At 63.8% G+C, this 42855-nt stretch carries 31 protein-coding genes (1 of these 31 cut by a window edge); 7 read left to right on the top strand and 24 right to left on the bottom strand.

Going from position 1 to position 42855, the window contains the following annotated elements:
• The 3 genes in view from EKO19_RS35930 to EKO19_RS35940 are tightly spaced (at most 59 nt apart) and all read right to left on the bottom strand, a layout consistent with a single transcriptional unit that may run on beyond the window.
• Positions 1 to 1065, bottom strand: the 5' portion of a protein-coding gene (locus EKO19_RS35930; RefSeq protein ID WP_407676681.1) for an amidase. The gene continues 405 nt to the left of window position 1, outside the view; 1065 of the gene's 1470 nt are visible here — the first part of the coding sequence; it begins with the start codon at positions 1063 to 1065; its stop codon lies beyond the left edge, outside the window.
• A 59-nt stretch (positions 1066 to 1124) separates the two neighbouring features.
• Positions 1125 to 4316, bottom strand: coding sequence for an amidohydrolase family protein (locus EKO19_RS35935; protein WP_217705812.1), 3192 nt, complete (start codon positions 4314 to 4316; stop codon positions 1125 to 1127).
• On the bottom strand, positions 4298 to 6826 hold the full coding sequence (locus EKO19_RS35940) for a TonB-dependent receptor (RefSeq protein WP_129782249.1): 2529 nt from the start codon (positions 6824 to 6826) through the stop codon (positions 4298 to 4300). Before EKO19_RS35940 ends, EKO19_RS35935 begins: the two co-directional genes overlap by 19 nt.
• A gap of 170 nt (positions 6827 to 6996) precedes the next feature.
• Between EKO19_RS35940 and EKO19_RS35945 the strand changes: the two genes are divergently transcribed.
• Together EKO19_RS35945 and EKO19_RS35950 are read left to right on the top strand one after the other, a co-directional pair.
• Positions 6997 to 7572, top strand: a complete 576-nt coding sequence (locus tag EKO19_RS35945; protein ID WP_157995600.1) for an RNA polymerase sigma factor — start codon at positions 6997 to 6999, stop codon at positions 7570 to 7572.
• The gene (locus tag EKO19_RS35950; RefSeq protein ID WP_175597321.1) at positions 7553 to 8617 is read left to right on the top strand and encodes a FecR family protein; all 1065 of its coding nucleotides are present in this window, start codon (positions 7553 to 7555) and stop codon (positions 8615 to 8617) included. Before EKO19_RS35945 ends, EKO19_RS35950 begins: the two co-directional genes overlap by 20 nt.
• 147 nt (positions 8618 to 8764) lie before the next feature.
• Here the strand turns inward: EKO19_RS35950 and EKO19_RS35955 are convergent, their stop codons facing one another.
• From EKO19_RS35955 to EKO19_RS40100, 3 genes are all read right to left on the bottom strand, one after another.
• The gene (locus EKO19_RS35955; RefSeq protein ID WP_129782252.1) at positions 8765 to 9436 is read right to left on the bottom strand and encodes a hypothetical protein; all 672 of its coding nucleotides are present in this window, start codon (positions 9434 to 9436) and stop codon (positions 8765 to 8767) included.
• A 58-nt stretch (positions 9437 to 9494) separates the two neighbouring features.
• Positions 9495 to 10148: a hypothetical protein gene (locus EKO19_RS35960; RefSeq protein WP_129782253.1), complete on the bottom strand. Its 654-nt coding sequence runs from the start codon at positions 10146 to 10148 to the stop codon at positions 9495 to 9497.
• Positions 10149 to 10264: 116 nt separating this feature from the next.
• Positions 10265 to 10480: a PEP-CTERM sorting domain-containing protein gene (locus EKO19_RS40100; protein ID WP_129782294.1), complete on the bottom strand. Its 216-nt coding sequence runs from the start codon at positions 10478 to 10480 to the stop codon at positions 10265 to 10267.
• Positions 10481 to 10657: 177 nt separating this feature from the next.
• Here EKO19_RS40100 and EKO19_RS35970 point away from each other — a divergent pair, with 177 nt between their 5' ends.
• The gene (locus EKO19_RS35970; protein ID WP_217705813.1) at positions 10658 to 10870 is read left to right on the top strand and encodes a DUF418 domain-containing protein; all 213 of its coding nucleotides are present in this window, start codon (positions 10658 to 10660) and stop codon (positions 10868 to 10870) included.
• Here EKO19_RS35970 and EKO19_RS35975 read toward each other — a convergent pair whose 3' ends face one another.
• From EKO19_RS35975 to EKO19_RS36055, 17 genes are all read right to left on the bottom strand, one after another.
• Positions 10871 to 11422, bottom strand: coding sequence for a hypothetical protein (locus EKO19_RS35975; RefSeq protein ID WP_129782255.1), 552 nt, complete (start codon positions 11420 to 11422; stop codon positions 10871 to 10873).
• Entirely contained in the window at positions 11422 to 11652 is a 231-nt protein-coding gene (locus EKO19_RS35980) for a hypothetical protein (protein ID WP_129782256.1), read from the bottom strand. The genes EKO19_RS35975 and EKO19_RS35980 overlap by 1 nt, the downstream gene beginning before the upstream one ends.
• The gene (locus EKO19_RS35985; RefSeq protein ID WP_129782257.1) at positions 11649 to 13682 is read right to left on the bottom strand and encodes a carbon starvation CstA family protein; all 2034 of its coding nucleotides are present in this window, start codon (positions 13680 to 13682) and stop codon (positions 11649 to 11651) included. The genes EKO19_RS35980 and EKO19_RS35985 overlap by 4 nt, the downstream gene beginning before the upstream one ends.
• Before the next feature lie 195 nt (positions 13683 to 13877).
• Positions 13878 to 15191 carry a c-type cytochrome gene (locus EKO19_RS35990; protein WP_129782258.1) on the bottom strand — a complete coding sequence of 438 codons (1314 nt, stop codon included), beginning with the start codon at positions 15189 to 15191 and terminating at the stop codon, positions 13878 to 13880.
• A gap of 28 nt (positions 15192 to 15219) precedes the next feature.
• Complete coding sequence (locus EKO19_RS35995) at positions 15220 to 15645, bottom strand: CHRD domain-containing protein (protein WP_129782259.1); 426 nt, start codon at positions 15643 to 15645, stop codon at positions 15220 to 15222.
• Positions 15646 to 15893: 248 nt separating this feature from the next.
• Positions 15894 to 16364, bottom strand: a complete 471-nt coding sequence (locus EKO19_RS36000; protein WP_129782260.1) for an Lrp/AsnC family transcriptional regulator — start codon at positions 16362 to 16364, stop codon at positions 15894 to 15896.
• Between the two features lie 273 nt (positions 16365 to 16637).
• Entirely contained in the window at positions 16638 to 17111 is a 474-nt protein-coding gene (locus tag EKO19_RS36005) for an Lrp/AsnC family transcriptional regulator (RefSeq protein WP_129782261.1), read from the bottom strand.
• 23 nt (positions 17112 to 17134) lie between these two features.
• The gene (gene lpdA / locus EKO19_RS36010; protein WP_129782262.1) at positions 17135 to 18538 is read right to left on the bottom strand and encodes a dihydrolipoyl dehydrogenase; all 1404 of its coding nucleotides are present in this window, start codon (positions 18536 to 18538) and stop codon (positions 17135 to 17137) included.
• A 4-nt stretch (positions 18539 to 18542) separates the two neighbouring features.
• Positions 18543 to 20192, bottom strand: coding sequence for a dihydrolipoamide acetyltransferase family protein (locus EKO19_RS36015; RefSeq protein WP_129782263.1), 1650 nt, complete (start codon positions 20190 to 20192; stop codon positions 18543 to 18545).
• A 3-nt stretch (positions 20193 to 20195) separates the two neighbouring features.
• Positions 20196 to 21209: an alpha-ketoacid dehydrogenase subunit beta gene (locus EKO19_RS36020; protein WP_129782264.1), complete on the bottom strand. Its 1014-nt coding sequence runs from the start codon at positions 21207 to 21209 to the stop codon at positions 20196 to 20198.
• 3 nt (positions 21210 to 21212) lie between these two features.
• Complete coding sequence (locus tag EKO19_RS36025) at positions 21213 to 22490, bottom strand: thiamine pyrophosphate-dependent enzyme (protein ID WP_129782265.1); 1278 nt, start codon at positions 22488 to 22490, stop codon at positions 21213 to 21215.
• A gap of 162 nt (positions 22491 to 22652) precedes the next feature.
• The gene (locus EKO19_RS36030) at positions 22653 to 23756 is read right to left on the bottom strand and encodes a hypothetical protein (RefSeq protein WP_217705814.1); all 1104 of its coding nucleotides are present in this window, start codon (positions 23754 to 23756) and stop codon (positions 22653 to 22655) included.
• Between the two features lie 26 nt (positions 23757 to 23782).
• The gene (locus EKO19_RS36035; protein ID WP_129782266.1) at positions 23783 to 25186 is read right to left on the bottom strand and encodes a COG4315 family predicted lipoprotein; all 1404 of its coding nucleotides are present in this window, start codon (positions 25184 to 25186) and stop codon (positions 23783 to 23785) included.
• Positions 25187 to 25322: 136 nt separating this feature from the next.
• Positions 25323 to 26672 (bottom strand): DUF1552 domain-containing protein, encoded by a 1350-nt coding sequence (locus EKO19_RS36040; RefSeq protein ID WP_129782267.1) that lies wholly within the window; start codon positions 26670 to 26672, stop codon positions 25323 to 25325.
• Positions 26673 to 26696: 24 nt separating this feature from the next.
• The gene (locus EKO19_RS36045; RefSeq protein ID WP_129782268.1) at positions 26697 to 28451 is read right to left on the bottom strand and encodes a DUF1592 domain-containing protein; all 1755 of its coding nucleotides are present in this window, start codon (positions 28449 to 28451) and stop codon (positions 26697 to 26699) included.
• A 254-nt stretch (positions 28452 to 28705) separates the two neighbouring features.
• Positions 28706 to 29674, bottom strand: coding sequence for an MBL fold metallo-hydrolase (locus EKO19_RS36050; RefSeq protein WP_129782269.1), 969 nt, complete (start codon positions 29672 to 29674; stop codon positions 28706 to 28708).
• A 57-nt stretch (positions 29675 to 29731) separates the two neighbouring features.
• A complete protein-coding gene (locus EKO19_RS36055; protein WP_175597322.1) occupies positions 29732 to 32794 on the bottom strand; it encodes a TonB-dependent receptor plug domain-containing protein in 3063 nt (1020 codons plus the stop codon).
• Between the two features lie 421 nt (positions 32795 to 33215).
• Between EKO19_RS36055 and EKO19_RS36060 the strand changes: the two genes are divergently transcribed.
• From EKO19_RS36060 to EKO19_RS36075, 4 genes are all read left to right on the top strand, one after another.
• The gene (locus EKO19_RS36060; protein WP_129782271.1) at positions 33216 to 34226 is read left to right on the top strand and encodes an aldolase/citrate lyase family protein; all 1011 of its coding nucleotides are present in this window, start codon (positions 33216 to 33218) and stop codon (positions 34224 to 34226) included.
• A gap of 138 nt (positions 34227 to 34364) precedes the next feature.
• Complete coding sequence (locus tag EKO19_RS36065) at positions 34365 to 35006, top strand: sigma-70 family RNA polymerase sigma factor (RefSeq protein ID WP_129782272.1); 642 nt, start codon at positions 34365 to 34367, stop codon at positions 35004 to 35006.
• The gene (locus EKO19_RS36070) at positions 35006 to 37570 is read left to right on the top strand and encodes a serine/threonine-protein kinase (RefSeq protein ID WP_129782273.1); all 2565 of its coding nucleotides are present in this window, start codon (positions 35006 to 35008) and stop codon (positions 37568 to 37570) included. The genes EKO19_RS36065 and EKO19_RS36070 overlap by 1 nt, the downstream gene beginning before the upstream one ends.
• A 140-nt stretch (positions 37571 to 37710) precedes the next feature.
• Positions 37711 to 38691 carry a helix-turn-helix domain-containing protein gene (locus EKO19_RS36075; protein ID WP_157995601.1) on the top strand — a complete coding sequence of 327 codons (981 nt, stop codon included), beginning with the start codon at positions 37711 to 37713 and terminating at the stop codon, positions 38689 to 38691.
• Positions 38692 to 38858: 167 nt separating this feature from the next.
• Here EKO19_RS36075 and EKO19_RS36080 read toward each other — a convergent pair whose 3' ends face one another.
• Positions 38859 to 42299 (bottom strand): TonB-dependent receptor domain-containing protein, encoded by a 3441-nt coding sequence (locus EKO19_RS36080; RefSeq protein ID WP_129782275.1) that lies wholly within the window; start codon positions 42297 to 42299, stop codon positions 38859 to 38861.
• Between the last annotated feature and the right edge of the window lie 556 nt (positions 42300 to 42855).

Consider the following 42855-nt stretch of genomic DNA (forward strand, 5'->3'; position numbering starts at 1 on the left):
CCAGATCGCTTCCGGCTTCATCTGGCTGATCCGATCGGGCTCATCCGCGAGCGGCAGCAGGTCGGCGCCCACCGACCAATGGCGCAGCGTCACAGCGGTTCGCCACATCGCATCCGCCGGCTCGGCGAGTGTGGCCGCCTCCACTGACATGCCGATGTCGCGAAACGCCCCGAGCGCTTTTTCGCAGGTATCGAGCACGCCTGGTTCCATCGGCAACGCGCCGCCCAAATCGCCCAGCCATCCGATCCGCTTTCCCTTCCATTCGCGGTCCAACGGCTTCGCGAACACGCCGGGATCGTCCTCGAGCGAAAAAGGCGCGCGCGGGTCCGCTCCCGCCTGCACCGACAACAGCAGCGCGGCATCGCGCACCGTTCTCGCCATCGGACCTGAGGTCGCGAAGGTCTGGCCGAACACATCCGTCGATGGCGCCGACGGCACCCGTCCGAAGGAGGGACGGAAACCGAACACGTTGTTCCAGGCCGCCGGATTGCGCAGCGAGCCACCGAAATCGCTGCCGTCGGCAAGCGGCATCATTCGCAATGCCAGCGCCACCGCGGCGCCGCCCGAACTGCCACCGGCCGACTTGCACGGGTCATAGGCGTTGCGTGTCACGCCGAAGACCGGATTGAAACTATGCGAGCCCAACGCGAACTCCGGCACATTGGTCTTGCCGGTGAAGATCGCCCCCGCCGCTCGCATGCGCGCAACGACGAGTGAATCCGTGGTCGCGATATTGTTTCGAAACAACGGCGACCCTTGCGTATGCGCGATCCCTCGCGCCGCCGCCGTGTCCTTCACCGCATGCGCAAAGCCGTGCAACGGCCCACGAAACCGGCCCTTCGCCGCATCTTCATCCTGCGCAGCCGCCTCTCGCAGCAGCAGCTCGCCATCCACGCGCGACACGATGGCATTGAATCGTGGATTGAGTGCGTCAACGCGCGCCAGATGCGCCGTCATCACTTCCCGGCTGGACAGATCGCGCCGCCGGATCGCCCCCGCCAGCTCGACGGCGGTCATCGCGAGAATGTCGCTGCCCTCGTTCATCCGGCCTGCCTCCGCGCTGATCGCTCGAGTAGCGATCGTCGCCGCAGGGACGGCCAGAAGCAACTCGCGACGTGTCATCTTCATTCCCCCGCGGTCTGTGGAGCTTCATTCCAGAACCATTGCGCCGCCAGCGGCTGCCGGCGCGGCCATACTTCATCGAGCGTGTCGGCATCGTACAACCGGCCGTTCTTCATGACGAAGCGCAGCGATTGCGTGTTGAGGATGTCGGCGAGCGGGTCCCGATCGAGGATCAACAGGTCCGCGAACTTGCCCGTCTCGAGGCTGCCAAGCTCGGCAGCGCGTCCGATCACCTCGCTCGAGCCGATCGTCGCCGCGCGCAGCACTTCATGCGGAGTCGCGCCGCCGGACGCATAAGCCTCCAGCTCCCAGTGATAGTCGATGCCCTGCAATTCACCGTGGCTACCGATACCGACGAGCCCGCCCGCGCGTTGAATCGCGAGCGCGTCTGTCGCGAGCGATGGATAGACCTGATCCTGCGGACGCGACCATTTGCGAGTGCGCGTTTTCGCATCGATCTCACCGTCAGGCACGAAGCGCCGCAACTTTGGCTGATCCTGCGGCACGTGACGAATGATCATTTCGGCATAGGCCGGCCGTGCGCCATAGGCGACGCCGAGCGTCGGTGTATAAGCGGTCCGCGTCTGCGCGAACAACTGGATCACGTCCTTGCGCAGAGGCGAGATCGGCAAGGCGTGCTCGTTGCCGGCGAAGCCATCGAGTGCGTGCGTCAGATCCAGGCGCAGATCGCTCGCGCCTTCGGTGGTCGGCATCATGCCCAGCGCACTCGCGCCCTGGATCATCAGCTGCCGCTCCTTGCGACCGCCCACCATGTACGACTTGATGTTGCGCGTCCGGTAATAGTCGCGATAGCGCGTGAGCACGTTGCGTGCGTCGGCGTCGGAATTGATCTCGCTGTTCACGAACACACCCGGCCCGGTGGAATACGCGCGTGGCCCCAGCATCAACCCCGCATCGATCATGTCCTGATAAGCGAAGACATCGACCGTGAACGGCTGCACATCGAGCCCGGAGGTCACGCCATAGGCCAGATTCGCGAGCAGGCTCCAATGATTCGGCTCAGGAATCTCGCGCCGGATCTCGAACCAGTGCGCGTGCGTGTCGATGAAGCCTGGCACGATGAACTTTCCAGAAACGTCGCGCACCGTCGCGCCGACGGGAATCGGCACGGTCCCTTGGGCTCCCACGGCGGCGATCCTGTCATTCTCGACGACGATGTCGGCACCGCGAAGCACTTCATCGCCGCGCATCGTAATCACCGTCGCGCCCCTCAAAACAACCGTGCCTCGCGGCACGTCGCGCGGCAGCTCCACGACGGCATCGTAGCGCTCGGCCGTTTTTTCCGGCTCCGCGAGGCTGCTCAATGAAATGCGTCGGAACGAAGCGCCCACGGACCACGTGATCGTGCGCCCACCATCGGCCCAGCTGAAATAATCCGCGCCAATGGCGGTGAGCTTCACCACCGGCGTCGTCGGGCTCTTGAGATTCACGACGGGGGGCGCAGTCCCCGTGACCGGCGGCACGGCGACCAGATAGAGCTGGGAGGCCGAGCGTGCCAGGGCCCAACGTCCGTCGGGACTCAAACGAACATCGTCGGCGGCGCCCGGCGCTTCCACATATTGAGAGAGATGGCGCACTTCGATCGAGACGACGCGGCGAGGCTCCGCCGACGGCTCACTCAGGGATAGCGTCTTCACGCCTTCGGACGAATAGAAACGAATCAGATTCGGATCGGCCCCGACATCGAGCAGCCGCGCACCGTAGGCATGCGCAATGAGCTGCGACTCCCCGCCAGCCGCCGGCAGCCGAATGATGTCGGTCGCACGGCTCGGATCGGTCTCCGTCCGCGTGCGCAGGCGATCGTAATGACTGGCGCGCAGCGCCAGCACGCGCTTGCCATCAGCAGAGAACAACGGCTCGGTATAGAACGCCGGCGCCTGGGTCAATTGCCTGCGAGCGCCACCCCCACTCGCGGGCTGGGTCCAGATCTGACCACCATCGCGAGCGGTCCAGGTCACGAACACGATACTGCGACCATCAGGCGACCACGATGGCTGATAGCCAGCGCCGAGCGCGCGAGGCCGGGCAGCTTGCTTCAGCTCCAGTCGATACAACTGACCCAGCGCCGAGAACACGAGGGACTTCCCATCGGGCGACTGGCGCGGCGTCTGGATCACCCGGACACGCACCGGCCCGGTCTCCTCACGCTGCTCGATGCGCGTTTGCGGGCCGACGTCGAGCTCGACCCGCGCGGTGAAAGGAATATCGCTCAGCGCTCGAGTCCGCAGCTCGAGCCGACGGATCTTGCCGCCGACGCTGAGGATCAGCGAACGATCGTCGTGCGAGAACGTATAGCGCGGCAACAGGTTCGCGTAATAGCCACCGTTGTAGCCGTCGCGATCGATCGGATACAGCAACCACTGATCTTCGCCTGTCGCGAGCTCACGAATGCGCAGTCCGGTTTCGTTCCGATACCGGCTGGCGTACACGAGGCGCTCTCCGTCATGCGACAACGCCGGCTGCATCGCCCCGCCCGCGGCGCGAATGATCTGCTCATCCTTGCCGGTGCGCAGATCGCGGCGGGTGATCGACCAGTGCGGCGGCTCCTTGTCCGTCCAGGTCGTGCCGATCTTCGAGCAGAAATAGAGATAGCGTCCGTCCGGCGAGGCCACCGCGCCCAGCACGTTGCGTCGGGCATCGAAGGACTCCGTGCCGTTCGGCTTCGCTTTGGTGATCTGCACTCCCCTGCCGCCGTCCTTGTGGAACATGAACACTTCGAACGCGAGCGTCGAATGCACCATCCGCGAGGCATAGATATATTCACCGTCCGCGGACCAGCTCGGCGATGTCCAGACGACCGCGCCCTCGTCGCGAGAGAGCTGCCGGGGATTGCTGCCATCCGTGGCGGCGATCCACAAATTGCTGGCACCGGAGCGGTCGCTCACGAACGCGATGTGCCGGCCGTCCGGAGAGAACACGGGATTGGCATCGAATGCCAATCCCGTCATGAACGGCCGCGCGCTGCCGCCCAAGCCATCGATCGCGTAGATGTCGCCCAGCAAGTCGAACAGAATCGTCTTGTCATCCGGCGCGACGTCCAGCGCCATCCACGTTCCCTCGTCCGTGACGAAGTCGACCTGCCGCGTGGCCGTCAATGGCAACGCATTCGACGCCGCAGCCCAGACACCCAGGCATGCGGCCAGCGCCGCTTTGATCACTGATTGAAATTCCAATTCAACGTGATGCCGAACGTGCGCGGACGAGTGATGAACTCATTGCGGCCGCTGCCGGTCGCGGAAATGCCATAGCCGAAACTGACAGCGCGCCGGTCCGTCAGATTGGTGACGAACAGGCCCAGATCGAGGCGCCCCAGATCGAAGTTGGTGCGCACGTCGAACTGGTTGTACCCGGCCACGCGAACGTACGGCTGCTGCAAGGTTTCCGGCGCATCCGACAGGTAGCGATGCGACAGGATCACGCTCGGCGAGAGCACCGTATCGAAGTTGTATGTCAGCGTGTTGGAGATCTGCCATTCCGAGGCGCCCGGCAGCTGCGTGCCATCGAGCAGCGGCGGCGAGGCGATGGTGACGGTTTGCGTCAGCTCGGAATCCAGGTAAGTCACATTGGTGGTGAGGGTCATCGGGTCGATCGGGCGAATCGCGGCCGCCAGCTCCACGCCGCGACTGCGCGCCGTGCCTGCATTGGTGCCGTAGGTGAGATTGTCGGGACGAACCAGCCGCACCTGGATGTCCTTCCAATCGATGTAGAACACGCTCGCATCGAGCTGGAACATGCCATCCATGAGCACGCTGTGCGAGCCGAGCTCGTAGTTCCACAGCTCATCGGACTCCCAGCTGCTCGGCGTGTCGAACCCCGGCAGGTCCGCCACGGTATTCGGATTGCCGAAACGAAATCCCTTGGACGCGAGCGCGTAGATCGTGTGATCCGAGGTCGGACGGTACGCCAGCGAGATCTTCGGCACGAAGCCATCGTCCATGGCCTCACGCTCGGGAATGAACAACGGGCCGGTCGGTGCCTGGATGCCGTAACGCTCGAGTCGCAACGCATAGCGCGTGTCGAACAGTCGACCGCCGAGCGTCAAGGTCCAGTCCTGAGCGAACGTCAGGCTGGCTTCGCCGAACAGCGCCTTCTCGTAGCCGTTGCGGAAGCTGTAGCCGCGGTTGAACATGTCGCCTTGAAGCAGCGCCGGGTTGTAGCGCGCGGCGAGAGCCGCTGCCCCACCCGGCGCGATCGACAGCGTCGCGACCTTGGACTCGGTGTCCGAATACATCGCACCGAACACCCACTTCAGCAGGCCGCCGTCCTTGGACGACAGCCGCGCCTCGATGGTTTGCATGGTGGTGGTGAAATCCTCACGCGACAGCACGCCATTGGGCACGAAGGTGCGCACGGCGCTCGACGCCGTCACGTCGCTGTCGAGGACGTGATCTTTGTCATGGGTGGATGCGAGCACGGTGAGATTGGCGAAGCTCACATCCTGATCCAGACGCAGCGAGTGCAGCTCGATGTTGTATTCCGACGGCGCGGGGAAATGCGTCGAGCGGTGATACCGCCCGTACGTGCTCTGCACCGCCTGGAAATCGTCGAGCTGGTTCTCCTGGTACAGGCTCAGCAACGACAGCCGGGTCGTCTCAGTGGGCGAGAAGACGATGGAGGCACGCACGCCGTTGACTTCAGTATCGTTCGCGTCTTCGACACCGGTGCCGACGTTGCTGATGTAACCGGCGTCGTAGCGCGTCGACCCGACCACGCGCACCGCCAGCTTGTCCGTGATCAGCGGCAGATTGAACATCGCCTTGGCGGTGTAGCTCAGATCGCCCCCGGAATGATCGATGCTGCGCACGGTGGTCTCGGTCGCCGCGTCGAACTGCGCGGGATCGGCGGTCTTGACGATGTAGTTGACGGCGCCGCCGAGCGAGGATGAGCCGAACAGCGTGCCCTGCGGTCCGCGCAGCACCTCGACGCGATCGAGATCGAACGTGTCGATGTCTGGAATGCCTGACGCATAGCTCGGCTCGGCCAGCGGCACTTCGTTGATGAAATAACCGGTGGGTCCCTGTCCCTGGTCGACGCCGGCAGTCGTGCCGATGCCGCGGATGGTCACGGTCGACTGTCCCGAGGTGCCCTCGTTGAATACGACGCCGGGCAGTCGCCCCAGATAGTCCGCGTTGCTCTGTGCGCCGATGGCCGAGAGCTGAACTCCGGTGGTTGCCGACGCAGCGCCCGCCAGATCGCGCAGGCGCTCCTTACGTTTGGTTGCGGTGACGACGATTTCCTCGAGGCGCGTCGTATTGCTCGCCTCCCCGCGCCCATCGCCGACGGGATCCGCTGCCTGAGACAGGCGCAGCCGGCTGCCAGAGGACATCGAAATCGCAGACACCTTTTGCGGCCCGTACGCCGTGGCCGGCGCCGCTTTGTCGGAGATCAATAGCGCGCCGCTTTCCCCCACCAGCAACTTGAGGCTGGTGCCCTCGAGCAACTTCATCACCGCCTGCTCCGGGGTGTACTCGCCCTGTACCCCGTTGGTATGCACCCCCTTCAACCGATCCGCGGAGTACATGAACTCCGCGCCGGATTGTTCGGCGAGCCGTTGCAGAGCGGAGGTGAGCTCGCCCGCCGGAATATCCACCTTGCGCGGTGTGTCCGCCATGACCGGCGCGCACAGCGCCATCGAGCACGCGGCCGCCAGCAGAGTCGAACGTACAGTCCAGGTTTTCAGCATGCCTTCTCCCCATGCGACGTAATTTTTGTGTCGCTCGAGTACTGGAGACGAAGAGCTCCGATTATTCCTGCGGCAGGCCCGCGCGACGAACGAACCTCGAAAATCCTGCAGCTTTGGCCGCACGGCGCGATTGAGTTAATGTGACCGCTTCGCCTCACGGAAAGCGGACTGTGTTTATAACCTCCGAGCTGGATCGCTGGTTCGCACGGGAGATCCTGCCCCACGAAGCAGCACTCACGCGCTACCTGCATCGCGCGCGTCAGCGTCCGGCCGACGTTCCGGATTTGCGGCAGGAGGTCTACGTCCGCGTGTACGAGAGCGCCGCTCGGCAGCTCCCCACCTCGCCCCGGGCATTCCTGTTCCAGACCGCCCGCAATCTGATCGTCGACCGGGCCCGTCGTGAGCGCATCGTTTCCATCGATTACACGCAGGATCTGGACTCGTTGAACGTCTTGATAGATGAAATTTCTCCGGAGCAGCGCTTGAGCGCGCGACAGGAGCTGAAACAACTGTCGACCGCGCTCGATCAGCTCTCGGACGATTGTCGCAGGGTGATCTGGTTGCGGCGGGTCGAGGGCCTGTCGCAAAAGGAGGCTGCAGAGCGGTTGAGCTTACCGGAGGGTACGCTGGAAAGTCATCTGTGCCGCGGGATACGTGCACTGATGAAAGTGGTGTTGGGCGGCGGGACGCCGGACCGGCCACGAGCGAATGCGAGAGGGTTGGACAATGAAACCAAGCATGGATAGCGACGCGCCGGAGAGCGAGCGCATCGAGGAAGCGGCGGCACGCTGGTTCGCGCGCCAGCACGGCGGCGCCTGGACCGATGCCGATCAGACGCAGTTCGATGCGTGGCTCGATGCATCGGCTGCGCATCGAATTCACTACCTGCGTGTCGTTACGACGTGGGATCAGTCCGCGCGCATGAAGGCGCTGAGCGCAGGGGTCTCTCCAGGCGACATTCCGCCGCGGGACTCCTGGGGAGATCAACGTTTTCCCGGCAGATCGACGGCGCAGGCGGAATCAACCGGCGACGCGCTCGCGAGCGCCAGCAAACCGACGCGCCACAACCCGCGGCACTGGCGCTTCGCGGCGGCCGCGATAGCCGCGGTGGCATTGGGAATATATCTGCTGATCGTCGCCCCGTGGCTCGCAGCGGATCGCTACACCACCGCGCTCGGCGACGTGGAGAGCGTGTCGCTCAGCGATGGCTCGAAGATCACGCTCAATACCGATACCAGCCTCCGCGTCTCCTTCTCCGATCGCGAGCGCACCATCACGCTCGACCGAGGCGAGGCTTTCTTCGATGTCGCGAAGGACAAGGCACGCCCGTTCGTGGTGTATGCCGGCAACAAGCGCGTAATGGCGGTGGGAACGCGATTCTCGGTGCGCCGCGAGCGCGATGACATTCAGGTCGTGGTCGCCGAGGGACGCGTGAATCTCGCGGACGACAGCGCCCCCAGGCCCGCCAACTTCCTGGACGCGGGCGCCGTTGCCCGCACCTCGAATGCCGACGTGCTGGTGCGCCCCGACGCCGGCACCGAGATCGAGAAATTGCTGAGCTGGCGCCGCGGCTACCTCTATTTCGACAACGTCCCGCTGGCCGATGCCGTCGCGGAATTCAATCGCTACAACACCCGCAAGATCCTGATCGAGGACGCCGGGATCGCCACGCTGCGCATCGGCGGCAATTTTCGATCCACCAATATCGACGCGTTCCTGGACCTGATGCAAAGTGGTTTTCCGATCGCGGTGGAGGATGCAGGCGATCGTATCGTTCTGAAGGCCCGGTAGGCATCGATTCCGTCGCCGCCGCATCCGTGACTGCTCGGCATTTCGCCCGGGAGCACACCACTTTCGCGATCTGGTCATCAAAGCAGCGCCAGAAGCGCGGCGTGCCGTAGAACCCCGCACGCCGCGCAAATTCAAGTCATCGATCGATCACTCCGAGGGCTCCTCGACCGGGCACGTCGCCGGGCGCTTGAAGTGAACGACGTTGACGGTCGCATAACCCTCGCCAGTGCCCGCGATCCACAGGCGTTTGATATTGGCGGTCGCGGAGGTCACCTTCACGACCTGATGGCCGTACTGGGTGCTGGCACCATAGTTCTGGAGCGTGGTGAACTGCTTCGTGACAGTCACGACGTTGCCGGCGGCGTCGAACGCGAGAACGTTGGGCCGGTCGTTACCGTACGTGGAATCGAACTGGATGAAATCCGTCTCCGCATCGAAGCTCAGTTCCAGCAGGTGCTGTGGCACGCCCGCACAGCGCGAGAATGCGGGGTTGGTCAGGCAGGTCTGAACCGTGGTCATGTTATCGGACGTCCAGTTCCTGCTGTAGCCCGTGGCGGTCGGCCAGGCGAACGCGGCGAGGCCAAGACCGTCACAGAATGAGTTGGGCGCAGTCCCACAGCTCGAGGGGTAGACGGGCGTGGACACGTAGCCGCCACTGGCCCAGGTGATGTGAGAGAGCGTGACATGCTCGAAGACATTGCTGATATCGGTCCCTACCGAATAGAGATCCGCGTCGATGGTCGTGATGTCGGCACGTGCAGTTGCAGTCGCCATGAGCCCGATCAGCGCACTCAGGGCAACCCAGGATCCGTTGGTCATGATTGCTTTCCTTTTTTTGAATCGTCAAACGATGGATCAGACGGGGCGGCGTCCGCCCTCACTCCAAGGGCTCCTCGACCGGGCAGGTCGTCGCCGGACGCTGGAAGTGGACGATGTTGACCATCGAGCTGCGGGCGCTGTCGCCCGCGATCCAGAGGCGTTTGATATTGGCGGTCGCGGACGTCACGGTCAGCAGCTGATGGCCGAACAGATTGCTGCCGGTGAAGTTCAGCAGGTAGGTCACCTGCGTGGTCAGTGTCACGACGTTGCCGGCGGCGTCGAAGGCGAGTACGGCGGGATTGTTGTTTCTGTAGGTGGCATCGAACTGGATGAAATCCGTCTCCGTATCGAAGCTCAGTTCCAGAATGTGTTGAGCCGCGCTCGAGCAGCCCGCATACCTCGGGTCCACGAGGCAGGTCTGGACCGTCGTCATGTTATCCACGGTGAAGCTGCCGAGATGGGCCAGGCCCAGCGAGTTGCAGAATGGGTTGGTGCCGGATCCACCACAGCTCGCGGAATGAACCGGGGTGGACTGGTAGGTCCCACTGGCCCAGGTGAGGTGAGAGAGCGTGACGCCCTCGAAGACATTGCTGACATCGGTGCCCGGCGCATAGGGGTCCGCGTCGATGGTCGTGTAATCGGCATGTGCCGCCGACGTTGCCATGAGTCCGATCAATGCACTCACTGCAACCCAGGGAGATCCGTTCGTCATTGTTTTCATCCTTTGTTGGGAATAGCCCGGCGCAGCTGTAGCAACTTCGATGCCAGCCCCAAAAAAGCATGACGCAACAGGCCCCTACCCCGCGCGACAAATGCATCACAGCCAACTTATGTAAACGGCGGCGACTCTCGGCTTGAAGCGCGACGACGAACGCGAGTCGCGACGGTTGCGCCGATGAGCCCCATCATCATCAACGCCAGTGTCTCAGGCTCCGGGACGGTGGTCGTGCCTGCCGCGTTGTTGTAACTGATGCTGTTGACGACGGAATAACCATCGTTGCCGGCGAGCAGGACCCGGCTGATATTGCCCGCCTCGGAGCTCAGTTCGAGTGACTGTGGCGCGCTCGAACGTCACTTCCAGCAGATGCTGAGGCTGCGAATAACAATCGGCGTGAAGCTGCTGCAGACAGTTGCCGAATGCCCTTATACGTATCGCCGACTTCGGTGCCCGAAACATAGGCCGCCGCGTCGATGGTGATTGGAACAGCCCACGCCCCTTGCGTGCTGCTGTTCCACGGCTACGGACTGGGCCTGTACGGCGAGCTGTCACGCCAGTGCTATCTCGTCGTGCCGCTGATCTGGGCCGCGCTGCTGCTGTGGTCGAAGCCGTGGCTGGAGCATCACGCGTACGGACCGCTCGAATGGCTGTGGCGTGCGCTCACCCGCGGCAAGCCGCCTGCGATGGCGAAGCCGGCGCTGGAAACGCCGCGCTGATCAGATCGCGCTTTGCCGATCCAGGCGCCGTAGCACGTGGGGCGCCAGCTTCTCTTCGAGCGCGCTGGTGCGGGCGGCATCGCGTTTGGGCATGAATACGGAGAGCCCGAAGCTCACATCGCCCTTGCGAACGGCGAGCCCATCGCCCCACCACAACGCCTCGTCGCCAAACTTGCGCGGCTGAGGTTTATTGGCAATGACGCCTTTGTCGGCGGACTCGTGAAACGCCTGCAAAAACTTCCTGGCCATGTCGCGACCGGCCGGCCAGCGCTGCGCGTTCAAGATCACGAAGCGACGCCCCCGGGCCGGCGCCGTCTGATCGGGCGCCTTGCCGGGCTCGATGGTCCAGAAACAGGTCGATGAGTATTGCCCGTCACGCGACATTCCCTCGTCCTGCCGACGGCCGCTGTCGACGGGCAATCCGATCGCGGCGCTGATCTCAGCTGAGGTCAGCAGCTCGCACGCGTTGATCTCGAGCGGTGGCGGCGGCTCCGCCGCCGGGGCTGCGGAGAATATTGCCATCGCTACTGTCGCGACCAGCGCACGCTTCATCAGGCGACGTGCTCATGAGCCGAAAGCACCGAGGACAGGCTCTCCCCGCAACGCTTCAGTGAGATGCCATGCATCGTCGCCTTGTTACGGATCGCCGAGCGCGTCCGGCGCAACGTGACACAAATCGTATCGAGCGATGCACCGGCCACGGCCAGTTGCCGTAACTGACGGATTTCCTCGGTCGACCAGGTATTGATCGGAATCGATCGGCGCAGGGTGGGATTGATCATGCCGCTCCTCGAGCCGGCACCTCGGAACTGGGCGGCACCGGCAGGCCTTGAACGACTCGCATGCACACGCGCGCGGTATCGGCGATCACGATCCAGAGAATCAGCGTCAGCACGATTGCCAGCACGGCATCGAGGCGTTGGTTGAAGATCAGCTGTGGCGCGACCGCGGCTTGTTCCGGGGTCAAGGTGCCAGCAGCCAGTTTCGATGCGATCTGATCGGCAGCGGCCAGAAAGCCGATTCTCACATCGTCGGAGACGACCTTTTGCCAGGTCGCGACGGTGGTCACGAGCGTCAGCCATGCCAGCGGCACGCCCGTCACCCACGCGTATTTCAGTTTGCCCTGCTTCACCAGGATGCCCGTGCAGATACATAGCGCGATGCCGGCGAGCAGCTGGTTGGAAATGCCGAACAGCGGCCACAGGATGTTGATGCCCCCGTTCGGATCGATCACGCCGATGTACAGGAAGTACCCCCAGCCCGCGACGATCAGTCCGCTCGAAATCAGCACCGAGGGATACCACGACGTTTGACCGAGCTTCGGCCAGATGTGGCCCAGCGCATCCTGGAGCATGAAGCGGCCCACGCGCGTGCCGGCATCGAGCGTCGTAAGAATGAACACCGCCTCGAACATGATCGCGAAGTGATACCACAGCGCCAGCATGCTCTGACCGAAGGTCGAGGCGAAGATGCTCGCCATGCCCACCGCCAGCGACGGCGCGCCGCCGGTGCGAGCAAACAACGTCGACTCGCCCATTTCCTTCGCCAGGAACGCCATCTGATCGACGGTGACCGGGAAGCCCCAGCTCGTGATGGTCGCGACCGCCGCCTCCGGCGTCGCGCCGACCGCGCCCGGTCCGCTATTGATCGCGAAGAACACGCCCGGCTCGAGCAGGGTCGCGGCAATCATCGCCATGATGGCGACCGCGGACTCCAGCATCATGCTGCCGTAGCCGATCAGACGGATATCGGCTTCATTGGTGATGAGCTTCGGTGTCGTGCCGCTGGAGACCAGCGCGTGGAAGCCCGAGATGGCGCCGCACGCGATGGTGATGAACACGAACGGAAACAGCGCGCCGCCGAAGATGGGACCGGAGCCGTCGATGAACTGGGTCAGCGCCGGCATATGAATGTCCGGACGCATCACGATGACCGAGATCGCAAGCAGCGTCACTGTGCCGAGCTTCAGGAACGTCGAGAGATAGTCGCGCGGCGCGAGCAGCAGCCACACCGGCAGTACGGCGGCGATGAAGCCGTAGCCGATCACAAACCAGGCGAGGGTCAGCGCATCGAGATCGAAGAACTGACGAATCGTGGGATGACTGTCGACCCAGCCGCCGCCGCCCACCGCCAGCAGCAACAGCACGACACCGATGATCGAGGCTTCCAGCACGCGGCCCGGGCGGATGTCCTTCATGTAAATGCCGACCAGCAGTGCGATCGGAATGGTCGCGAACACGGTCGAGGTGCCCCAGGGGCTGTGGCGCATGGCGTTCACCACCACGAGGCCGAGCACCGCGATCAGGATCACCATGATGACGAGCGTGCCGATCATCGCAGCGAAGCCGCCGACCGGGCCCATCTCATCCTTCGCCATCTGCCCCAGGCTGCGACCGTTACGACGCGTCGAGAGGAACAGCACGGTCATGTCCTGCACGCAGCCACCGAGCACCGCGCCGACCAGGATCCAGATCGTGCCCGGCAGATAGCCGAACTGCGCGGCGAGCGTCGGGCCGATCAGGGGACCGGGGCCTGCGATCGCGGCGAAGTGATGACCGAACACGATCCATTTGTTGGTCGGCACATAGTCACGACCGTCATTGAGCCGGACCGCGGGCGTGACCCGCGAGGAATCCAGCACCAGCACCGAGGCTGCGACCCAGGCGCTGTAGAGACGATAGCCGATCGCGTAGACGCACGCGGCGGCGACGAGGAGCCACATCGCGTTGATGGACTCGCCCCGATGAACCGCGAGTCCACCGATGGCGAACGCGCCCACGACGGCGACCAGCAGCCAACCCAACTTCTTCATTCGACCCCCGCCATCGAGTCGCGGACGCTGCGCGCCGCGACCCGAGATTTCATCCGCAGTTGTTCACGACCGCCGCGAACGCATGCCTTCCAACGTTTCCTGAGCTGCTAGACCCGTCCCGTTGCTGGACCTCGTCCCTTTGCTGGACGCAGTCCCCTGCTGCTGGACGCAGTCCCTTTGCTGGACGCAGTCCCCTCAGCGCTGTTTGGCTACTTGCGCTTCGGTGACTTCGCCGCCGACGTTGCCCCAGGAGTTGCGCATGTAGCTTGCGATGTGCGCGACTTCTTCATCCGCGAGCTTCTCGCCGAAGTTGCCCGGCATGTCCTTCCAGCGCTTCGGCTCCGGCAGTTTCGCGAGGTGCGGTCCGTAGAGAATGACGTTGATGAGCGAGGCGGGATTGCTCGCCTGCACCATCGGATTGCCGACCAGCTTCGCGCCCGCATCGCCACTCAGCGCACCGAGACCGGTGGGCTGGTGGCAGGTGCCGCAGTGGAGGTTGTAGAGCGCCTGGCCGGACTTCATCACGTCCTCGCCCGCGGGCTTGCCGACCTTGCCTTCATTCGCCGGCAGGCTCTTCAGATACGTGGCCATCGCCAGCGTGTCCGCCTCGGACAGGTGACGCGTGCTGTTCATGATGACTTCATTCATCGGGCCGTGCGTTTCGCTGAACGAGTTGCGACCGGTCTTCAGATACGCCGCGACCTCTTCCACCGGCCAGGGCCCGAGGCCGTTCTTCGCGTTGGTGAGATTCGGCGCCGACCACGGACGCACGTCGCCCGTCATGACCTTGTCGGTGTACTCACCGCCGGTGTACGCCATGCTGGTCTTTTCCGCGCCCATGAAATTGCGGGGTGAATGACAGGCCGAGCAGTGTCCCAGTCCTTCGACCAGATACGCGCCGCGATTCCACTCGGGCGACTGCGCGCTGTTGGCCTGGAAGCGGCCTTCGTCGAAGAACATCGTCTTCCAGATTCCGAGTGCCCAGCGCTGGTTGAACGGGAAGCCCATCTCGTTCTCCGGCGGCTTGTTGTTCACCGGCTTCACGATCTTCAGGTACGCGTACAACGCCGCCACATCCTCATCGGTGAGCTTCGTGTAAGCCGTATACGGGAACGCCGGATACAGATGCGCGCCATCCGCTCGCACGCCTTCGCGAACCGCACGAGCGAACTGCTCCTCGGTCCACTTACCGATGCCGGTCTCCGGATCCGGAGTGATGTTCGTGGAATAGAGTTTGCCGAAAGGCGTCTCGAACGCGAGACCGCCCGCGAATGCCTGTCCACCGGCCGCGGTGTGACAGCTCACGCAGTTGCCGGCGCGGGCGAGATAGCGACCGCGCTCAACGAGCGAGTTGCCTTGATCGCCGGTGGTGGGCGCGGTGCTGTCGGCGCGCGTGGTATCGGCAATCGAGAGCGCCGCGACGCAGGCCGCACCAAACGTGAGGCCGAGCGTGACCCAGGTGGCGGCAACGCGTGAGCGTTCGCCGCCTGCAGTGTTCAATGTCGTCATTTGTTATTTAAGTCCGGTGCCTGGCGCGTTACGGTTTGAGCTGGGCCCGGATCTCACCGCCCTTGTGAGCGGCGCTGTGCACGTTGACGTAGAGCTGGCCGGCTTTGAAGGCCTTGTACTGATCCTCGGTGAGCTTCGCGCCCTCGGGCGTCGACCAGGAACCATCGGCGCCCTTGGTGAGCGTGATCACCGGCGGGCCGTTCTTGCCGGCCTCGGCCAGATGGATGTGAGCGGCGACGCCCTCGATGCCCGTGGTCTTCACGTGGCCCGTGACCGACAGGTCCTTGGCGATCGTGATCGTGCCTTCGCCCTTCGCGTCCGTCATCACGGCCGGCACTTCCTCGGCGCCCGTGAGCGTGACTTTCACATCTTCGGCGCGGGCCGACAGGCTCAACGCGACGCCCATTACGAGCAAGGCGCCACCGAACACTTTCGCGGCTCGATTCTTAGTCATGAGATCCCCCTCAATCGTGCTGCTGTAGTCAACCCTCGCAGGCTGCAAGCCTTTGCTGGCTGCAAGCCTTTGCTGGCTGCGAGCCCTTGCGGGTCGTTGTGACGGTACCGTCGCGCGATACCGTTCTTACCGGGAAAAGCGTACTCCTGCGGCAGGGCAGGAACTTCGCGGAAATGCGTCCCCAGCTCGTGCCTTGCGCATGATGTATGCGTGAGGCACGGAGCTGGCGGCGGAGCGCATGCGCGCGCTCAGACTTTCAGCGGCAGCGAGGTCGTCGACTTCACTTCCCACGCCGCCACGAAGGAATTCACTTCGCGGATGTTGGGCACGGTGGAGAGCTTGCCGAAATAAAACTTCTCGTAAGCCTCCATGTCGCGCACCACCACGCGCAGCAGGAAGTCGTAGGCGCCCAGGATCACGTGACATTCGAGCACTTCGGGGAAGCTGCGAATGTATTCGGTGAATTCCTGCAGGCTCTGCTGGTCGTTGCGGATGACCTTCACCTGCACGAACAGCTGGGTGAGCAGGTTCAGCTTGCGGCGATCGAGCATCGCCACGATGCGGGTGATATAGCCTTCTTCCTTCAGGCGTTGGATGCGCCGGTAACACGGCGATTGCGACAGCCCGACCGAGTCTGCGATTTCGGCGGCTGAGTGCGAGGCGTCCTCCTGAAGCGCACGCAAGATTTTCAGATCGATCTTGTCCAGACCTTCCATCATTCCCCCTCTCGATACTTTCGGCGTGCCCGTATGTGCTGGTCGGGCGCTACCTTCAACTAGCCATGTCTTAGGACGATTTTGTGCGTTGGGCGTTCTCGGTGCGTTTACTTATCAACCTCGGCGACTTTGGTGACGTAGTGATGCACGCAATCTGCGACAGTTGCAAGACGCTAACGACGTTCTAGGGAATTTATGAAGAAGGTTTCAGCAAATGGACGAACACGCCCGCCGCGCGAGGCGCGGCGGTGTTGCGCTTCAAGGAAAATTTCGTTGCTAGATATGCAACGGCCACGCAGTCGTGGTTTTTATTTCCGAGGCCGCGACGTAGGAAGTGACCTCGAGAATGTGCGGCACGCGGGATAATTTCTCGAAGTAAAAGCTCTCGTAGGCCTCCATGTCCTTGGCCACCACCCGTAGCAGGAAGTCGAAGACGCCGAGCACGACGTGGCATTCCATGACTTCCGGAAACGCGCGGATCGCCTCGGAGAATTCGGCGAGGCTGGCCCGATCGTTCTTCATGACCTTGACCTGCACGAACAGCTGCGCGCGCAGACCGAGCTTCTGGCGATCCAGCAGCGCCACGATCTTGGTGATGTAACCGTCGTCCTTCAGTCGCTGGATGCGACGCCAGCATGGTGACTGCGACAGGCCGACCGCTTCGGCAACCTCCGCCGCCGACAGCGATGCGTCCTGTTGCAGGACTGACAGGATCTTGTAGTCGATTTTGTCCAGACCGCCGTTGCTCATGGCGCTACGTTCCTCAGCAGCCATTAAACATGCAGTGCGTGGCCGAGCCCGGCCAGCGACGCCTCAAAAAATGCCTCGGAGAGGGTCGGGTGTGCATGAATTACTCCCGCCACATCCTCGAGCGTCGCGCCCATCTCCAGCGCGAGCGCAAACTCACCGGAGAGCTCCGAGACGTGCGCGCCGACTGCCTGGATGCCGAGCAGACGCCGATCGTGCTTGCGTGCCACGATGCGGACGAACCCGCCCGCCTCGCCCGCTTCCATCGACAACGCCCGGCCGTTGGCAGCGAAGGGGAACTGCGAGGTGATCACCTCGATGTCGCCTGCGCCGGCATCGCTCGGCGATAAGCCGACGCTGATGATCTCTGGCTCGGTGAAACACACGGCCGGGATCGCGACCGGATCGAAACGACGGCGATGGCCCGCGATGAGTTCAGCCACCATCTCGCCCTGCGCCGCCGCCTTGTGCTCGAGCATGGGCTCGCCGACCAGATCGCCGATCGCCCAGACGTTGCGCATCGAGGTGCGGCACTGATCGTCGACGTGCACGAAACGCCCGCTCATATCGACGCCCATGTTTTCCAGGCCCCAGCCGGCGGTGCGAGGGCGGCGCCCGACGGTGACCAGCACCTGCTCGGCCTGCAACGCCAGTGAGCGTCCCTCCTGCGTCTTCGCGAACAGCGAGCCTGCCTCGAAGCCGATGACGGTCGTGCCCAGATGCACCGGCACGCCATTCTTCTCGAGCCAGCGCGCCACCGGTTTGACCAGTGCGCTGTCATAGAGCGGCAGGATGCGGTCCTGGGCCTCTAGAATTGTCACCTCTGCGCCCAGCTTCCGGAATGCAGAACCGAGCTCGAGGCCGATGTAACCTCCGCCGATGACGGCGAGGCTGCGAGGCAGGGTCTGCAACGACAATGCGTCGGTCGAGGAAATGATCGGCCCGCCGAACGGCAGCCCCGGCAATGCCACGGGCTCGGAGCCTGTGGCGAGCACGACGTGCTCGGCGGTGATGCCGATCTGACCGCCGCTCGTCTGCACGACACACGACTTCGCATCGACGAAGTTCGCCCAACCTGAGATCACCTGCACTTTGGCGCGCTTGAGCAAGCCCGCGACGCCTTCGTTCAGCCGATTCACGACGCCGTCTTTCCACTTCACGGTCTCAGCGAGATTCAGGCTCGGCGGTGCGCTCAGAGAAATGCCGAGCGTGCCGCCCTGCTTCGCGGCGTCGCGTACCATGGTGAATTTCTCCGCCGCATGAATCATCGCCTTCGAGGGGATGCAGCCGCGGATCAGGCACGTGCCGCCCAACCGATCCGCTTCCACCAGCGTGACCTGCACGCCGAGCTGCGCCGCTCGAAGCGCAGTGACATAGCCACCGGGACCGCCGCCTACGACCAACAGCCGGGTCTTGATTGCTTCGCTCATGGGATCACCGGACGAAAATGGTGGCGGGCTGCTCGAGCACCGAGCGCAGCCGTTGGATGAATTCGGCGGCCTCGGCGCCGTCGATGACGCGATGGTCGAACGAGGACGACAGATTCATCATCTTGCGAATCACGATCTGGCCGTCGCGCACCACCGGGCGTTCGATGATCTTGTTCGGACCGATGATGGCGACCTCGGGACGATTGATAACGGGCGTCGCGGAGACCCCGCCCAACGGCCCCAGGCTCGTGATCGTGATCGTCGAACCGGTGAGTTGCTCGCGGGAGGCCTTGCCGTCGCGGGTGAGCGTTGCCAGTTGGCCGACTTCACTCGCGCAGTCCCAGAGGTCGCGTGCTTCGGCATGTTTGATCACGGCGACCAGCAGACCGCGCAGGGTTTGCACGGCCATGCCGATGTGCACTGGGGCGCTGCGATGAATGACGCCGGCCTCATCGTCGTAGGTCGCGTTCATCTGCGGGAACTCACGCAGCACCCGGACGAGTGCGCGCATGAGAAATGGCAGCAGCGTGAGCTTCGGCTGCTCTTTTGCCCGAGTCGCGTTCAGATGAGCGCGCAGTTCCTCGAGCTCGGTCACATCGACTTCCTCGACGTAGGTGAAGTGAGGAATGTGACGTTTCGCCGCCTGCATGCGCTCGGCAATCTGCCGGCGCAGGCCGATGACGGGGATGTCTTCGCCGCCCTCGAGCCTGGTGTAGAGATAACCATTGCCACCGCCCTGGCTCGGTTCGGCCTGGCCGATGCGAGACGGACCGCCCTCGCCGGACTCCTGCGCGAGGTAGGTGTCGAGATCAGCGTGCAGGATGCGGCCTGTCGGGCCGGTGCCACGCACGAACTGCAGTTTGATGCCGAGCTCTTCGGCTCGACGACGAACCGCGGGCGAAGCGGCCGGGCGCTCGCCCCGCCGCGGCTGGGTATTGAGGCCGTGGCTACGGCTGAAACCGGAGACGGCGTTCGCCGTCGAATCGCCGCTACGGCTGGCGCCTGCGGCTGCCTTAGATTTCCAGTCAGCGTTGCGGCTGGCACCAGCGGCGCCGGAATGCGCGCCCGCCACGCCCGCGCTGGAATCGCCGCTGCGGCTGACGCCTGCGGCTGCATCTGTTCTCACATCAGCCCTGCGACTCACAGCTGCGCCGCCTGCCCCAACGTTCGAGTTGCGGTCTGCGCCAGCTGCGCCGCCGACTCCAGAATCCGCGCTGCGCGATAGCGCATGCGCGGCGCCGGAGGCAGCCTGGCCACTGCCGTTTGTTCTACCGGCGGTGGTCGCCAGCGCGACTGGACCCGTGCCGGTGCGACGCTGCTCGTTGCTCGCCTGGTTGGCAGATGCGACGGCTGCAACCTGCTCGGCGGGCTGTTGTGCGCTTGACGTTTGTTTGTTTTGATCCGACGAAGCGCCGGAGGTCTCGAGCACCACGAGCACCGAGCCCACCGCGGCCTTCTCGCCCGCCTTGCCCGCGATGCTCTGCACGACGCCTGCGACCGGCGAGGTCAACTCCACCGTCGCCTTGTCCGTCATCATGTCGACGAGCGGCTGATCTTCTTCGACGCGATCGCCGACCTTCACGCGCCACTCGGCGATCTCCGCCTCGGCGGTGCCTTCGCCCACATCGGGCAGTTTGAAGCTGTACTGTCCCATCGCTTATGCCTCCATCGCCTGGCGCATGGCGGCCGCCACGCGCGCGGGGCCGGGGAAGTACTGCCATTCGAACGCGTGCGGATAGGGAATATCCCAACCCGTGACCCGCTCCACCGGCGCTTCCAGCTGATAGAAACATTCGCGCTGAACCAGCGCCGCGAGCTCCGCACCGAACCCGCTCGTCTTGGTCGCCTCGTGAACGACGATGCAGCGGCCGGTCTTGTGGACCGAGGTCATGATCGTCTCCACATCGAGCGGAATCAGGCTGCGCAGATCGATCACCTCGGCATCGACGCCACTCTCAGCGGCGGCGGCGAGCGCGACGTGAACCATCGTGCCGTACGCAAGAATGGTCACATCCTCCCCCGGACGCACGATCGACGCCTGACCGAGCGGCACGCGGTAATAGTCCTCCGGCACCTCGGCGGCCGGATGCGCCGACCAGGGCTTCACCGCCACGTCGTGCCGACCGTCGAACGGCCCGGTGTAGAGCCGCTTCGGCTCCAGGAAGATCACCGGATCATCGTCCTCGATCGAGCTGATCAGCAGGCCCTTGGCGTCGTACGGCGTCGAGGGAATCACGACCTTCAAACCCACCACGTGCGTGAACAGGCCTTCGGGACTCTGACTGTGCGTCTGTCCGCCGAAGATGCCGCCGCCGTAGGGCGTGCGCACGACCATGGGCACGCTGAAGTCCCCGGCGGATCGATACCGGATGCGCGCAGCCTCGGAGGTGAGCTGATCGAACGCCGGATAGATGTAATCCGCGAACTGGATCTCCACCACCGGGCGCATGCCATAAGCCCCCATGCCGATGGCGGCACCGACGATGCCGCCTTCGGCGATCGGTGTATCGAAACAACGGTGCTTGCCAAATTTCTTTTGTAATCCGTCGGTGGCGCGGAACACGCCGCCGAAGTAGCCCACATCCTCGCCGAACACGACCACCTGCGGGTCGCGGGTCATCATCGTGACCATGGCCGAGTTGATGGCCTGAATCATGTTCATCGTCGCCATGATCTAGAATCCCGCCTCCTGGCGCTGCTTCAGCAGCCGCGGATCGGGCTCCTTGAACACGCCTTCGAACATCGTCCTGGGGCTCGGGGTCTGGTTGTTTCCATGCACGCCCTGGGCCTCCGCTTCCCTCTGAATGTTGCGCACTTCCTGTGTCACTTCCTCCTGAAGCGCCGCATGTTTCTCTTCACTCCATTCGCCACGCACGATCAGGTGCTGCTTGAGTCTCGCAATGGGATCACCCAGCGGCCACTTGCTGCCTTCATCGGCCGGGCGATACCGACTCGGATCGTCGCTCGTGGAGTGCGCCTCGGCGCGATAGGTGAACAGCTCGATCATCGTCGCGCCATGATTGGAACGAGCGCGTTGAGCCGCCCACTTCGTCGCTGCATACACGGCGAGGAAATCGTTGCCATCGACCCGCAGGGCCGGCAGGCCGTAGCCCACGGCTCGTGCCGCGAACGGCGCTTCATCGCCGCCTGCGATGCCCTGGAACGAGGAGATCGCCCACTGGTTGTTGACGACGTTGAGAATGACCGGCGCTCGGTATACAGATGCAAACGTCAGCGCGTAATGGAAATCGCCTTCCGCCGTCGTGCCATCGCCAATCCAGCTCGCGGCGATCCGCGTGTCGCCGCTCAACGCCGAGCCCATGGCCCAGCCGACCGCCTGAATGAACTGCGTGCCCAGGTTGCCGGAGACCGTGAAGTAGTTGTGCTCGCGGCTGGAATACATCACCGGCATCTGCCGGCCGAGCAGCGGATCGAGCAGGTTCGAATACACCTGCCCCATCATCTTCACGATCGGATAGCCACGCGCGATCAGCAGGCCCTGCGAGCGATAGCTGCCAAAGAGCATATCGGCGGCATCGAGCGCCGCCGCCTGCGCCGCCGACACCGCTTCCTCGCCAGTGCTGCGCACGTAAAAGGAACATTTGCCCTGGCGCTGCGCGCGATACATGCGCTCATCGAACACCCGCGTCAGCATCATCGTGCGCAGGCCCGACAGCAGCGTCGCGCTCGAAATCTCCGGCACCCACGGACCGACCGCCCGGCCTTCGTCATCGAGCACGCGAATCAGCTCGTAGGCGAGATCGTGGATGGAGCGTGGCTCGGCATCGAGCGCCGGCCGGCGCACGGCGCCGGGCGCCGAGAGACGAAGCTTACTGAAGTTGACCGGCTCGCCGGGACGGGCGACGGGCTCGGGAATTCTGAGCGTCAGTGGCGCGTTGCGCGCCGGTCTGAGCGCCACCGCCTGACGATCCAGGCGGGGTGAATGCAGCATGACGGCCCCCTGAACAACATTCGTTGTCTACTTGTATTGGGCCAGTCTAGCGAGCGCGTCGCGGTTATTTCTTATCCAAATTCACGTCTCGAACATGCCTTCGCGCATGATCGTGGCAAGCATGGGTGCGCAGGTGTGAAAATTCCTGCGCACCCTCGAACCTCACTGCTTCGAGACCAGTTCCTTCTGTTCCGGCTGCTGCACGTAGACCTGCGTGAACTTCACTTTCACGGCCGAGGAAATCGCGGTGTTCTGGCCGGTCTTCGGATCGGGATAGCCATCGGCCAGACGCATCATCGCCTTGTACTGCGAGGGCGAGGAGAGCTGACCGTAGCTGTGATGATGCGTCGACCAGGAGGTATTCAAGTGATGGTTGAAGGCCTTCACATCGACGAAGCCGGCCATCAACCCTTCCGCCGCTTCCGGATCGAGCTTCAGCTTCAATTCGAAGCCACGGAACACGTGATATCCGCTGGTGCCGAATGTCACGCCCCACGGCAGCATCACACGGTCGGCGGCCTCGGTGATGAGCACGCCATCGACGATCTTGCCCTTCAGCTTGCTCACATATTCCTTGCCCCAGCGCAGATCGACCCGCTGCGTGCCGCCCGGAATGAAGCCTTCTCCCGTCGCATCCTGCAGCAGACCGTCGCTGCCACGATACGTCGTGACGACCACGGAATCGTCATTCTTCAGATCGTCCACTTCGGTCAGCTCGATCACGATGCGGGCATCGTCGTAGCTGCGCATGAACAGATTTTCGAAGTGATTGATCGTGCCCATGGTGCGGTAATGGCCGATGCAGCCGATCACGCGATACAGCTGATTGTCGATGCCCTTCTCGCCCTCGGGACTGGTAAAATCCTCGGGGCCGATCTTGCCGTCGAGGTTCAGGCCGTAGGAAACATTGCCCTGCGCCTCCTTGAACACAAACGATTCAGGCGCCGTGGTCGGATGCCACTGCTCGCCCTCGCGCTTCAACTGCGCATCGACGATGGAACGTTTCTTACCGTCGTCGAACAGTTTCTTGAACTGCTCGCGCGGACCGTCATTGAAGCCCTGCGGGCATTCGGTCTTCGCCCCTTCGGTCTCGTACACGGCCCAGTACTTGTGGGTCAGCACGTAACCGATGCGGCGGTCTTTCAACGCACCCCCGCCTTCCTGCAGCGGCGCAGGCTGCGCGCTCGCGGTGCCCAGGGCCACGGTGACCGAGGCGGCCAGCAGCGAGCCGGCGATGCTCATCGTTCGAACAGCATTGCTCTTCATATCAGCTCCTAGTCTCGCCGGCCCGGTCAGCGATCGTTCGCCGTGCGGCCGAGGTTGTTGTTGCGATAGTCGTCTCGCACCCAGAACGCCCGGAATCCGTTGCGCTGGCCGTTGAACTCGCCGTAGTTGTCGCCATTGGCGTCACCGGGCTTCAAATCCTCGCCATAGGTGTACACGGGACGACCGCGATAGGCCCACACCTGCATCGAGCCGGCATCGCCCTGTTTCGCCCACTTGCCCGTCTTCGGATCGATGGTCACGACCGTCCACAGACTGCTCTCGCTCTTCGCGCCCGCAGCGGCCTTCACGTACGGGAAGGTCGCGTTACAGACAGTTGCATCGAAGTTGCCGCAGATGGCCATGCGATAGACCTGTGGCGAGTCCGGGTGATCGCAGGTCTGCTGATCCATCGCATCGTCGTTGCACTGATACAGATAGAGCGTCTTGCCCTCTTTATCCGCGAGCACCTGACCGATGCGCGAATCCTGCACCGTGAACTCCGCCGGCGGCAGCAGCGCACGCTGCGTATAGACGTTGTGCCAGCCCGGAATGTCGCTGCCCGTCACCGCACGTGCCTTCTTCTCGTGCACGTAGGTGTAGAGCGGCGCGCCGCGATAGGCCCATTGTTTGATACCGGGCGAGCGCTCGACCACGCTCCAATCGCCCTTGGTCTTCGCGGTCTGCGGCGCAATCACCGGATCCCAATCAGCGAGGCACTTGCCGGTGCAGTTGGACTTGCCCGCCGTATCGGCATCCGAGGCATACACGGAGAAGCCTTTGTAGGTCGTGATCATGTGACCGGTGCGAAACGGCACCACGTCGAGCTCAGGCGGCACATCGGGCGGCGGACCGATCGGCTGACGCACGATGCCCTGGGCACCGCCGGCCAATGCATTGGTGCCACCGTACACATCGCCCGCCTTCTTATCGAGCGATGAGGTGTAGACGGGATAGCCGTCATACGCCCACTGGCTCTGACCGTTCTTGCGCTTGGCGATCGTCCACTTGCCGACAGGCTTCGCATCCGCCGGCGCCAGCACCGCCGGCCACAACTGCTCGCAGCTCTTGCGCGTCTCGGGCTCGGGCAACAGGAAGCCCGGCGGATACGGACTCATGTAGCCGGTCGTTTCTTTGTAGATCGTGTCATCGCAGGTCGCGACGCCGCTGTTGCGACGATCGCCTGCGTTGCCGTTACGAAGATTGCCGAGCGGCCAGGTGTAGAGGGTCTTGCCCTCGGCGGTCGCGAACACCGGGCCTTCGAGCTCGGTCTCGATGACCTGGATGCCCGGCGGCATCGGCACCTTCACATACGATTCCTGATCTTTGGCGTCTTTCGCCTGCCAGTACGGGCCGCTCGCGGCCAGCGTCGCCTGGCTGGCGCCGGCGCCGATGAGCAGCGCCGCCGATAGCAACCATCGAAGTCTATTCATCTCAACCATCCCCCTAAGCCTCAATCGAGCTTCCTCCGCACGACGTAACCGACGAGGTGGGGAGAAGCGTAGGCGAGCCTCAATCGAGCCTCCTGCCCACAACGTCATCGACGAGGTGGGCAGGAGCGCCGGCGCATCAGCTCATGCGAGATACGAGGATCTCGCCGACTTCCTGCGACGTGTTGTTGCTGTTCACGCCCCACGATGGCTTGTCCACGCCCATCAGCTTCAGCGCGGTGTAGCCGACGCGACAGCCGGTGGTGCCCTTGCCGTCGATGTGCAGACCGGTGCGCACCGCGCCACCGCAGCGCCCGGCGGTGAAGACCGGAATGTGATCGAGGCTGTGCACGCGGGCGTAACCGTGGTCGGTCGTCGCCATGATGAACACGTTGTCGAGTAGCGTGCCGTTGCCTTCCTTCACCTTGGTGAAGGCATCGACGAAGTACGCCCACGACTCCATCGCCCGACGCGTGAACCACGACGCGGTCGGCTGATAGCCGATGTGCATGTCGACCGGCTCCTCGTGCGTGGTCGTATGGTGCGGCTTCTCGTAGCCCGGCTTGATGGTCGAGGAGTTCGCGTTGGTGTACGCCATGTTGAAGACGCGCGTCTGATCGCACGCAAGCGCCATCACCAGCAGCTCCGTCATCATCTTGTGACGAATCGCGATCGCCTCGGCCTCCTGGCCCATGGCCGGATCGACAGTGATCTCGCCCGGACGCACGCACGCTTCGATCGGCTCGGGCTTCTCCAGGCGCTGCTGGAACTGCTGCTCCAGGTGACGCAGGCCGGTGAAGTACTGATCCAGACGCGCGCGGTCATCGGCCGGCACGGTCTGCATCAGGCTCTTGGTCTGATCCATCACGCCGGAGAGCACGCTCCGACGCACCATGATGCGCGGGTCGGGGTTGAACGTCTTGGCATTCGGATCCGGGAAGTCCGGGCCGAACAGGCGGGTATAGAACTGCAGCGGCGACCACTCGGGCGAGTTCGGCGTGTTGCTGTTCTCATAGCTGTAGGTGTTGCGCACGTCGCCGGTCGCGGTCGCGGTCAGCGACTTGAAGCGCGTGCCGCCGCCGATCTGGTTCGCGATCGTGACATCGATGGTCTCACCCGGAATGTCCTTGGTGTCCTTCGGCGCGGAGCCCGTGCGGGCGATGACCCAGCCGGTGTAATGACACAGGTTCTGATAGTTGTCGCGGAACGCCTGGGTATTGGTGATCAGGTTGATGTGCTTCTTGATCGGCTCGAGCGCACTGATCTCCTCGGGCAGATCGAAATCGGCACCGTACTTCTTCGGTACGAACACGCTCGAGTTCATGCCGAGGCCCCAACCCCAGGTGCCGAAGCGCACCGGCATCGGCTTGCCGTCGGCGAGCGCGGTGCCATTGGTGTTGAGCATGCAATTCAACAACGGCAGCGCGACGTTCACCGCGGCGCCACCGACCATTCCTCGCAACACTGTCCGTCTGGTCAACTTGCTCATGGATGATCTCTCCGGAAGCCGCAATCAGTTCTTGTCGAGGCCGGTCAGGGCCGCAGTCGTTTGTACGGGCGTCGCAGGCGCCGCGGTGTCGACGGTGGTCGTCGGCGGCACCATCGGCAGCGTCTCCTCGATGACGATTTCCTCGGTCGGCGCACGGCCCTCGCTCGTGCTCACTTTCTTCGCATCCGTCACGTGCTGGAAGGCATCGGACATCACGATCGTGCGCAACACGTCGGGGAGCTTGTAGCCGGCTTTCTGGAACTCGGCCGTGTAGTACTTCAGCAGCGGCCGATCGGAGGGCTTCGCGGCGCCACCCGAGCCGTAGCTGTACAGGCGATCGACCAGGCAGCTCGGCAGCGCCGGGTTGTCGTGCAGCGCCTTGCCCAGACCCACCACATCGGTGAAGTGCACGCCGTCGAGCTCACCGTTCGTATCGATCGTCGCGCCGTTCTCCGCCGTGCGGAAGCGACCCGCGCCATCGAAGCTCTCGAGCGCAAGCCCCATCGGATCGGTGATCTTGTGGCAGCCGGCGCACGCGGGATCCTCCAGGTGCACGGCGACGCGCTCGCGCTGGGTCTTGTAGTGCGCATCCGGATTGTTGAGCTTGCCGAAGTCGACATTCGGCGGTGGTGGCGGCACGACCTGGCAGAGGATGCGCTCACGCAGCGCGCGACCGCGCAGCGTCGGCGAGCTGCGACCGGGGTGGGCACGCAGCGCGACGAAGCTCACCTGCGTCAGCAGGCCCTGTCGCGGGCTGTCTTCGGGGAACGTATATTCCGTCCAGCCTCGCGAGGCTGGGATCTGATACAGCGGCGCGAGGGCCGGCGACATGAACGTATCGCGCGTGGTGTACAGCTCGCGATAGTCCTCCTGCTTGTGAATCAGGTGATCGACGATGGTACGCATCGTCTGCTCACGCGCGTCGGCGGCGGTTGCACCGGTGAAGAACGGATACACCGTCGGATCCTTCGAGAGCGCATCGAAGTCATCGAAGCCGAGCATGTCATCGAAGAACGCGCGCATGCCGTCTTCGAGGCGCGGGCTCGCGAGCATCGCGTCCACGACCTTCTGCATGCCACGCTCGCTGTCGAGCTCGCCCTTCTCGGCGGCGGTGAGCACCATATCGTCGGGACCTGCGTTCCACAGGAAGAAGGACAGGCGCGAGGCGAGCGAGTACGCATCGAGCTTGCGGGTGCCCTGCTTGTTCGGCTTCTCATCGCTCGTCTCGACGATGAACAGCACATCGGGGCTGATCAGCATGGACTCGAGCGTGAGCTCGACGCCGGCGTAGAAATCCTTCAGCTGATCGGCGGCCTGATTGGCCTCGGTCACGTACTTGTTCAACTGCTCATCGGAGAGCTTCTGACGATGCAGGAGCCGGCCGGTCTGCGCGAAGAACTGCGTGGCGCACTCGGCATCCGCCTTCTTTTCATCGGCGGGCGTGCACGGGATGAGATAGTTGCGACGCTCCGGGGAGACGACCTGGGCGGCGATGCTGCTCGCGGCGCGCTGGAATGTTTCGATCTTGCCCGCGGTCACGCCGGCCAGCGCCGCGCCGTTCGAGAGCAGACCGTCGGTCCGACGCAGCGGCGGGAACTTCATGTCCATGTTCACGCTGGAACCGAACACGTTCGCGACCGTATTCAAATACTGCTGGGTGGTGATGATACGCACGCGCGGCGGCGTACCTGGATTCTCGGGCTCGTCCTTGCTCGCGCAGCCGGCCAACAGCAGGCTGGTCAGGGCCACGGTGCCCATCGCACGGATACATGACTTCACTCAACGTCCCCCTATCGATCATCAGCGACGGAACGGTATCCAGTGCGTACTGGAGCTAGACCTGTTCTATCCGCTGGTCAGAATGTACGCCTAAGGCGCTACATGAACTTTGTTTTTTTCGCCGCGAATGTGGAAATTTTCCGTCCGGTGTCAGGCGTTTACCCTGCGTTTCGGAGCTACATTACGAGGCTGTCAGCTGGCGCGCTTTGGACCGCCTCCCGGGGCAGGTAGTTCCACTGTGCGGCCCGGCCATCTCAGGTCTCCGGCAGCCTGCCGTCGAGCTCGAGGTATACACGAGCGATGGCGAGCGGTGCCTGCGAGCTGCGCAGGGCCCAGTCATTGTAGGGCCCCCAGTTCGCGTGCTCGGCGGCCGGACAGTTCGCGGCCGATTCGCAGGCGTACCCGGCAGCACGCAGCCGTTTCGCCTCCTCGATGACATACGCGAGGGCCTGCCTCGCCTCGTCCAGCTCGCGCTTCATGATGGGCGCATCGTCGATGAAGCCGTGACCCGGAATCACCCAGGTGGCATTCAAGTACACCGACTTGCGGATCGTCGCCAGCCACTCGGTAGGATAGGCAGAGCGCATCGCCGGGAAGACATCTCTTAAATAGATTTCACCCAGGAACAACACCCCGGCCTGGGGCAGCCAGGCGACCAGATCGCCGCCGGTGTGGCCGCGACCCAGATTCAGAATTTCGATTTGCGCGGCCCCCAGTCGCAGCGAGCGCTGCTCGGAGACCAGCATGGTCGGCGGATTGGCATCCTTGGCGAGATGCTGTTTCGAGGCCGGCGAGCCGATGAAGACGACGTTGGGATAAGCCGCCTTGAAGGCCGAGTTACCGCCCACGTGGTCGGTGTGGTCCGAGGCGATCACCACATATTTGATGGGCTCGTCGGTGAGCTTTTTGATGTTCTCGATCATCGCTTTCGTCTGGGGCACATCGCCCTGCCCGTCCACGACCACGACGCCATCGCCCGTGATCACGATCAGACTCACCGTGTTGACGATCGCGCCCTGCTGGTCCGGTGAGTGCAGCCCTTCATAGGCGTACACGTTGGCTTCGAGCTCTCGCCAGCGTGGAAAATCTTTCGGTGTGAGCTTGCGTTTGGAAATATCCGCCGAATGCGTCTCGACGCCCGGCTTCTCGCTGCTTTGGGCAGCCGGCGACAGCAGCACCGCCCACCCCAGTAACGGCAGCGCGAGCCTACTCGCTTGTCTCATGTCATCCCCCAAGCGGAGGCGGGCCTGCGTTGGGCCCGCCCCGCTGGTTTCTCGTCGTTAGAACTGGAAGCGCATGCCGGCGTGGAACATCCGACCGAAGCGGTCGTAGACCGTCACGTTCGACTGGCCCTGGTAGAAGCCGGCGCCGCGGCCGCCCGCGACCTTGGCCGGATCCTCATCCAGCAGGTTCTCGACCACGAAGTACAGCTCGCCTAAGTTCTCCAACTTGTAGTTGAACGCGAGGTCGAAGTACTGCGCGGAGTCGATGTGGTTCATGCCCGTGCCGATCGTGCTGTAACCGGCCGGCAGTGCCGTGCCGGTCGGGCAGTTCGCATCGCACTCGATGAACGCGTTGTTGTACACGCCCGAGCTGATCCCACGCATCGTCAACGTCACCTGCACCGGATCGATGTCGTAGCCCGCCGAGAGCAGGTAGCGATACTTCGGCGCGGTCAGCGCCGAGGAGTCGAGGCTGATACCGGCGTCGTCCGAGTTCACACCCTTACCGTTCACCACGAGCCCTTCGCTGGTCACGGTCTCGAGCTTGTCGATGAACGAGGCCATCGCACGCAGCGACACGTTGCCCGGGCCGACCGGGAAGTTGTAGGTCGCATCCACGTCGATGCCGCTGGCCGTCTGACCGATGATGTTGAGCGGCTGGCTCGTGATCACGGCGATCTGGTTGGTGACCGGGTCGCGCGTGATGAGCGAGCACAGATCCGCCTGGCTGCGCAGATAGCAACCATCGATGATCTGACGCGAGCCCAAGGTCGCGATCGAGTCTTCGACATCGATCTTGTAGTAGTCGACAGACATCGTGAAGCCCGGCAGGAAGCGCGGCGAGAGCACGACGCCGATACCGGTCGTGTCGGCCTGTTCCGGCTTCAGATCCGGGTTGCCGTTGGTCCGGCTCAACATGAAGTACGTCGGATTGCCCGGCAGACCGCGGTCGATGTTGTTACCCGTGCCCGAAGCGCCACGGTTGTACAGCTCGCCCAGGCCCGGTGCACGAATGTCGCGCGACTGGGTGAAGCGGAAGCGCACATCCTGAATCGGTGTCCAGGTCGCGCCCGCCTTCCAGGTCGTCACTTCGCCGGAGGTGCTGTAGTCCGTGTAGCGAACCGCGCCGTTGAAGTCCAGCTGCTCCGCGCCCGGCACGTCCTTCAGCAACGGGAAGACCGTTTCCAGGAACGCTTCGGTCACATCGTACTCACCGATCGTCGCGTGATAGTTACCGGCGAAGAACGCATTCGCTTCATCGAGCGCGCTCGCCTCACCGTCCACCGACTCCTTGCGATGCTCGATACCGAACGCCGTCGAGACGGGGCCGGCCCAGTTGTCGAACGGCTCACCGCTCATGCTGGCCGCCCACACCTGCTGCTTCAGCGTCAGGTCGGAGTGGCCGGTGTCGGTGATGTAGTCGATGACCTGCGCGGAGTTCACGCCGAGGCCCATCGGGTTGTAGGGACGGCAGTTGGGATCGACCGTGACGACGAGCGTCGCCGGATTGCGCGGACCGCAAACGACGTTGCCCGTGGCCGGATCGATCATCGCGTTGATCGCGGCGTTGTAGTTCGCGTTGACGCGGTTGGTCGGCGTCCAGGACTCGACGCCCTGCTCGCTGTGCGTATAGGCGGCATCCCAGTTCCAGTCGCGGCTGCCGATCGGGAAGCTGCCCTCGAAGCCGAGCACGCCACGCTTCAATTCACGCTCGTTGATACCCTGCAGGTAGTGCATGTCGCCATTGAACGTGCCGACTTCGAAACGATCGATGCCGTTCGCCGTCATCGCGGCCTGCACCGATTCGGGGATGAACGGGTTGCCGGAATAGATAAAGACGCCGCCATTGTTCAGGATCGGCACGACCTGCGTGTTGTGCGACTTGGTCTTCGCATACTGCAGCTCGACGTAGCCGTTGATGTTGTCGGTGATGTCGACGCTCGCACGACCGAAGAGGCTGCGACGCTGCAGCGGCAGCGCGATCGTCGTCGCCCGATCGATACGGGAGGCTTCCCAATCGCCGCCCGACATCGTCGGGCCGTTCACGAGCGGACCAAACTGGAACGGAATCGGCTGGCCGCCGTCGACGAACTGCGTGCCGCGCAGACCGCAGCCTGCGACCTGGCTGATCGTGGTGCCGGCGATGCGCTGGCAGCTCAGGATCAAACCGCCGTAGGTGCCGTTCGCGACACCGGCGTTGTGGACCGTGAGCAGCTGCGGCACCGTGGGATTCGTGATCGCGTTGTAGGCGGGGTTGTTCATCATCTGGAACGAATCATTCGCCCAGGAGCGGTCGTTGCCGATGATGCCCTTGTCATCGGCGTACTCACCGCTGAAGAGCAGATGCAAGCGATCGTCGAAGAGCTTGGTACCGGTCGTGAGCGTGAGCTTGTAGTTCTGACCGTCACCGGCTTCGGTGATGCCGCCATCGACATTGCCCTTCACGCCCGTGAAGTCTTTATCGAGGATGAAGTTCACGACGCCCGCGAGCGCGTCCGAGCCGTACACGGCCGAGGCACCGCCCGTCACGACTTCCACTCGCTGCACGAGGCCGCTCGGAATGGAGTTCACGTCCACCGCGGAGGCGTTGCCACCGGTGCCCAGGGCGGATGCGACCATGCGCTTGCCGTCCTGGAGCACGAGGGTCCGGTTGCCGCCCAAGCCACGCAGATTCAGCACGTTCACACCGGCGGTGCCGGAGCTGATGTTCGAGGAGCGATTACGCGGGGTCTGGCTGTTCGCGAACGCAGGCAGACGGTTCACGGAATCGGCGATCGTCGTGGTCGCCATCTTGTTCAAGTCTTCCGCGCCGAGGACGGACACGGGCGTCGGTGCTTCATAACCGTCGACACGCGCGATGCGCGAGCCGGTGACGGTGATGGCTTCGAGCGTGTCGCTCGCGGCGGCGGTATCGGAGGACGCGGCACCGGTTTGCGATTGTGGCTCAGGCTGCGGACCGGCCTGCGCCATCTGCGCGGTGGCCTGCTCGGCGTCCTGCGCCATTGCGCTCATTGCAACGAAACTGGTCAGCGCGAGCAACGCGCTCGCCGGTCCCAATGCCCGTCTCACGGCTACCGACAGCGGGCGTGCGCCCGAACGTGCTGCGCTTCGATCGTTCATCGTCATATTCCCCCTTTTAGGAAAATTATTCTCCTGCGTCGCTCGCGGCGGATGGCTCCGCCGAGCTCGCAGCTGATGAGTCACGTGGATGAGGCAGTGGGCCACATTGCCCGCCGATGCTTCATTTCGCGGGACATCCTACGCGCGTCGGGTCGCAGGAATTTACTGATAATGTGTGCCCGAAAAAGGGGTCGCAGCATGAATCGAGCGCGGAAGCGCGAGTTGGCGACAGTAGTTTGCGCCCTTCGCAAGGCCGCGCTCGTACGCGGCGTTTTCACCACGGCGATCGTTGCATCAAAGCGGTTGAAGTCGAGCGCAACGACGCGCTACTTTGAAGACGAGCGCGCACCCACGTGTTCGCTTCGATTCCGACACCAATGTCATCACGAGCGCGCGCGTTCGTTCGGGGGATTTAAAGATCATGCCTTCCACGTCGATGGCCCAAACAATTTCCAACTGCCTGCGAGCCGCCTCGATGGTCGGCCTCGCCTTCGCCGCGAGCTCCACGCTCGCCGATGCACCGACACAACGTCTCAATCCCGTGATCGGATTGATCGAGCAAGGCAAGCCCGTGATGGGCCTGTACGCGCCGAGCAATCGCAAGCCACCGGGCGCCGCGGCCGATGCGCCGGCACCGAAGAGAACACCGGCGGAGCTCGCGAAGGAAACGGTGAGCTACCAGCTCTCCGATTTCGTTTTCGATGGCAGCATGGAATACAAATTCGATGAGACGCTGCCGGTCTTCACCGACTTCGCCACCGCGCTGAACGCCGAGAGCCATCTCGACAAGAAGCCGTACCCGCACATCGCCTATCCGATGATCCTGAAGATCCACGAGATCGCACCCGATCCGGAGCTCGCCGCCAGGCACATCGGTCAGCAGCTCGATCTGGGCGTCTCCGGCATCATGTTCGTCGGCGTCGAGAGCCCCGAGGAAGTGAAGCGCGGGATCGCGGCCATGCGCTATCCGTCTCAAGGCGGCACACGCGCGGACTCGGTGGGCGCAGGCCCGAAGTACTGGGGCTTGAGCGAGAAGGAGTATCGCGCGAAGGCGGACCTGTGGCCGCTGAACCCGAAGGGCGAATTGATCAACTGGGTCGTGGTCGAGAGCAAAGAAGGCTTGAAGAACGTCCGCGACATCGCCGCCGTCAAAGGCATCGGCGTGCTGTGGCCCGGCGCGGGCACGCTGCGTCAGGTGTTCTCCACCACCGGTGCCGACGGCAAGCGCGTGGTCGATGAGCAGGCCTGGGAAGGCGCCATTCAGTCGGTGCTGTCCGCCTGCAAGGAGTTCAAGGTTCCCTGCGGTATCCCGACCACCCCGGACCAGATCGAGATGCGCATGAAGCAAGGTTTCAGCGTGTTCGTGATGAACTGGGGCGAGGCTGGCTTCAAGACCATCGAGGTGGGCCGCAAGGCCGCCGGCCGCAGCTAAACGCCTCGACGCTCCCCACACTCCGGTGGTCGCATCCGGCCACCGGAAGGTGCCGCTCATGCCCTTGCTGCCAAGGGTCAATCGATCCCCGGCCGGCTACTCTCCGTCGCTCAGCCGAGATCAGGGTCGATCCTCTGCATGAGCCACAACGACAATACCGACACTCAGCCAGTCACTCAGCTGTTAGTACAATGGCATCAGGGCGATGAGCATGCGCTAGCGCGCCTCACCGCCCTGCTCTATGACGATCTTCGTCGGCTGGCGCAAGGCTACTTACGGCGCGAGCGCGCCGATCACACCATCCAGAAAACCGCCCTGGTCCACGAGGCGTTCGCCCGCCTCGTCGATCAGCAGGCGGTCGACTGGCAGGGGCGCTCACATTTCTTTGCACTCGCCTCGCGACTCATGCGCGGCATTCTGGTCGATCACGCGCGCGCTCGCCTGGCGGACAAACGCGGCGGCGGCGCGCGAGCGGTGAGCCTCGATCAGCTGGTGGGGGGCTCTGCGGAGGAAGAGGGACCGGCGCTCGATCGCACGACACCGACGGCGCTTCAACACCTCGATGGTCATACCCAGGAAGATGTCTCGGCAATCGACGAGGCGCTCGCCCGTCTCGAGGAGATCGATCCGCGTCAGGCGCAGATCGTCGAGATGCGCTACTTCGGCGGGCTCACCATCGAACAGACGGCGGACGCCATGGGCATTTCGGACGCCACCGTCAAACGCGAATGGATGCACGCCCGCGCGTGGCTGCGCTGTGAGCTGGGAAAGAATCATTGATGCGCTCTGAGCAATGGCATCGGGCGAAGGACGTCTTCAACGCGGCGGTGGAGCTGCCCGCCCGCGAGCGCGAGCTGTTCATTCGTCGTGCGTGCGATGAGGACCTCGCGCTTCGTCGCGATGTCGAAGCGCTGCTGAAGGCCCACGAGAGCGCCGACAGTTTCATCGAGCGGCCCGCCGCCCAGCGCGCGGGGCTCGCCTCCCCGCCCATCGACTGGATCGGCCGGCGCTTCGGGCCGTATCGGATCGTCGGGGAGGTTGAGCGCGGCGGCATGAGCGAGGTGTATCGCGCGGTTCGTGACGACAACCAGTATCAGAAAGACGTCGCGATCAAGTTCCTGCGACACGGCTTCGATTCGGAGTCACTGCTCCGACGCTTCCGCGCCGAGCGACAGATCCTCGCGCAGCTCAATCATCCGCACATCGCGCACCTGGTCGATGGCGGCACGACCGAGAGCGGCATGCCGTACCTCGTCATGGAGTACATCCAGGGACAGCCCATCGATGTTTACTGCGAGCAGAAGAAGCTCGGCATTCGCGAGCGAGTGGATCTGGTGCGCACGCTGTGCGGGGCCGTGCATTACGTGCATCAACATCTGATGGTGCACGGGGATCTGAAATGTAACAACGTGCTCGTGACCGAGCGCGGCGTGCTGAAGCTGCTCGACTTCGGGATTGCAAAGTTGCTGAATCCGCCGCCGGCGCTGGGTGGCGTCGGTGGCGTGGGCGGCGATCGGTTCACGAGCGGCTACATCGCGCTGACGCCCGACTACGCAAGCCCCGAGCAACTGCTCGGTGAGCCCATCACGACCGCAAGTGATGTCTATTCGCTGGGCGTGTTGTTATATCGACTGCTCGCGGGCCGCCTGCCCTTTCACCTGCGCAGCGCCCTGATGCCCGAGGAGATCAAGGAGCTGTGTGAGCTGGTGCCCGAGCCACCGAGCGTGATGGCCCGTCGCAGCGGTGACGCGTATCGCGCCCTGTCGCGGCACCTGCCGGGCGATCTCGACAGCATCATCCTGAAGGCGATCGCGAAGGCGCCGGAGGATCGCTATGGATCGGTCGAGCAGCTCTCCGAAGATCTGCTCAACTATCTGCGCGGATTCCCCGTGCGCGCTCATCGCGATGGCGCCGCCTATCGCGCGAGGAAGTTCCTGGCTCGCAATCGGCTCGCGAGTGCCGCGATGGCCTCGTTCGTGATCGCGATGGCCAGCGGTATTGCGACCACGCTGTGGCTCGCGCACCTCGCCGATGGCGAGCGCCTGCGCGCCTCGCGTCACTTCGAGATCGTGCGGAAGTTCGCGACCAGTTACATGACAGAGGTGCACGGCGCGATCGAAAACCTCCCCGGCTCCATCACCGCGCGCAAACTGTTGATCGATACCTCACTCAAGCATCTCTCGGAGCTCGCCAAGGAAGACACCCGCGACAATCCGATTCTGCGTCGAGATCTCGCAAGCGCGTATGAGAAAATTGGTGACATCCAGGGACGGATGGGGGATGCCAACCTGGGCGATACCCCCGGCGCGCTCGCGAGCTATCGAATCGCCATCCGCACGCGCGAGTCCCTGCTCGCCCAGGAAGGCGGCGGCATCGAGCTGCAGCGGGATCTGCTTCGAGCCCATGGAAAGCTCGCGGAGCTGCTGACGGTCGCCAACGAAACGCAGGCCGCCAGCGAGCAGTTTCGTGAGATCAACCGCCTCGCCCTGGCGCTCGCGAGCGCGCCCGGGGCGACCGCGGATGATCGCCGCGCGCTCGGCAACGCGTACCTTTCCTATGGCTGGCACAACGCGCTCTTGGGAAACCTGGAGGACGGACTGGCACTGATGCGCCTGGCGGCCGAGCGCTATCGCGAGCTGCTCGAGGTCGATCCGAGCGATGCTCGCCTCCATCACAACCTCGCCCTGAGCCAGCATCGCATCGGCTACGTGCTCATCGAGCGCGCCGGGCGTGCCGAGGAAGCTGCGGAGCACCTCACGACGGCGCTTGCGATGTGGCGCGCCATGGACGCGGCCACGCCCAATCGCCCCGACCTCTCTCGGGCGCAGGCGTATACGTCGATCGCTCTGGGCGCAGCGCGACTGAAGCTAAATCAACCGACGGAGGCGATGCCATTGTTCGAGGAGGCCTATCGCAGGTTCGATGCGTTCCGTGTGGCGGACACGGGCGATTTCGAGGCCCCGATCACAGCGGCCCACGCGCTGGGACAACTCTCGGAGGCGCTGCTCGCGATCGATGAGCCGCGGGAGGCGCTGTCGCGCCTGACCGTCGCCGACAGCTTACTTCGCAATCGGATCCCGAGCGCCGATCGTGAGTTGCTCGAGACGCACTACTACGAAGGCTTGGTGTATCTGCAGCTCGGCAGGACGCATGCACGGCTCGCCGCCGTCGGCGGGCCGTTGCCGAAGCCCGAGCACCGGCGTCTCGCGCGCAGTTGGTTGAGCAGGACGATCGAATCGATGAAGCGCGCCTCGGGGGACACGGCGCATGGCAGCCGCGCGAAAGCGCGGTTGCGCGAAGCGGAGCGGCAGCTCGAGGAATTGCAGAGTCCGGCCATGACCTGATCGCCCGGATCTCACGATGCTGCAACGTGACGTTTCAGCCGGGTCTGGCCGGGTGTGGGGATTTCCTGATGGTATTTCTCGCTCGACACTACGAGACTTTCCCTTCCCGATACTGCGGCGCTAAAACTCTTCCATCATCCGTGACCAGGATCGTCTACCAGGATACCGACGAGTTCGCCGACGCGCTGCGAGGCACGGTCGGCTGTTTCATTCGCACCGCGCCCTCCGAACTGAACTGGTGGATCGACGGCATCGAGCTCGCCACCGGCACGATGCAGCACCTGCACACCGGCGGCCCATTCACCTTCGCCGGCCGCGGCAAGCCCGGCACGCTGACGTTTCAGGTGCCCCTCACGAACCTCGGCACCGTCCGGGTCAATGGCCAGATTCTCGATGCCGACTCCTTCGTGATCCTGCGCGAGGACCGGCCGTTTCTGTGGTCGGTGAGTGATGCGAGTCAGTGGGCGAGCGTGTCCGTGCCGCTGCATCACAGCTTGGCCACCTCGGCGCTCGCCAGCGCCGGCGCGAACGGGACGGTGCGTCGGCGCACCTCCCCTCAGATCCTCGACAGTGTGAAACAGCTGATCGATGCCGCCCGATTCATGGACACCGCCGCCGCCGATGGCGAGATCTCCTCGGCGCTCATCCATGCGTTGAGGCAGAGCGTTCCTGCGGATCCCGGGCCGAAGATCGGACGGCCGCAGTTGTCGCGGTCGGTGGTGATTTCATCGGCGCTCGCGTTCATGAATGCGCATGAGGGGCAGCCAGTGTTCATCGATGATCTGTGTCGGGCGACTCAGGTGAGCGAGCGGGCGTTGAGGAACATGTTTCATGAGTTCTTTGGCGTGGGGCCGATGCGGTTGCTGAAAGTCAGGCAACTGCATGAGATTCGGGCAGCGCTGTTAAGAACGCAGCCGCAGCTGGATACGGTGACGCATATTGCGGCGAGGTTCGGGGTGTTTGATCCGAGTCTGCTCGCGAGGAATTATAAGGTGCTGTTTGGGGAGTCGCCGTCGCGAACGTTGAGGCAGGCGCCGGGCGGGACGCAGGAAAAGATGCGGGTTGGGTGGTTGAAGGTTGCGTCGCGGATATTTCTGGATGAGGATTCGGGGGCGATGTAGCCGAGACTCACCACCTCATCGGCGACCCCGCCATGGCTCCACAGCCGAACGCTTCCGTTTGCAAGCGCGCGCACCGGCCCTCAGAGCGCAGGTGACGGCGCCATTGACCTGGACGTCTGCTTTGACGCCACGACCGCGGCAGCTGAGTGCCAGAGGCACGTACGTGACTAACCTTTGACACCGCCATTTCTCACCTCAAGAACGTCGATGATCTGAATCACAAATCGTTGCTGCGTCTTCGACAATGCCAGAAGACGCTCGGCGTGCCGCGCTGCCCGCGGTGACAGCCGCTGCGGTGGAGAGCGAACGGGTTTCGACAACTGGGTCAACTCCTCGAGCCCCATGCCGAATACCCTCGCGAGCTTCCCCAGCATCAGCACAGAGACACGCCGATCGCCAATCTCATAGGCAAATATCGCTTGCTGAGATACGCCCACCCGTTGAGCCAGCTCCGCCTGGGTGTAGCCTTTGGACTTTCGGACGACGGCGATACGCGCGCCAAGCTCCGTGAAATAGTGCCTGGAGCTCGTCGGCAACTTTTTGGGGCGATCGCCTGGATCCACCGCTCGCTTCGTCATCACTAATCTGCGACCGACCGGGTCCCACTGTGAGGAGTCATAACCCGTCGCCGCACCGATCTTTGCAAAGTGCGGCGACGTGTTGGCGAGATCCATGGCCCCGAGCGTGAACGTCACGTGCGGGCCCGCGGCATAGGACACATTCAAGTCCCACAGCTGCTGCGAGCCGATGCGCGATCCGTCCAAGTCGTGATAAGCCGGAATCAAGCGCAGGAACGTCGTCGCCTCCCACGGCCCGCGCTGCCATCCCAACGAAGCCACCGCTCGCCAGGCCGTGATCGTGCCCTGCTCCGAGGCGAGCCCCACCCGATCGGTCATCGGCGCATCGGCGGCCGGTGAATCGGAATACTCGAAGCGATCGATCCAGGTGAAGTCCACCTGCGGCGTGAACGCGCCGCCCGCGGTCTCAAATCGCTTGCGAATACTGAAATCCCAACCCTGGGTAAAGAGACGTCCCACGTTGACCTGTGAGGTGTTCACGAACGTGATGCGCCCGGGACGGCCTGCCGCCACGTCCTCCGCGGTCGGCTCGTCACGACCCACCCGGTCCGGCCACTGGGCTTCCGCCGCGAGCAAGAACGGAACCGGCAAGACTGCGATGCGATCCCACAGCCGGATCGAGAAATAGTTGAGCGACACCGAGAACGCCTCGGGTGTCGCGTACGTCAGTTTGATGTGCGTGCTCTTGCCCGTCGTCGGCCGCAAGGCAGGATTGCCGCCCGAGCGAAGCAGCACGGTGGCCGCCTCCTCCCGCGCCGGATCGTAGATTTGAACGGGAATCTCGACGGTGGGTAACTTCAATTCAAACAGCGAGGGCGGCCGATACTGTTGGGCCAGGTTTGCATCGATCATGAGCTGATCGATCACGCGCCACTGAATCTCGCCGTGCGCGCGGGTGACGGTTTGCCCATCACTGAAGCCATCGTGTCTCACGCCCGCCAGCGCGGTGAGCTCGCGCACGCCCGGCATGCCGTTCTCCGGATGCACGAGCGGCACCGTGAGATGCGCAAACCGGCCATGCACGTCGCGCTCGACGCGCCCGACCATTGCGTCGAACTGCATCGCCTCGCGCCGCGCTTCGAGCCCGAGCTGCAGATGCGCGCGAAAGATCGGACCCGCGAGGCTACCGACGAGATGCGTGCCTGACGAAGAGAATCGCTGCTTCATCGGGTCGGCCCAGATGGTTGCAGGCGCATCGGCGCCCGGTCGCCTCGCGAACACATCCAGCGCGAGATCCGCATCGCTCGCCTCGAGCGCCGCCTGCATGCCGCCGGGATCGAGCGTGTGGTCGACCCACGCCTCCGCCGTCTCTCGCGAACGAATTGCCGCGAGATCGACCTCCCACGGTCCCACCGGCCCGCGCACGGAAAACACACCGCGCCCCAACTCCGAGTCGATGTGCTGGGCCATCGAGGGCGCACCGGTGAGGGGCGCATCGATCCACACGCGCGCATCGAAGGGATTGCCGGGGAGATCTTTGCTGACCTCGCCGGAGACGATCGCGGGAAAGTATTGATAGGCGGTTTTGCGCTGGGTCGACAACAGATCCGCGGCGAACTCGAGGCCTCGCCATTCATAGTCGGCTGCGCCGACGGCACTCGCGCGCGTGCCCGAAGGCGCCAAGGACTGATAGCTCGACAAACTGACGCGTTGCGGCTCCCCGGGGGTCAATTCCGAGATCGAGAGCGTGTCCGAGACGCGGGGTGCAGGCACGCCCGCGAACGGCGTCGGCAGGCCCGGCAAGTTCGCGCCATCGATCGAGTAAATCGCAAAGGCATTGCGGAAGTCCATGCCGCCAAACCGCGTATAGTCTTGTTCGCGCGACAGTGGACGGGTGTTGCCGAGCAGCCCGCCCAACTCGAACCAATCGAACAACGCCGCAAAGCCGCCGGCGTCCCCTCGATGCCCTGCGCTCAGCGTGGTTCGTCGCTCCTCGGCGCCGCCGTCAGCGAAGCCGTATCGCAGCTCCACGGCGCCCTCGAGTTCGCGCCGGGTGACGATGTCGATCGTGCCCGCGATTGCATCCGCCCCCGCCCGCATCGAGGCGGAGTCCAACCGAAGATCGACGTGCTCGACCGCGGGCAGCGGAATCGTATTGAGATCAAAGGCGGAGGAGGACACGTTGTTCGCACTCGGGAGCGTGCGCCGGCCGTTGATAGTGACGAGATGCGTATCTCGGCCGAGGCCTCGAAAATCCGCGTACTGCGCGCCGCTTGCAATGTATCCGTCCGGGCGGGAATATCCGCTGATCGCGAGGTATCGAAAGAACTGCGGCAACGTCGTCGCGCCGGTCGATTCGATTTGTTTGCGGGTGAATCTCAGGTTGCCGGGACTGTCGCGATCGACGATCGGTGCGCCCTCGACGGTCATCTCACCACCCGAGACGGGCTCGATGCGGACCGGGCAGAAACACTGGCGCCCATAGAGGTAGTGTCGCGTGGATGCCAACGCCGCCGCGTCACCTGAGTCGAGCACGAGGACATACGGACCATCGCGTCGGTGACGCATGCCCGAGCCGAGTTGCGCCTCGATTCGTTGCAGCACCTCCTCCGGACTCAGGCGCCCCGCGATCGGCCCGACCAGCGTCCGCCCTTCGTCCAAGTCGCTCGCCCAATACTCGATGGGTAGGTCGTCAAATTTCGAGCTGAGCGCGCTCAAGGCTTCGACGAGCGGCGCGCGGGGGATCCGAATCTCGCGCTCGGCGACCCAAGGATGGTCCAGCATGTAGACGGGCGGTTCGCCCGGTCGCTCGATCACGCTCCCGGAGGCGGCGCAGATCGGTGCAGTGAGTTTGCGCCACGCTTCTTGCGCCGTGAATCGGCCCACGACGGGACCGACGATCAAGTCCCGGCACGACTCGAAGGCCCGATGACCGATATAGGTGTCACGGCCGATACGCTTGGCGAAAGCTTGGGTGGCATTTCGAAGCGGCAGTGCCGGGATGTCGAAATCGAACGTGTCGTTCCGATCGGCGGCCGGCACTGAAACCTCAGCCGCGTTCGTCACTCCCCCGCCGAACAGCAGCGTCACCCCGAGGACTCCTGCCACCTACCACGTGTCCATTGTTGCGAAGACCGGCCGGCCATAGGTCTTTTCGCTTGCACTTCGAAATGGATCAACGAGCCCTGTCCCGAGTGGACGACGCTATTCACGATCACGACCTGGCGCGTCTCACTCGACGACGGCGAGCGCTATCATGTGCCCTCGCCCAGCCGGTATTCACGACAAACCAGGCTGGCATCGAAACCGTAATTGGCCCCGCCTCGCGCCTAGTCCGCCGGCCGCTCCATCGAGACGAGCGGGTTCAGCACGCCTTCGGAAGAAAACAATATGGCATGCATGATCGATTGCATGTCCGGCGCACCAGGGCTCATAGCCTGAACCGTTTTGCCGGAGTCTCTCGAGCAGGGCTGTACGCCGGCCCGTTACGAGCGGATTCCGCTCGCCCAGTCGCTGTGGTGCACGATTTCCTCCGTTGAGACCCACCCAGTTTCCTGGGTTGGGGACCACCTGATTTCCTGAGTTCGGGACCACCGGATTTCCTCGGTTGGGGACCACCTGGCGGAGCGCTTTTCGAGGCGCCGCC

This window comes from Peristeroidobacter soli, from assembly GCF_004138485.1.
Lineage (GTDB): Bacteria > Pseudomonadota > Gammaproteobacteria > Steroidobacterales > Steroidobacteraceae > Steroidobacter > Steroidobacter soli.

Coding starts and splice junctions, on each gene's coding strand:
- EKO19_RS35940 (WP_129782249.1), bottom strand. CDS start 6,826: ATGCTGAAAACCTGGACTGTACGTTCGACTCTGCTGGCGGCCGCGTGC.
- EKO19_RS35950 (WP_175597321.1), top strand. CDS start 7,553: ATGAAACCAAGCATGGATAGCGACGCGCCGGAGAGCGAGCGCATCGAG.
- EKO19_RS35955 (WP_129782252.1), bottom strand. CDS start 9,436: ATGACCAACGGATCCTGGGTTGCCCTGAGTGCGCTGATCGGGCTCATG.
- EKO19_RS35960 (WP_129782253.1), bottom strand. CDS start 10,148: ATGACGAACGGATCTCCCTGGGTTGCAGTGAGTGCATTGATCGGACTC.
- EKO19_RS35975 (WP_129782255.1), bottom strand. CDS start 11,422: ATGAAGCGTGCGCTGGTCGCGACAGTAGCGATGGCAATATTCTCCGCA.
- EKO19_RS35980 (WP_129782256.1), bottom strand. CDS start 11,652: ATGATCAATCCCACCCTGCGCCGATCGATTCCGATCAATACCTGGTCG.
- EKO19_RS35985 (WP_129782257.1), bottom strand. CDS start 13,682: ATGAAGAAGTTGGGTTGGCTGCTGGTCGCCGTCGTGGGCGCGTTCGCC.
- EKO19_RS35990 (WP_129782258.1), bottom strand. CDS start 15,191: ATGACGACATTGAACACTGCAGGCGGCGAACGCTCACGCGTTGCCGCC.
- EKO19_RS35995 (WP_129782259.1), bottom strand. CDS start 15,645: ATGACTAAGAATCGAGCCGCGAAAGTGTTCGGTGGCGCCTTGCTCGTA.
- EKO19_RS36000 (WP_129782260.1), bottom strand. CDS start 16,364: ATGATGGAAGGTCTGGACAAGATCGATCTGAAAATCTTGCGTGCGCTT.
- EKO19_RS36005 (WP_129782261.1), bottom strand. CDS start 17,111: ATGAGCAACGGCGGTCTGGACAAAATCGACTACAAGATCCTGTCAGTC.
- lpdA (WP_129782262.1), bottom strand. CDS start 18,538: ATGAGCGAAGCAATCAAGACCCGGCTGTTGGTCGTAGGCGGCGGTCCC.
- EKO19_RS36015 (WP_129782263.1), bottom strand. CDS start 20,192: ATGGGACAGTACAGCTTCAAACTGCCCGATGTGGGCGAAGGCACCGCC.
- EKO19_RS36020 (WP_129782264.1), bottom strand. CDS start 21,209: ATGGCGACGATGAACATGATTCAGGCCATCAACTCGGCCATGGTCACG.
- EKO19_RS36025 (WP_129782265.1), bottom strand. CDS start 22,490: ATGCTGCATTCACCCCGCCTGGATCGTCAGGCGGTGGCGCTCAGACCG.
- EKO19_RS36030 (WP_217705814.1), bottom strand. CDS start 23,756: ATGAAGAGCAATGCTGTTCGAACGATGAGCATCGCCGGCTCGCTGCTG.
- EKO19_RS36035 (WP_129782266.1), bottom strand. CDS start 25,186: ATGAATAGACTTCGATGGTTGCTATCGGCGGCGCTGCTCATCGGCGCC.
- EKO19_RS36040 (WP_129782267.1), bottom strand. CDS start 26,672: ATGAGCAAGTTGACCAGACGGACAGTGTTGCGAGGAATGGTCGGTGGC.
- EKO19_RS36050 (WP_129782269.1), bottom strand. CDS start 29,674: ATGAGACAAGCGAGTAGGCTCGCGCTGCCGTTACTGGGGTGGGCGGTG.
- EKO19_RS36055 (WP_175597322.1), bottom strand. CDS start 32,794: ATGAACGATCGAAGCGCAGCACGTTCGGGCGCACGCCCGCTGTCGGTA.
- EKO19_RS36060 (WP_129782271.1), top strand. CDS start 33,216: ATGCCTTCCACGTCGATGGCCCAAACAATTTCCAACTGCCTGCGAGCC.
- EKO19_RS36065 (WP_129782272.1), top strand. CDS start 34,365: ATGAGCCACAACGACAATACCGACACTCAGCCAGTCACTCAGCTGTTA.
- EKO19_RS36070 (WP_129782273.1), top strand. CDS start 35,006: ATGCGCTCTGAGCAATGGCATCGGGCGAAGGACGTCTTCAACGCGGCG.